45 protein-coding genes, 1 tRNA gene and 1 pseudogene (1 of these 47 running past the window's edge) are annotated in these 57,671 nt (G+C 38.6%); 21 read left to right on the top strand and 26 right to left on the bottom strand.

The window, feature by feature from the left end:
- The coding region (locus A33Q_RS14730) for a PepSY-associated TM helix domain-containing protein (RefSeq protein ID WP_009035332.1) at positions 1-602 on the top strand (602 nt) is incomplete at its 5' end.
- A 196-nt stretch (positions 603-798) separates the two neighbouring features.
- On the opposite strand, the gene A33Q_RS14735 is transcribed toward A33Q_RS14730, so the two are convergent.
- Positions 799-1,011, bottom strand: a complete 213-nt coding sequence (locus tag A33Q_RS14735) for a hypothetical protein (RefSeq protein WP_016255327.1) — start codon at positions 1,009-1,011, stop codon at positions 799-801.
- A gap of 334 nt (positions 1,012-1,345) precedes the next feature.
- On the opposite strand from A33Q_RS14735, the gene A33Q_RS14740 reads away from it, so the two are divergent.
- Positions 1,346-2,002, top strand: a complete 657-nt coding sequence (locus A33Q_RS14740) for a JAB domain-containing protein (protein ID WP_009035330.1) — start codon at positions 1,346-1,348, stop codon at positions 2,000-2,002.
- 141 nt (positions 2,003-2,143) lie between these two features.
- On the opposite strand, the gene A33Q_RS14745 is transcribed toward A33Q_RS14740, so the two are convergent.
- On the bottom strand, positions 2,144-2,860 hold the full coding sequence (locus A33Q_RS14745; RefSeq protein WP_009035329.1) for a class I SAM-dependent methyltransferase: 717 nt from the start codon (positions 2,858-2,860) through the stop codon (positions 2,144-2,146).
- Positions 2,861-3,497: 637 nt separating this feature from the next.
- On the opposite strand from A33Q_RS14745, the gene A33Q_RS14750 reads away from it, so the two are divergent.
- The 3 genes and pseudogenes from A33Q_RS14750 to A33Q_RS21870 all read left to right on the top strand — a co-directional run.
- Complete coding sequence (locus A33Q_RS14750) at positions 3,498-4,472, top strand: Kelch repeat-containing protein (RefSeq protein WP_009035328.1); 975 nt, start codon at positions 3,498-3,500, stop codon at positions 4,470-4,472.
- Between the two features lie 121 nt (positions 4,473-4,593).
- Positions 4,594-4,761: a hypothetical protein gene (locus A33Q_RS22210; RefSeq protein WP_160169354.1), complete on the top strand. Its 168-nt coding sequence runs from the start codon at positions 4,594-4,596 to the stop codon at positions 4,759-4,761.
- 688 nt (positions 4,762-5,449) lie between these two features.
- Positions 5,450-5,578 (top strand): annotated as a pseudogene (locus A33Q_RS21870) (JAB domain-containing protein); the annotation flags it as partial.
- A gap of 250 nt (positions 5,579-5,828) precedes the next feature.
- Here the strand turns inward: A33Q_RS21870 and A33Q_RS14755 are convergent.
- The gene (locus tag A33Q_RS14755; protein WP_009035325.1) at positions 5,829-6,596 is read right to left on the bottom strand and encodes a DeoR/GlpR family DNA-binding transcription regulator; all 768 of its coding nucleotides are present in this window, start codon (positions 6,594-6,596) and stop codon (positions 5,829-5,831) included.
- A gap of 506 nt (positions 6,597-7,102) precedes the next feature.
- Here A33Q_RS14755 and A33Q_RS14760 point away from each other — a divergent pair.
- The 14 genes from A33Q_RS14760 (at position 7,103) to A33Q_RS14825 (ending at position 26,659) form a co-directional block, all read left to right on the top strand.
- Complete coding sequence (locus tag A33Q_RS14760) at positions 7,103-8,851, top strand: sodium:solute symporter family transporter (protein WP_009035324.1); 1,749 nt, start codon at positions 7,103-7,105, stop codon at positions 8,849-8,851.
- Between the two features lie 88 nt (positions 8,852-8,939).
- Positions 8,940-10,334: an FAD-dependent oxidoreductase gene (locus A33Q_RS14765; RefSeq protein WP_009035323.1), complete on the top strand. Its 1,395-nt coding sequence runs from the start codon at positions 8,940-8,942 to the stop codon at positions 10,332-10,334.
- A 55-nt stretch (positions 10,335-10,389) separates the two neighbouring features.
- Positions 10,390-11,268, top strand: coding sequence for an endonuclease/exonuclease/phosphatase family protein (locus A33Q_RS14770; RefSeq protein ID WP_235062809.1), 879 nt, complete (start codon positions 10,390-10,392; stop codon positions 11,266-11,268).
- Positions 11,269-12,396, top strand: a complete 1,128-nt coding sequence (locus A33Q_RS14775) for a metallophosphoesterase (protein ID WP_009035321.1) — start codon at positions 11,269-11,271, stop codon at positions 12,394-12,396.
- Between the two features lie 705 nt (positions 12,397-13,101).
- A complete protein-coding gene (locus tag A33Q_RS14780) occupies positions 13,102-16,197 on the top strand; it encodes a SusC/RagA family TonB-linked outer membrane protein (RefSeq protein ID WP_009035320.1) in 3,096 nt (1,031 codons plus the stop codon).
- A 15-nt stretch (positions 16,198-16,212) separates the two neighbouring features.
- Positions 16,213-17,883, top strand: a complete 1,671-nt coding sequence (locus tag A33Q_RS14785) for a RagB/SusD family nutrient uptake outer membrane protein (RefSeq protein ID WP_009035319.1) — start codon at positions 16,213-16,215, stop codon at positions 17,881-17,883.
- Between the two features lie 327 nt (positions 17,884-18,210).
- Positions 18,211-19,032 (top strand): endonuclease/exonuclease/phosphatase family protein, encoded by an 822-nt coding sequence (locus A33Q_RS14790; RefSeq protein WP_200862468.1) that lies wholly within the window; start codon positions 18,211-18,213, stop codon positions 19,030-19,032.
- Between the two features lie 238 nt (positions 19,033-19,270).
- Positions 19,271-20,560 (top strand): MFS transporter, encoded by a 1,290-nt coding sequence (locus A33Q_RS14795; RefSeq protein WP_040490523.1) that lies wholly within the window; start codon positions 19,271-19,273, stop codon positions 20,558-20,560.
- A 59-nt stretch (positions 20,561-20,619) separates the two neighbouring features.
- Positions 20,620-21,588: an NAD(P)-dependent oxidoreductase gene (locus tag A33Q_RS14800; protein ID WP_009035316.1), complete on the top strand. Its 969-nt coding sequence runs from the start codon at positions 20,620-20,622 to the stop codon at positions 21,586-21,588.
- Between the two features lie 4 nt (positions 21,589-21,592).
- Positions 21,593-23,065 (top strand): FGGY family carbohydrate kinase, encoded by a 1,473-nt coding sequence (locus tag A33Q_RS14805; protein WP_009035315.1) that lies wholly within the window; start codon positions 21,593-21,595, stop codon positions 23,063-23,065.
- A complete protein-coding gene (locus A33Q_RS14810; RefSeq protein WP_009035314.1) occupies positions 23,058-24,500 on the top strand; it encodes an FGGY-family carbohydrate kinase in 1,443 nt (480 codons plus the stop codon). The genes A33Q_RS14805 and A33Q_RS14810 overlap by 8 nt, the downstream gene beginning before the upstream one ends.
- Before the next feature lies 1 nt (position 24,501).
- Entirely contained in the window at positions 24,502-25,110 is a 609-nt protein-coding gene (locus A33Q_RS14815; RefSeq protein ID WP_009035313.1) for a histidine phosphatase family protein, read from the top strand.
- Positions 25,111-25,220: 110 nt separating this feature from the next.
- Positions 25,221-26,147: a glycerophosphodiester phosphodiesterase family protein gene (locus A33Q_RS14820; protein ID WP_009035312.1), complete on the top strand. Its 927-nt coding sequence runs from the start codon at positions 25,221-25,223 to the stop codon at positions 26,145-26,147.
- 152 nt (positions 26,148-26,299) lie between these two features.
- On the top strand, positions 26,300-26,659 hold the full coding sequence (locus A33Q_RS14825; RefSeq protein ID WP_040490524.1) for a hypothetical protein: 360 nt from the start codon (positions 26,300-26,302) through the stop codon (positions 26,657-26,659).
- Between the two features lie 61 nt (positions 26,660-26,720).
- Here A33Q_RS14825 and A33Q_RS14830 read toward each other — a convergent pair whose 3' ends face one another.
- Positions 26,721-26,915, bottom strand: a complete 195-nt coding sequence (locus tag A33Q_RS14830) for a hypothetical protein (RefSeq protein ID WP_009035310.1) — start codon at positions 26,913-26,915, stop codon at positions 26,721-26,723.
- Between the two features lie 23 nt (positions 26,916-26,938).
- Here A33Q_RS14830 and A33Q_RS14835 point away from each other — a divergent pair, with 23 nt between their 5' ends.
- Complete coding sequence (locus tag A33Q_RS14835; RefSeq protein WP_009035309.1) at positions 26,939-27,163, top strand: hypothetical protein; 225 nt, start codon at positions 26,939-26,941, stop codon at positions 27,161-27,163.
- A gap of 109 nt (positions 27,164-27,272) precedes the next feature.
- Here the strand turns inward: A33Q_RS14835 and A33Q_RS14840 are convergent, their stop codons facing one another.
- The 11 genes from A33Q_RS14840 to A33Q_RS21600 all read right to left on the bottom strand — a co-directional run bounded on the left by A33Q_RS14840 (position 27,273) and on the right by A33Q_RS21600 (position 38,363).
- On the bottom strand, positions 27,273-28,541 hold the full coding sequence (locus A33Q_RS14840; protein ID WP_235062807.1) for a type II toxin-antitoxin system HipA family toxin: 1,269 nt from the start codon (positions 28,539-28,541) through the stop codon (positions 27,273-27,275).
- Between the two features lie 5 nt (positions 28,542-28,546).
- Positions 28,547-28,813, bottom strand: coding sequence for a helix-turn-helix domain-containing protein (locus A33Q_RS14845; protein ID WP_009035307.1), 267 nt, complete (start codon positions 28,811-28,813; stop codon positions 28,547-28,549).
- A gap of 498 nt (positions 28,814-29,311) precedes the next feature.
- Positions 29,312-29,608 (bottom strand): helix-turn-helix domain-containing protein, encoded by a 297-nt coding sequence (locus tag A33Q_RS14855; RefSeq protein WP_009035305.1) that lies wholly within the window; start codon positions 29,606-29,608, stop codon positions 29,312-29,314.
- A gap of 83 nt (positions 29,609-29,691) precedes the next feature.
- Positions 29,692-30,948 (bottom strand): site-specific integrase, encoded by a 1,257-nt coding sequence (locus A33Q_RS14860; RefSeq protein ID WP_009035304.1) that lies wholly within the window; start codon positions 30,946-30,948, stop codon positions 29,692-29,694.
- Between the two features lie 301 nt (positions 30,949-31,249).
- Positions 31,250-31,323, bottom strand: a tRNA-Pro gene (locus tag A33Q_RS14865).
- Between the two features lie 264 nt (positions 31,324-31,587).
- Entirely contained in the window at positions 31,588-33,252 is a 1,665-nt protein-coding gene (locus A33Q_RS14870; RefSeq protein ID WP_235062808.1) for a PQQ-dependent sugar dehydrogenase, read from the bottom strand.
- Positions 33,188-33,925 carry a ThuA domain-containing protein gene (locus A33Q_RS14875; RefSeq protein ID WP_009035302.1) on the bottom strand — a complete coding sequence of 246 codons (738 nt, stop codon included), beginning with the start codon at positions 33,923-33,925 and terminating at the stop codon, positions 33,188-33,190. The genes A33Q_RS14870 and A33Q_RS14875 overlap by 65 nt, the downstream gene beginning before the upstream one ends.
- 73 nt (positions 33,926-33,998) lie before the next feature.
- Positions 33,999-34,712 carry an HAD family hydrolase gene (locus A33Q_RS14880; RefSeq protein ID WP_040490527.1) on the bottom strand — a complete coding sequence of 238 codons (714 nt, stop codon included), beginning with the start codon at positions 34,710-34,712 and terminating at the stop codon, positions 33,999-34,001.
- 213 nt (positions 34,713-34,925) lie between these two features.
- Positions 34,926-36,011, bottom strand: a complete 1,086-nt coding sequence (locus A33Q_RS14885; protein ID WP_009035300.1) for an MBL fold metallo-hydrolase — start codon at positions 36,009-36,011, stop codon at positions 34,926-34,928.
- Between the two features lie 128 nt (positions 36,012-36,139).
- A complete protein-coding gene (locus tag A33Q_RS14890; protein WP_009035299.1) occupies positions 36,140-36,373 on the bottom strand; it encodes a hypothetical protein in 234 nt (77 codons plus the stop codon).
- 148 nt (positions 36,374-36,521) lie between these two features.
- Complete coding sequence (locus A33Q_RS21600) at positions 36,522-38,363, bottom strand: ATP-binding protein (RefSeq protein ID WP_016255337.1); 1,842 nt, start codon at positions 38,361-38,363, stop codon at positions 36,522-36,524.
- Positions 38,364-38,901: 538 nt separating this feature from the next.
- Here A33Q_RS21600 and A33Q_RS14900 point away from each other — a divergent pair.
- Complete coding sequence (locus A33Q_RS14900) at positions 38,902-40,032, top strand: Gfo/Idh/MocA family protein (RefSeq protein ID WP_009035297.1); 1,131 nt, start codon at positions 38,902-38,904, stop codon at positions 40,030-40,032.
- A gap of 64 nt (positions 40,033-40,096) precedes the next feature.
- On the opposite strand, the gene A33Q_RS14905 is transcribed toward A33Q_RS14900, so the two are convergent.
- From A33Q_RS14905 to A33Q_RS14950, 11 genes are all read right to left on the bottom strand, one after another.
- Positions 40,097-41,131, bottom strand: a complete 1,035-nt coding sequence (locus A33Q_RS14905; protein ID WP_009035296.1) for a PAS domain S-box protein — start codon at positions 41,129-41,131, stop codon at positions 40,097-40,099.
- Positions 41,132-41,136: 5 nt separating this feature from the next.
- A complete protein-coding gene (locus A33Q_RS14910; protein WP_009035295.1) occupies positions 41,137-41,568 on the bottom strand; it encodes a response regulator in 432 nt (143 codons plus the stop codon).
- 17 nt (positions 41,569-41,585) lie between these two features.
- Positions 41,586-46,772: a PAS domain S-box protein gene (locus A33Q_RS21605; protein ID WP_009035294.1), complete on the bottom strand. Its 5,187-nt coding sequence runs from the start codon at positions 46,770-46,772 to the stop codon at positions 41,586-41,588.
- Positions 46,773-46,884: 112 nt separating this feature from the next.
- Complete coding sequence (locus A33Q_RS21610) at positions 46,885-47,325, bottom strand: sensor histidine kinase (RefSeq protein WP_009035293.1); 441 nt, start codon at positions 47,323-47,325, stop codon at positions 46,885-46,887.
- 19 nt (positions 47,326-47,344) lie between these two features.
- A complete protein-coding gene (locus A33Q_RS21615) occupies positions 47,345-48,226 on the bottom strand; it encodes a sensor histidine kinase (protein ID WP_009035292.1) in 882 nt (293 codons plus the stop codon).
- A gap of 111 nt (positions 48,227-48,337) precedes the next feature.
- Positions 48,338-49,507: an MFS transporter gene (locus A33Q_RS14925; RefSeq protein ID WP_009035291.1), complete on the bottom strand. Its 1,170-nt coding sequence runs from the start codon at positions 49,505-49,507 to the stop codon at positions 48,338-48,340.
- Positions 49,508-49,550: 43 nt separating this feature from the next.
- Complete coding sequence (locus A33Q_RS14930) at positions 49,551-49,952, bottom strand: response regulator (protein ID WP_009035290.1); 402 nt, start codon at positions 49,950-49,952, stop codon at positions 49,551-49,553.
- A 24-nt stretch (positions 49,953-49,976) separates the two neighbouring features.
- Positions 49,977-51,326 carry a sensor histidine kinase gene (locus A33Q_RS21620; protein ID WP_009035289.1) on the bottom strand — a complete coding sequence of 450 codons (1,350 nt, stop codon included), beginning with the start codon at positions 51,324-51,326 and terminating at the stop codon, positions 49,977-49,979.
- Entirely contained in the window at positions 51,323-55,726 is a 4,404-nt protein-coding gene (locus A33Q_RS21625; RefSeq protein WP_016255339.1) for a PAS domain S-box protein, read from the bottom strand. Before A33Q_RS21625 ends, A33Q_RS21620 begins: the two co-directional genes overlap by 4 nt.
- A 96-nt stretch (positions 55,727-55,822) precedes the next feature.
- Positions 55,823-56,389: a YdeI/OmpD-associated family protein gene (locus A33Q_RS14945; RefSeq protein ID WP_009035286.1), complete on the bottom strand. Its 567-nt coding sequence runs from the start codon at positions 56,387-56,389 to the stop codon at positions 55,823-55,825.
- A gap of 70 nt (positions 56,390-56,459) precedes the next feature.
- Positions 56,460-57,671: the 3' portion of an amidase gene (locus A33Q_RS14950; RefSeq protein ID WP_009035285.1), read on the bottom strand. 456 nt of this gene lie beyond the right edge of the window; 1,212 of the gene's 1,668 nt are visible here — the last part of the coding sequence; its start codon lies beyond the right edge, outside the window; it ends in the stop codon at positions 56,460-56,462.

Below are 57,671 nucleotides of genomic sequence, written 5' to 3' on the forward strand. Positions count from 1 at the left end.
TCATATTGTTTCTGATGGGGGTAACAGGTCCGTTTTGGTCGTATCCCTGGTACAGAGAAGGACTTCAAAAAACTTTGGGAACCTACAAGCCAAGAGTAGGACAGGGACCTGGCCCCGGTAACCCATCCGCCGGTCAGGGAAGAAGAGGCCAACAGGCGCCTTCCACTGGAAAAGAATCAGAATTACCCCTGTCAATTTTTGAGTACATCAGCAGTGCCGATGCAGTGTTGGATTACCCTGGGAATTATAGGATATCCCTTCCACAAGGAGGAGGCAAAAACCTGAACATTCAAAAATCAAAAATTGGATTTTTTGCCCCTGCTGCTTCGGATAGAGTAGTCCTTGATATGGAAACAGCTGACCTAACAGAGAAGGATATTTTCAGAGAAAAGCCTTTCAATGTCAGGGTTTCAAGTTCCATAAAGGCCCTACATGTTGGAGATGTTTATGGACAGTTCAGTAAATTGCTATATTTTCTTTCCTGCCTGATTGCAACCAGTCTTCCCGTGACAGGAACACTGATCTGGATCAATAAGTTAAAAAAGAAAAGGGCCAGGAAAAAAGTCCGGCCTGTTTCCCAAATTAAAACCATGAAAATTTAATAGGAACCTATGTTATTACTTTTGTGGAGGGGAATTGTAAGTTTTGCCCGGTATTAACCCTCACACAAATAACTTAGAATTAGCCTTTTATTTAAATTAGTTCAAGGTAAAACCTTTTGTATATGCCAGAAAGAAATCAAACTTGAACAGGGTTCATGTATCTATATGCGATAACTTTGATAGCATGTCATAGCGTTCATTTTAACAGGAGCTGTTTCCCCTGATATTCCAGCTCTTTTAATTTCATCCCCGCAAGCAGCAATTGATCCGTTTCTATGCACTTCCTGATTTCTTCCATAAGCTTTAAGAGTGACTTTCCTTTATTGATCCGCTCAAAGGGAAAGGGATCCGGATTGGATGAAATGATGCTATCCAGCCTTTTATTGACCTGAATTTCTTTTTCAACCATTATGGTTAATATTTCGAAAATATCCATTGTTAATATTATTGACTTTTTTGTGTTGATATTTTAAACATTATTTTTTATCTAGGAAAGTAATCAGACAGAATTTTTTAAAATTTCAATTTTTTACTTCCGGCCTTTTGAAAGCCAAAAATAGGAGCCATGAAACCACACATGGCTGATGGGTTGACGGAAGGGACCAAGGTATTACGGCATAAACAGGAAGGGTTTTCTGAGGAGGATTTATTCCGTTCCACCTTGCATTCAGTGGTTTGCAGACTCCTGGGGAGGGGCTAAACAAAAGCTCCAGTGCAAGGAGTGAAAAGTCTGCAACACGATTATGGCTACTTCCAGAAACATCCTCAGAGAAGAAACTGAAATCCTTTACACCAAAGGAAGATCAGCCCTTTCCGATTACCACCTGATTGCTGCAATAGGAGGAATTACCTCAGCACAGGCAAAGGCAATACTGGCAGCTGAAAACTACAGTCTGGCTGCTTTGGCCAAATACACCCTGCATGACTGGATGAAGGTAGGAGGTATTGGTGAAGCCAAAGCAACGGCATTGGTACTGGCTTTTGAAATGGGAAGGAGAAGAATAAGGGAACCCGAACAGAAGAAAATAAAAATATGCTCCTCTGCGGATATCTATCAGATGATGAAAGCAGATCTGTTGGATGAGCTGGTAGAACATTTCTATGTCATCCTCCTTAATAGAAATAATCAGATCATGAGAAAAGTAAGGGTCAGCACAGGTGGAACAAGTGGTACCATCGCAGATCCCAAAGTGATCTTTAAACATGCTTTGGAAAACCAGAGCTGCTCGATGATCTTAGTCCACAACCATCCCTCAGGGAACTTGAAACCTTCAGAGCAGGACAAAAGACTGACCAGGAAACTCTCTGAGGCCGGGAAACACCTGGACATCATCGTGCTGGACCATATCATCTTTACTGACTATGCTTACTTCAGCTTTGCAGATGAAGGCATGATGTAGGCAGGAGAGGAGGGGGACCTCCTTTTTTTTGGCCAGACTCTAATGCGAAATGTTGTTTTTTGAACCCTAATTTATGGATAAGACTCGTCCACAATAATCACTTCGAAAATATTGAATTGAGGAAATAGCCATTTTGCAATTTCAATGGTTTGATGTATTTGTTAGGACAAAAATAATACTTACCGGTCGGTCTGTTTCTTTTTCCATAGGTTCATACATCTTTTCTACCAGCAGTCCAGAAGACTCAAATACTGCTATCCAATCTTCCAAAGTCCTGAAATACCAGGGATGCCCATTTTTAAAATTTCCTTTTAGTCCCTGCCAGGAATCCTCTACCCACTGGCTTTTGTAAGGGTGTCCCATCGCCAGCATCGATCTTGGATGTATTGTTTGTATAATTATCTTTCCTTCTTTACTAATCAATTTTACAACTGATTTAAGTAAATCAGAAACACCGTCTTTTTCATAAAGACAAAAGTTAAAAACCGATCCCTTAAATTGTTGGTTTTGAATCCGATCAAGTATCCTGGAAGGTGTTTTTTGGAATGCCCAGTCAACGATTTCCTGAAAGGTAGCTAATGCATAATTTTGGGTGTCTGACTTTTGCTTTGCTGCCTTAACCAGAGATTCTGTTCCATCAAGTCCGAAAACATTAAAATCTTCTTTCATTAAACTACTGCCCAGCCAGCCTTCTCCGCATCCAATATCCAAAACCGATTTTTGAATGTGATTATTGATGCAATCAATCAAAGCTGGATTGGTAAATTCCCTTGATGGAATTTTTGTTTGCTCAATGGTTTCAACCCATTGAGCTGCATTTTCCTGCCATGTACTTAATATCAGCTTTTCGAATTTCATTTTTTCATTGCGATAAATATTTTTGGTTTCTTTTATTTTTAAATTTTTATACCTGATCTGGTATAAATAATTAATTAAATTAATGTTTTATACCCTTTATGGTATACATTTTTTGTTTTATCCAATAAGTCTTAAACGATAAGCTAATGTTTTTACCATTATTGGAATTCTTGTCAGCATTTTATGAATTATAAAATTTTCACCTGAGGATTTTGAATACTTGCTTGGCCCTGTTGTTTTTCAAAATTACGAGTAAATCAGCCACACATTTCTGAGGATTTTTTCTGATGGGTTTCAAGGTAGACGGCATAAAGAGGAAGGGGTGACGAAGGAGGATTTATTCCGCTCCACCTTGCATTCAGTGTCAGATTTCTTCTATGCAGGGGATATACAAAAGCTCCGGATTAATAAGAAATTCACCTTTATGCCGCCCATATATAGTTTCCATACAGCGACTTTTGGGAATATGATCAAACTTTCAAAATGAATTATAATGATCTGGTTGGAATAATTGATGGATAACTTCGATAAAACCTAAGTCAGTAGACGATAGGAACTGCCAAGTTTCCCGATTCATCATGAAACTCTTGTTTAAAATATGTAAATTTCCTGTTCATTCCAGCAAACTTATTGTCCTATGAAAACTTTTCTTTTAGCATTTTTTGTATTAATCTCCTACTTAGCTTCCGCTCAATCCATAGGGGCCAATTGCAAAAAACTCCAAGCAGCCAACCAAGCTGTGCCAAGACATGAAAACTCCCTGGTGGAGTGTAATGGGAAATTCTACGCACTGGGTGGAAGAGGAGAAAGGCCTGTGGAAGCTTTTAACCCTGAAACAAATGAATGGACTATACTTGCAGATAGCCCAATGGAATTCCATCATTTTCAGGCTATCTCTTTCGAAAATGAGATATACGTTTTAGGTGCCTTTACAGGGCCATATCCACATGAAACCCCAATCCCGGAATTTTTGATTTTTAACACCAAAGACAATAGCTGGAGAAAGGGACCTAAAATCCCTGAAAGCAGACGTCGGGGATCTGCCGGGGTTTTTACCCGTGGAGATAAAATCTATATGGTCTGTGGCATCATTGATGGCCATTGGAATGGATTTGTTCCTTGGTTTGATGAATATGATACCAAAACAGGAGAGTGGAAAGTATTGCCTGATGCTCCACGCCCGAGAGATCATTTTTCAGCCTCATTGGTTGGGGATAGGGCCTACGTTGCCGGAGGAAGAACTTCTCATGCTGAAATCGGAAAAGTATTGGAGTTGACTATTCCTGAAGTGGATTATTTTGATTTCAATACCAATACCTGGTCAACAGTAAGTGCAGACCTGCCAACTCCAAGGGGAGGGACTTCAAGTATCGGAAATGAGCCATATCTTTTGGTTATGAATGGTGAAAGTGTTCAACAAGTTCAGGGACATTCTGAAGTTGAGGTTCTGGATACCAGAAATGAGACCTGGACCCGTTTGCCTGATCTCAACCAAGGTAGACATGGGACAGGAGTGGTATATTGGAAAGGCAAAGTCTATGTAGCCGCAGGAAGTGCCAACCGTGGAGGTGGACCTGAGTTGAATGATATTGAATGTCTGGAGTGGAACTAACTATAATTTTAACCGTCTTATCAACTAAATAACTGCAACATTAAAGAAACTAGGTTACTTATTAAGGTGAAGTAGTTTTTGGTTTTAACCTAAAACCAAGATGACCTCAATGCACTTTCCGATGAATTGGAAGAAAGAAAACCAGATTCCAGTGAAGCAATCTCTTTATAATTGGATAGTCTATAGCAATAGGCAGGATATCGAAAGGTTAAGCCTGGAGCATGATGGAAAACTAATCAATGCATGCTATGGGGATATGGATGGGTCTATCTTTATCTATGAAAAATAGTAAATACTGCTAGAAATGGAAATGCTTTAACCTTTACGATATCCTTTTATTCTTCTATTTTAATCTATTAAAACATTGCTACTTGTGCTTGATCATACAGTAGGAATTCAATTGGTTGATTTAAAGTTTATGAATTTTCACTTTGAATAGGTTCGATATTTTGTCCAAGGAGGCCATATTACAACACTTTAATTACGCCTTCTTTTCGGTTTACCTTTGTACAAAAATAAGATTAAGTGAATACGGAACCCTTATGGAGTCTTTCTATTATAAATAACAAATATTCAGATATTTACAGAGTATTTATCTGTCTCATGTATATTTAAATATGTCCAGTTTAATATAAAAAAAAATGGACAATTTTGAATTTGAACTGCAATTGCATGCAATATTTTTTATAGATATATATTTATAGTCCTTTTGTCCATTAAAATTAGGAGTAAATCAGCCACACATGACCGAGGATTTTTGCTGATGGGTTTCAAGGTAGGCGGCATAAACAGGAAGGGGAATACGGAGGATGATTTATTCCGCTCCACCTTGCATTCAGTGTCAGATTTCTCCTGTGAGGGGGCTAAACAAAAGCTCCAGCGCAAGGAGTGAAAAGTCTGCAACACGATTATGGCAAATCAAAAAATTTGCTCCGTGAAGAAACTGAAATCCTGTACACCAAAGGAAGGTCAGCCCTTCGGAACAGGACATAATACTGACCAAGAAACTCTCTGAGGCCGGGAAGCATTTGGACATCATCGGGCTGGACCATATCATCTTTACAGACTGTGCCTATTTCAGCTTTGCGGACGAAGGCATGATGTAATGGAAAGGGGAGGGGTGCCTCCTTTTTTTGCAGGATTTACCCAGGTTGACTAAATTGATCTGCAAAAGAAAACTATATAATCAGGTTTAAGTAGTAAAATAAACTAACATCTAAAAATGAAGTGATTTCTTCGGTTAATAGTTTTATGGAATACGAGATGACACTATGTTTCAAATAATGAGGGCCATTTTATTTCCTTATCGGTATAAACAATACTATATTTTAAAACTAAAACAGACACAAATTAGATTTATGCAATGATCACTTTAATGCCTTTTTCTTCCAGAGCTGCAATTTCCTTTCTCGGGGCTTTATCGTCAGTTATTAAATAATCAACCTGCTCAAATCCACAGATCCTTCCAAGACCCCTTCTGTTAAATTTTGTGTGGTCAGCTAAAATGACAACTGTTTGAGAAGCATCTATCATTTTCTGATTTAAACTTGCCTCAGAAAGGTTGGTGATGGTGAATCCAAAATCCAAATCTATCCCATCAACTCCCAAAAAAACTAGGCCACAAGAGATTCCTTCTAGAGTTTTTTCTGCAAAAACACCCGCAACAGAAGATGAGTTTGGACGTATCAGTCCACCTAACTGAAAAACCTCAACCTTTTGCTTATTGGACAATTCTATAGTGACTTTCGCAGCAGGAGTGATAACTGTTATGGGATGATTAGGCATTAGTTGCCTGCTGAATTCAAAAACGGTGGTACCTGACCCTATTATCAGTGAATCATGCTGACTTTTCACCAAAGTTGTGGCAGCTTTGGCTATTTTCTGCTTTTCCTCAGCATTGATAGAAGCTTTTTCATAGATGGATCTTTCAACCGTATAGGGAGTGTGAACGGATCCCCCACCACGGGTCCGATAAAGTAAGTTCATCTCCTCCAACGCCTTAAGATCTTTTCTAATGGTGACACTTGATACATTCATCTCTTGGCTAAGATCCAGAATGTTGACCTTTCCTTCTTCTTTGAGCTTTCTGAGTATAATCTGATGCCTTTCTGTTATTCCTATCATGTAAATCTAATTTTGAAACAAAAGTAAAGTAAGTAAAACTATTTTGAAAATACTGTTAAGATTTTGTTAATGATACTTTTTTTCATAAAACTAAAATAAAACTTAATTTGTTTTAATTTTGAGTATTGAAAAAATGCTATCATAGTTCGTTTATTTTAATAATGTAAAACTTTTATTTTGTAATATTTCGATTTAATAATTTTTGAATTTGTTTATAAAGATTATTGGATTGGTATTTGATCTTACTTTTTCTGAATGTTTCGGTTATTCTTACCACTTAAAGTAAAGTGTTTTCCCTTCTTCATATATTAACAAACATTTAAATTAAAGTTATTTTTTGTTTCGAAATGTTTTTTTAAGTTTACTTTATGTTAGTTTTGATTTCTTTGTAACTGTAATATCGGTAATAATTTTAAAGAATTAGTGAGAGGTTTAAAATGACATATGTACTTGAAATAAGTTGCGAGGTACAGGTTTTAAACAATATTTATAGAATTATTTAATCAATGATAGAGTTAGATTATTTAGTTGTTGTTGCGTATTTCATCGGGTTACTTTTTGTTGGTGTTTTGTTCTCCAGAATGAACACCAGTAAAGATATGTTTGCTGCGGGTGGCAAATCTCCATGGTGGCTTTCGGGATTATCGGCATTTATGACAACGTTTTCAGCCGGTACTTTTGTAGTCTGGGGAGGAATAGCCTACCAAAGTGGGCTTGTAAGTGTAAGCATTTTAATGGTTATTGGAGTGGCTGCACTAATAGCAGGCTGGTTATTTGCTGGGGTATGGAAATCCATTGGGTACGACTCTGCTTCTGCATTCATTCATGATCGGTTTGGAGAAGATTTGGTCCGACTTTACACTGTTTTACAAGGTTTGATTGGCCTATTCACCATGGGAGGTGCCGTATATGCCTTAGCCTTGGTTGTTACTACATTGATACCATTGCCTGATGGACATTTACTCCAAGACCCTTCTTCAGGGAATTTTTCTGTAGTCATTGCCTCGCTGATGTTATGTCTATTGGTAGTATTGATAACTTTTGGAGGTGGATTATGGGCTGTATTGATGACAGATGCCCTCCAATTTGTTATTCTCTGCATATCGGTAGTTTTGGTTGTTCCTTTACTTGTCCAAAAGGTAGGTGGGGTTGATGAATTGCTTCTTCAATTACCCGATGGACACATGAGTTTTACAGGTGGTGGATTTTCCTCGTATTTTCTTCTGGGCTGGATGATTGTATTTCTATTTAAGATTGGAGGGGAGTGGGCTTATGTACAGAGATTTGTTTGTGTGCCAACCGTAAAGGATGCCAGAAAGTCCACTTTTCTTTTTGGAGCCCTGTATTTACTGAGCCCGATTATTTGGATGCTTCCCCCTTTAATTTACCGTGTTATTGATGCCGAAGCTGATTATGAACAGGCTTATATTTTGGCTTGTAAAGCAGTGCTTCCAAGTGGAATGCTTGGTTTGATGGTTGCGGCTATGTGCTCAGCGACTGCGAGCATGGCTACGACCCAATTGAATGTATTTGCCGGAGCTTTTACCAATGAATTCTATAAAAGGATTTGGAGGCCACAAGCCGAAGAAAGAGAATTGGTTCTTGCTGGACGATTAATCACATTAATCCTAGGTTTGGTAATTACTGCGGGGGCTTTGGCTATCCCATACCTTGGGACATACACAGGGTATATCCTTTCCTCAGTGGCGATTTTGACGGGACCTTTGGTTCTCCCTACAATATGGGGGCTGTATTCCAAAAGAATAGGTCTTAAATATGCTTGGAATGTGTCAGTCTGGAGTTTGGTCATTGGAGTCATACTCAAAGTTCTAATATTAAATAATGGATTAGAGAATTTTGGAACATTAGGTCTGGATTTATCAATTTGGATCCTTGCTAATAAAGGTGTGGAGGATGTAATTATTGGGACTGTCATCCCTCTTGTTTTATTAGTTTATCTTGAAATTTCTTCAAAGAACATCGATCCGGGTTGGATAAAAGTCAAAGAAAAGGCAAAGAACCAAGTAACCGAAATCGAAAATCCATCCAAACTGCCTGCAATTATCTGTGCTTGGGCGGTTCTTGGGTCAGGAATCATGCTCTTTTTGATCGGATTGGTCGATGTTTCAGAAGGGGCTAGAGTATTGATTCTTATTTCCGGAATTTTTCTCTGCTTTTTAGGAGGGGGGATGATTATGATGTTTAAAAAACAGCCTGCAATAGAAAAGATAAAAGAATCTCAAAATAGAGCTTAGAAGATTGGGATACACTTATCGAACGCCCAAAAACGAATTCGCTAAAATTGGGAATTCCCTATAATCACAAAAAGAAAATGATAATCATATGAAGACACAAATTGTAAAGGAATCAAAAAATGGAATCAATACTCCTGTTAGAACATCAACCGATATTTTAATTGTTGGTGGTGGGCCTTCTGGAATCATTGCTGCATTGGCCGCCTCGGAAAGCGGTTACAAAGTCACTTTGGTCGAGAATCGAAGTTTTGTTGGAGGGAACATGACCATTGGGCTCCCTGTTTTGGGTTTTCTGGGGCAAAAAGGAAATCAAATCATTAATGGATTACCTCAAAAATTTATTGATAGATTGGCCGAACAGCAAGCGGCGAGTGAACATAGACCATGTCCGTTACATATGAGCATAACCTTGGTGGAGCCTGAAGCTGTCAAAAATGTTGCATTGGAGATGTTAGTAGAAAATAATGTTGAGGTTTTGCTACATATGATGTTCGTGGACTCCTTGGTTGAAAATGGCGTTGTTAAAGGGATTGTGGTTGAAAGTAAAGCGGGGAGAGAAGCAATTTTGGCCAAAAGGGTTGTTGACTGCAGTGGTGATGCGGATGTTGCTTTCAGAGCGGGAGTGCCATGTGAGAAGGGGAATGAAAATGGAGGGATGCAGCCTCCAACCTTGATGTTTTGCATGGGAGGGGTAGACACTGAAAAATTAAGAACGAGTATTGTAAATGAGCCAAGAACGTATTTGACAGATTTTATTCCTGCAAATTATTATGGTCAGAACCAACAATTTATAGTTGTTGGTCTTCGGGGTTTAATGGCTGAGGCCAAAGCTGCAGGGATGAGGTTATATACCGAAAGAACAATTATTATTTCGGGTTTAAGACAAGGGGAAGTCTGGATCAATATGTCAAGTGTTAAAGGAATTGATGGTACGGATCCTGAAAGTCTTTCACGAGGAGAAATTATCGGTAGAATCCAGGTAAAAGACATTATAAAATACTTACAGGAATATGTTCCTGGATTTGAAAATTCTTATTTCACCAAGATGGCTCCGTTTTTAGGAATTAGGGAAACAAGAAGGATTGTAGGTCAATATGTGATGACCAAAGAAGATGTATTGGGCTGTGCCAGGTTTAAAGACGCTGTAGCGGTTGCAAGTTATCCACTTGACCTTCATCACCCTGAAGATGGTGGATGTACACTCGAATGGTGTGGAGATTGTTATGATATTCCTTATAGATCTCTAATTCCAAATGAAATTGAAAATTTAATCGTTGCCGGAAGAGCAATCTCTACAACCCATGAAGCAATGTCTGCTATTAGAGTAATGGCACCTTGCATGGCGATGGGAGAAGCGGCAGGTCGGGCAGCCAGTCTTTCTTTGAGTCAGGATAAATTTCCTTCAATATTAGATGTAAGCGATTTGCAAAAAACGCTGCTGAAAGCAGGAGCTTTCTTAAATGAGCGTGAGGATGTTAATTAATAGAAAAGCTAGGTTTGGAAATAGAATTTCCCGCTTCTTGTTTTCGGGGATGCTCATGGGACTGTTATTTTTTTATAACATTTCCCATGGTCAAACAAATCATTTAAAGGTTCTAAGTTACAACGCCTTTTATGGTTTTGAGCAAGATAAAGATAAGTTTAATGCATTTAACCGACTGCTTGAGGATTTGGATCCTGATATCATTCTTTTCCAAGAGATGAATGGTTTTGATCAAAATAAATTGTCGCAGTTTGCAAATGGATATGGCCACAAGTATTCTGTAATTATGAATAAAGAATTCGGAGTGCCAAATACCCATCCTTTGGCAATTTCATCGAAATATCCGATTCTCAATGTTCAACGGGTTTTGGATGATATGTGGCATGGATACATTTATGCTACAATAAATGATGTCCATATCTTCAATTTGCATCTTGCCCCCTTTACAGTTTTGGACAGAAAAAAAGACATTGAGAAAGTCATTGCTCAAGCAAAACTCCTAGATGTTGACAAAGGGATAATTATTGCAGGAGACTTTAATGCGCTTTCTCCAATGGACACTCACGCATATGGAGAGGAATTGTTGGAATCAATGCGCAGTATTGAAGGTAGGTATGAAACCAAGAGTGGAACTGAAATTCTTAGATTTAGAGAGATTCATAGAAATAACTTAATTGATGATCAAATTGATTATTCAGTTATAGGCCATGTCTTAGATGCAGGTTATTCAGATGTAATCAAAAAAATCCATCCTGATTTTATCAACAGTGTTCCAACAGAAGGCCATAGGAAAAGAAATTCCAAGCTGAGGCGTATTGACTATATTTTTGTAAACCCGGTTTTAATTGACAATGTGATAAGGGCAGAAATTGTTAAAAATGAATTAACAGACCATTTATCAGATCACTATCCAGTATTTATAACCTTTAAATGAATGATTGAGATGAAAAGGATTTTGCTTTCTATATTTATTTTATTGGAATGTAGTCTAATCACTCCTTGCTTGACCTATGCTCAAGGGGAATACCAAAAGCCAACACTTGAAAATAGGGAATCATTTACTGTGATTATGTTACCCGATATTCAGAATTATGTCAAATGGGAGGCCAACCAGCCAATCCTTGACCTGATGTCCGCATGGATTGTTAACAACATTGATTCTCTGAATATCAAAATGGTCCTTTGTGTGGGTGATCTGGTTCAAAACAATGAAAAAATAATGAATGATTATGACGGAGACCAGACTACTGATCAACAATGGAAAGCGGCAGTAAGAGCTTTTGATCGGTTCAATGGGAAAGTGCCCTATGTAGCTGCCACTGGAAATCATGATTATAGTATCGATGAAAGGGGAAACCGTACTTCCAGATACAATGAGTTTTTCAATGTGGAACGAAATTTTTTAAACCAGAAATACCTCGCTCAACACACTAGAGATGAGCAGGGGCAACAAACACTTGCCAATTCCGCCTATGAACTTAGAAACCTTCATGGGAAGGATTACCTTTTTCTCACAATTGAATTTGCTCCCAGAGATACAGTTATAACTTGGGCCAAAAAAGTTGCGGCTATGAAAGAGTATGAGAATCATCGAATCATCCTTACTACCCACAGTTATCTTAGCCCTAAAGACAAAAGGGGAGAGGCTGAAATTAGCTGGCTTTATTGGGAGCCTTACCGAGTCAACAACATGATTCAGAAATCACCGAAAATAAAGCTGCCTTTATCCAATACTGGCAAACAAATCTGGGAAAAGCTTGTTCAACCAGCCTCTAACATCGAAATGGTGCTTAGTGGCCATTACGCCGGAGAAGGATACCGGATGGACAGAAATAATGAAGGAAAACCGGTCCATCAAATTCTTTTTGATGCTCAATCAATGGGCGGAGGTGGTCGTTCTGGCAATGGAGGAGATGGGTGGCTACGGATTTTGGAATTTTTCCCGGATAGTAAAACCGTTAAAGTCAGTACTTTTTCCCCACTATTTGGAATTTCGCCAACAACACAGAAATATGCCTGGAAAAGAGATGAAAGAAATGAATTCCTGATACGATTTGAATAAAATTGTAGATGGAGCTGAATAAATATCCAGAAATTTAAATAGTAAACACAACCGGGAAAGTGCTTATTTCCCGGTTTTTTTTGTGCGATTAATTTGAAATAAATTCTAAAACCTTTATTAATACCGGTTAATGTGTTTAAAAATTTGATTACTATATTCAATAAATTTATAAATTTGGTATGTTGACGTACATAATTTATCCATTTAGCACCTAACTAGTAATTTTTTTTGTTTAAAAAAGTAAATTAAATCTGATTTTTAGCTATTCTAAGCTCCTTATTTAGCCCCACAGTTAAGAGGTTTGCTCTCGCTAATATGGAATATTTTTAAATCTAAGTGATACTAGGTTTAAAAATATTTAGTTACGAATTATTTTTACTTTAATTTGATTAAAAAAACTTTATTAAATGTTTCAATATGTTTAATAAATTAACTTTTTGATAATAATTAAGTCAATTAAAGATAACAGTCTAGTGCTTTTTGTTTCTTTTATTAAGGTTTTGAAAAAATTTTATATGTTTTATTATGTATTTGTTAAATTTAGATAGATCGCTTTCTTTATATTTAAAAATATTATTTTTCGATTTCAAAAAGTTTCATTAAGTTTGTTTACGAAACAAATCGAAACCTGGTATCTTGAATTGAATTAGAATTCAGGGTTTTAATTTAGAAGAATGATCTACCAACAAACAAAAACAACAATTTATGAATCCAGATTTACAGGGGGAAAAATCAATCCCCGGAATTAATCACTTTGTCGTAAACCATTCCGTGAGATGGTTTGGTTTTGCGGTATTACTCTGGGCAGCAATCGGGGCTTCAGATGTATTTGCTTTACCTGGAATTTTGAATGAAAAAAGTAATTCCCTCCAAGCTGAAATCAATGTTTCGGGTGTGGTAACAGATGAAGCCGGAGAACCACTCCCCGGGGCTACGGTTTCTGTTGAAGGTACAAGCTTAGGTACCATAACAGATATTGACGGTCAGTATACGATTGAAGTACCTGATGATGCTGTTTTGGTAGTTTCTTTTATTGGCTTCGAGTCCAGGAGAATTCCGGTTAATGGAAGATCTATAATAGATGTTGGCCTTACTCCTGATACCTCTTCTTTGGAAGAAGTAGTAGTAGTCGGTTACGGTACTCAAAAGAGAGCAAACCTTACAGGCTCTGTTGCTGAAATCGAAACAGAAGATCTTGTGTCGAGACCTTTTTCTTCAACCGTGAATGCGCTACAGGGAGTTTCTCCAGGAGTTACTGTAACCACCGGTTCAGGTGCACCCGGAAGCCAGGGGACCATAAGGGTTAGAGGGATTGGAACATTAAACAATTCAAATCCTTTGGTGATCATTGACGGTGTTGAGGGTGATATGAATTCTATTGATCCAAGCTTGATCGAATCCATTAATGTGCTAAAAGATGCTGCCTCCTCTGCAATATACGGTTCAAGAGCAGCAAACGGAGTTATTCTTGTAACTACCAAAAGAGCAAAAAGTGGGGAATTCAGGGTTACCTATAATGCTTATACAGGATTTCAATCTCCTACAAATCTACCAAATAAAGTTGGTGCAATCGATCATATGGAAATGATTAACCTCGCTCATATCAACTCAGGGGCATCCCCATTGTTCGCTGATTCTTATATTCAGGAGTATAGTCAAAACATGCAGTCTGATCCCGATAATTACCCCAATACTGATTGGCAGAGGGGAATTCTAACTGGCTCAGGATTTATGCAAAACCATAATATTTCACTTAACGCAGGAACTGAAAAGGTAAGGTCACTAACTTCTGTCGGTTATCTTGAACAAAAAGGGTTAATAGAAATGTCGGGCTTTAAAAGGTATACTATTAGAAATAATCTGGATGTAAAATTCAATGAAAAACTCAGTTTAGCTGCTGATTTGCAAATGATAAACAGAAAAACAGTTTCACCAGGCGGGGGATTAAGTGAAGTGTTTTTGCAGATGAACAGGATTCCGGCAATCCAACCCGGTAGGTTCTCAAACGGATTGTACGGTGAAGGCTGGAACGGAAATAACCCCATGGCTTTTTCAACTGCACTTGGAGGATCACAGGAAGAAACCAGAATGAGTCTTTTGGGAAGATTTGTTCTTAACTACAAGCCTGTTAAATGGCTCAATGTTGAACTGCTGGCCCAACCAAGATATGAAGAGCTATATAATGACAATTTCAATAAGGCAATTACCACCTATCAGCCTGATGGAAGCCCTTTATTTACCAGACCCGAAAGATCAACATTGGCCATGAGAAGTGTCAGAAACACATTTGACAACTATTATGGATATATTACATCCCAACACGTTCTGAATGAACATGAGTTTAAACTTTTGGCCGGAGCTTCCCTGGAAACTTTCCATACCACAAATTTCAGGGCCTTTAGAGATGAATTTTTGTTCCCAGAATACAGGGTTTTAAATGCAGGTGCCCAGGACAGGAGAGAAGCATCCGGTTCTGCAGCAGAATGGGCATTACAATCATTTTTTGGAAGATTCAACTATGATTACGCATCCAAATATTTGATTGAAGTAAATGCAAGATATGATGGTTCATCAAGGTTTGCACCTGGTAGAAGATATGGTTTTTTTCCTTCTGTTTCAGGAGGTTGGAGGGTTTCAGGAGAACGTTTTATGGAAAGCGTCTCTGGAACAATCAACAATTTGATGGTTCGCGCTTCATGGGGAAGATTAGGGAATCAGAATATAGGCAATTATCCTTTTGCTTCTACCCTTGCCCTAGGATCCTACTCAATGGGTAATGAAATTGTACCAATTGCAGCATTGAATGAAATGAACAATGAAAATATTTCATGGGAAACCACTGAAATGACCAATATTGGATTGGACTTGATGTTGTTCAGAAACCTGACAGTTTCATTTGATATCTTTGATAAAACTACTTCCGATATATTATTGAACCTGGACATTCCCATGTCAATAGGACTGGCACCTCCTACCCAAAATGCAGGTACTGTTAGGAACAGAGGATGGGAGCTGGCAGTAGGTTACAATGGACAGGCGGGAGAGTTTAAATACGGGGTAAACTTTAACCTTTCAGATGTAAGAAATGAGGTTATTGATCTAAGGGGGGTCAGCCAATCCGGCTTATTGGTAAGCCGTGAAGGGTTTCCCATCAATTCCATTTTTGCCTTACAGGCTGACGGATATTTTCAGAATCAGGAAGAAATAGACAATCATGCGGCACAATTCGGCACTCTTGGTCCAGGGGACATCAGGTATGTAAATCAAAACCCTGAAGTAGATGATCTGATCAATGCAGATGATTACGTGATTATTGGAAGCACAATCCCTAGATATACCTATGGTTTGAACGTGAATTCTTCTTTTAGAAACTTTAGTATGAACCTCTTTATCCAAGGTGTTGGGAAAGCTGACGGATACCTTCATGGCCGTGCAATCCAGCCATTTTACAGTGGGGCTTCCGCTTTTGAAGTACATAAGGATTATTGGACACCGGAGAATCCAAATGCTACATTCCCCAGGCTTACCTGGGGTGATGCAGGAAATAATTACCAACATTCAAGTTTTTGGATGAGAGATGCCTCCTATCTGAGATTGAAAAACATTCAATTTGGATATAATCTTCCCAGGCAGTTCACTGAAAGGATGAAAATCGGAAGTGCCCGTTTCTATGTCAATGGACAAAATTTACTGACCATAGATAATTTCTGGCCCGGATATGATGTAGAAACTCCTGTTGGAACCGGGACAAATTATCCAATAGTAAAAATTTACACACTCGGAGTTGATGTGGTATTTTAAAAAAATCAAACAGTCATGAAAAATTATATTATTAGAATTTTACTTCTTTCCGGTCTTTTGCTTCACTTCAGCTGCGAAGACTATATTGAGAGACTTCCGTTGGACAGCCCTTCTTCAGCTTCCTTTTTCAACAACAGAACAGAAGTTGATATGGGATTATTTGGATGCTATGAAAGGATTGTCAACAGGATCGGGATAAAAGGGAACTTACCCTGGATTGTTTCTTTAGATTGTACAACAGATATAAACTGGAACAGGAGTGCCACCCAAGTCGCACAATTGGGTAATGGGACTGCTTCCAGCGAGAATCTTTCAGCAAGAAATGTCTGGAGAGACTTTTATGCGGTAATAGCCAGAACAAACTTCCTGTTGGACAACCTTGACAATGCCATTGAAACTGTTGATCCGGTTTATCTTGCCCAAGTAAGTGCGGAAGCCAGATTTCTGAGAGCTTACAGCTATTTCTACCTTTCAGAGTTCTTTGGAGGGGTGCCTTTAATTACCGCCAGTATTAAAATAGAAGAATCCCAGATGCCCAGAACGTCCAAATCTGAGATTGCCAATTGGATTATTGCTGAAATGGACGAAGTAGCTCCAGATCTTCCGATTAATTTTGACGGAAACATGACAGGTAGAGCAACAAGAGTTGCTGCCTACTTCTTGAAGGCTTATACTGCGCTGACAAATGAGCGTTGGCAGGTAGCAGCTCAGGCGGCTAAAACAGCGATAGATTTGGGATACTATGATTTGCATCCTGACTATGCTGAATTGTTTACTTATGATGGGGAAACAAGCAGAGAACGGATTTTTGCCATGCAATATATGGTTGGTCTGAATGTGCACCCCACTTTCAGGGAATTTGGTTCCAGGTTGGCGGCAGGTGTTTCCAATGAGAAGCCAACATTGGCATTTGTTGATTCCTATGAATGTATAGATGGCCTGCCAATTGATAAATCCCCCCTCTTTGACCCTTCCGATCCATTTACAAACAGGGATCCAAGACTGCACATGACTGTTGCTGTACCGGGAACAATTCACTTGGGATTTCAATTTGAAACACACCCAGACAGCCTTCAGGTCTGGAACTACAATACGAGTCCGCCGGCCAGAGTAAATAATACCGATGCAACAAATCCATTTGCGACCTTCACCAATTTTTTATGGAGAAAGTGGATGGATGAAAGGGATTTAGGAAAAACCCAGGAAAATGATGGTGACATCATTCTTATGCGCTTTGCAGAACTTCTATTAATCTATGCAGAGGCAAAAATAGAGCTGAATGAATTGGATGATTCTGTTTTTGATGCCTTAAACCGGGTAAGAAACAGGGTAGGGATGCCAGATGTTCCAAGGACAAGTAGCCAGAGCGAATTGAGGACAATTGTAAGGAGAGAAAGAAAAGTTGAACTGGCAATGGAAGGTAGAAGACTTATTGATATCAGAAGATGGAGGATCGCAGAAAAAGTGATGAATGGACCTAGATACGGTAACAGCAAAACTGAATTTCTCTCACAAGCTCCGGTTTTGGATGAAAACACAATACCGGACTATTCGGGAATTCCCAATGTTGGAATATTGAGGGTAGTTGAAACGATGGTGTTTGACCCAAATAAACATTATCTGTGGCCGATTCACCCTGTTGAACTTCAGACCAATACAGCTTTGGAACAAAATCCTGGATGGTAAAAATAAAACCTAGATTGATTGAGTAAAGTAGTGTGGAAGAGATGGGGTTTCTGAATCATATTAGAATTCTCACTCTCTTCCCATTGCTTATTTTCAATTTGGTCTAAATGCATTTACTGAACAAATCTTCTCCTAAGTAATATTCAGGTCATTCTTAATGCCAATTTAGAGTAATCAGACTCAAGTTGAATATTTATTATTAGAAAACTAAATAGATAAGCTATGTATACAAAAAATCCAAGAAGAATATTTTTAAAGAGTTTGGGCATTTTTTCGTCGATACCTTTTGCGTTTGGTAACAAGCTTTTTGCTTTCGAATCCAAATCTGTGGAAAATAATGAACATAAATTCATGAGCTGCAATATCCGGGTTGATTTGGAAGAAGATGAAGCTAAAGGGTTCGGATGGAAGGACAGAAAACAACTCTGCACTGAAATAATCAGAAGAAGGAAACCGGATATTATAGGGTTTCAGGAAGTTTTGGGTAATCAAAATGAGGACCTAAAAAATGCACTTTCTGAATATAAATCCTTTGGTTATGAGGGTCCTGAAATGGATTTCCATAGTTCAGGTTATCATGGGATTGCAAAAAATCCAATATTTTTTTTAAGAGACAGGTATGAGCTGATTGCTGCTGGAAAATACTGGTTATCTGAGACGCCATTGATAGGTGGAAGTATTTCATGGGATAGCGCCAGGGCAAGGAATGCAAATTGGGTCAGACTCAAGGACAGACATAATGGCCTGGAATTTAGAGTTGTCAATTTACATTTGGACCATGTTGCGCAAACTGCAAAAGAAAAACAAATCAGTCTTGTAATGGAAGAATCGAAGCAATACCCTAAATCTTTTCCACAAATTTTAATAGGTGACTTTAATGCCAGCATGGAAAATCAAGTGATCAAAATTGTAAAGAACAGTGGCTGGGTTGATTCTTATGCTTCAGTTCATGGAGAAAAGGAAGCCGGAATGACCGTACATTCTTTCCTCGGTGATAATTTCGAAGGCAAAGCAAATAGAAAGAAAATAGATTTTATTTTTTCCTGGGGCAAGTGGAAATCAATAGATTCAAAAATTATTAAAGATCACAAAAATGGAGTTTACCCGAGTGATCATTATTTTGTTGAAGCGGTACTTTCATACCCTTGAACTATTATATTTTTCTTTAAATAAGCAGATAAAACTTCCTTAAAATGGTAGACGGTTTTTAGCTAAATATGCCTTTTTAGCTTGGTATACCTGCAGGTTTAATAAAATTGGAACTTTTAGAAAATAAAGAAAAAAATGTTTCTAAATGTTTCAATAATATTTCGTTTAGTTTTTTTAAGTTTCAAAATATTTCTATATGTTTGTTTATAGGCTTGTTGTACAATAATACTTTACGTTAATGTTCAGTTTAAATCCCTTTTCAACCGAAAAAAAAAATAGTAACTCAATAGGGTTGCCTAAAGGGATGGCATTAGGGTATTTTGCTATACTTATATTCATGATGGGTGATGGGGTGGAGCAAGGTTGGTTGAGCCCATTTTTAAAAGATTCCGGAATGGAAATGGATTTTTCTGCAACATTATTTACAGTTTACGGAATCTCCATAGCCTTGTCTTCCTGGTTATCAGGTTTGTTTTCGGAAAGCCTTGGTACTAAACTGACAATGGTCCTTGGAACAATACTGTTTATTATAGGGACAGCGATTTTTGTAGGGTTTGGACTTCCCCATGAAAATTACATATTGATGCTTACAGGATATGCAATCAGAGGATTTGGTTATCCCCTGTTTGCCTATTCTTTTTTGATCTGGATTTCATATGTGTGCCCCAAACAACAACTTGGCAGGGCCATGGGTTGGTTTTGGTTTGTATTTACAGGAGGACTGAATGTTTTAGGAGCGTACTACAGTACTTGGTCTATTCCCATACTTGGATACTTTGGAACTCTATGGAGTTCTCTGTTTTGGGTTGTGTCTGGTACTCTGATTCTATTTTTTATAAAAGGGGATGACAATAGGAATACAGGTGATCCAAATCAAGTAAGACCTGACATGTTAGCATTGTTAAACAGCTTTAAGGTATTTCTAGGGAACAAGAAAATATTCATTGGAGGAATTGTACGGATGATCAATACAACTGCTCAATTCGCTTTTCCAGTGTTTTTACCCATTTATTTTGTTGAATTTGGTTTGTCATTGAATGACTGGCTCCAAATATGGGGAACCATTTTTCTGGTCAATATTCTTTTCAACCTGATTTTCGGTTTTGTCGGGGACAGATTTGGTTGGAAAAATACCGTTATTTGGTTCGGTGGTGTCGGATGCTTCCTAAGTACTTTGCTTTTTTGTTTTTCTCCATTTCTGTTTGGAGCTGATTTTTGGATTATACTCGCTTTTGGATCCCTTTGGGGTGCCTGCCTTGCGGGGTATGTGCCCCTTTCAGCATTGCTACCATCATTGGTAAATGAACAAAAAGGGTTAGCTGTTTCAGTTTTGAATTTGGGTGCTGGACTTTCGGTATTTATGGGGCCTGTTTTGGTTCGGTGTTTTTATAGTATGGTAGGACCTGAGGGAATGGTTTTAATATTGGCTTTCTTATATCTTCTGAGTGCATTCATGGCCAAATATTTAAGGATGGAGGAAACGCAGTCGAAAAAGAAAGGCAGAAGAGAAGTACTTCTTACCAAATAAAGTGATTAAAAAAAATCAAATTATTAATAAAAAAAGTAATAATAACAAAATAATATGATATGAAAATACTGGTTACAGCCCCATACAATAAGCAGGGATTGGATGAATTGTCTCAAAAGTTTGGAGAAGTAGTCTATAAACCATGGAAAAAGCATGGCAAAGCATACTCCGAAGGAGATCTGTTGAGGATACTGGAAGAAGAAAAGGCAGAAGGCCTTATTACCGAACATGATGAAGTCACCTCAAAAGTTATAGAAACTTTCAATGAATTGAAATTCATAGGTGTGTGCAGAGGTACACCTTCTAACGTTGCGGTCGAAACTGCCAAAAGATATGGAATACCTGTTTTAAATACACCTGCAAGAAACGCTCAGGCTGTTGCTGAACTTTTTGTTTCAAATGTCATCATGCTTCTCAGGAATACCATGGAATCAATCAAGTGGTTGGAAGCTAGAAAATGGGATTCCGGTTCACATACTTCTTATCTGCAGTTTAAGGGGAATGAACTTGCTGGTAAAAAAGTGGGTATGGTAGGTTTTGGTGCTGTCGGTCAGCATATAGCTAAAATTCTAAAAAACTTTCCTTGCGAAATATTATATTACGATCCCTATTTGGAGGGAGAATTCCCTTATACTAAATCAGAGTTGACCACAATTTTTAAAGATTGTCAAATCGTATCTGTTAACCTTCCTGCAACAAAGACCACAAAAAATTTTATTGATAAAAAACTCATTGACAAAATGAGTCCGGACGCAGTTCTTGTTAATATGTCAAGGGCAATGGTTGTAAACCGAAAAGATTTATTCAATGCTCTTAGTTCAAATAGGATACGGGGAGCAGTTATTGACGTTTTTGATCATGAGCCACCTGATGAAGCAGATTATAACCTTATTAACCTTGACAATGTACTGGCAACTCCCCATATAGCAGGGGCAACTCACGAGGTGGAAGATCATCATGTTACCATTATGAATATGGCGTTATCTGATTATTTTATTGAGCAAAACAACGAATTGATAAAATCCTGATTTTATGGCAAAGAAACCTGTTTACCTAATTATTGATGTAGGCACCGGTAATGTTAGGGTAGCCATCACTGAAACAGATGGCCATATTTTGTCTTTATCGAGACAAAATATGGACTATAATAGAGATTATGATTTCAGTAATGCCCTTTTCTTCGATCCTCAGGTCATATTGAATAAAATCTTCCTTGCCGTAAAAGAGGTATTGCTGCATGTAAATTCCGATGAATTCGAATTGCAAGCAATAACAGTTTCCAGTCAGAGGGAGGGGATTGTATTGTTGGATATGGATGGAATTGCTTTTGTGGGTTACCCAAACCATGATCACAGAGGACGTGCCTGGGAACAATCCATTGGAAACAAAGACCGTATTTATAAATTGACTGGAAGAAATCCTACTTCCTTATTCTCTGTTTTTAAATTGATAGGTACCAAAAAAAAGCAACCTAATGTATTCCAGAAAATCCATAAGGCTTTAAGTATCAGTGACTGGGTACAATACGAGTTGTCAGGAAAGATGGGATATGAACACTCTCAGGCTTCGGAAACCCTGCTATACGATGTTGCTAAAATGTCCTGGTCCAAAGAATTGGAAAAGATATTTGAAATTCCTCTTGAGTTCATGCCAGACCTACATAGCTCAGGGGATATTTTGGGCGTTGTTAAGCCAGAAATTGCCAAAAACTTGATGATAAGCCCTGAAGTCGTAATTATTGTGGGAGGTTCGGATACCCAGTTGGCAATTATGAGTACAAAGCCGGCTATCAAAGACATTATAATTGTTTCCGGCACTACCACTCCCTGTGTTAAGCTTGTCAGTGAATACTTATTGGATAAAAGTCAAAGAACCTGGACTGGGAGACATACAGTTGGAAAACAATTTGTTCTTGAAACGAATGCTGGTGTAACTGGCCTTAATATCCAAAAGTTAAAAGCATTACTTTACCCTTCAGAAGGCTATGAACAAATAGAACGAGAACTTCCCAATATAGATTCTAATGAGACACTTGCCAGTCTAGGCTCTACAATATCCGGGAAATCACCTTTGAATCTAGGAGGATTTTTCTTTGATGTTCCTATTGGTAATAACTTAGGGAGAGCTGAAATTTTTGATGCAGCATTATGGGATATTGCCTGTAGCATTTATGAAAATTACTGTATTTTAAATGAGTTGGAGCCAGACAATATGGATTATGTTTGGGGTTGTGGCGGAGGTTTCCAAAGCCCAAGACTTATAAATTACCTTAGTGGTTTACTTAAAAAGGAAATAAGGATTAGAAAGGGTTTTAACCAAGCTTCTGTATCAGGTGCTACGGTGGTATGCAATGAAACCCTTGGATTCGATTCAAAAGTACCTGATTTCTATACTATTAAATTTGATGGTAATTCTGAGGTGATAAACAGGCGATATACGCAATGGAAAAGCTTGAGGAAAGCGCTGCATAATTTTGAAACGGAAATTAATTCTTCTTATGAATAGGACATATTTTTTTGGGTTGGACGTTGGAACACAAGGTGTGCGAGGAATTTTAGTTGACAGCTTTGGGGAGGTAGTAGCCCAGTCCCAGAAGGAATTCCCTTTAAATGTTGAAATGCGTCAGGAGCAATCACCCTTGATGTGGTGGGATAAATGTGTCGAAGTCATTTCGAATGTTTTGAGAAGTAACAATGCCATTAAACCCGAATCAATTCTTGGAATAGCCGTAACTTCTACTTCAGGGACTGTAATTCCGTTGGACAGTGAAAATCGCCCAATTCACAATGCCTTGATGTACAGCGACAAAAGGGCCTCTGTAATAAGTGCAAAGGTGATTTCCATTGCTTCCAATGCTCTTGAGTCAGAGTTCATCGGATTCAATGAATCCAGTGGTTTGGCTAAAATTGTCTGGTTTGGACAGGCTTTTCCTGAAAAAGCTAAGAAAGTGAGGAAGTGGGTTCATGCCGCTGATTATATTTCAGGTAAACTAAGTGGAGTTTGGGGACTTACCGACTTTACGAATGCTTTAAAGTCAGGATATGATGTTCAACGTGGCTATTGGCCGGATTTTATTGAAGCTGGATTAGGTATTTCTAAGGAGATTTTACCAGAAGTTATTCCCTCCGGAAGTGTTATCGGTTATGTAAAGTCAGATGTCTCATCGGATACCGGTCTTTCAAGCCAAACAAAAGTGGTTGTTGGTATGACTGATGGATGTGCTTCTCAAATTGCTTCAGGTGCCCTAAAACCAGGTGATTGGAATACTACCATCGGTACCACAATGGTAATAAAAGGAGTGACAGAAAAAAGAGTAACTGATTCTGAAGGTCGGGTTTACAGCCATAGGCATCCTCAGGGCTTCTGGATGCCAGGAGGAGCAAGCAATATTGGATCTGATTGGGTAAAAGTTGATTTCAATGAAGGGCTTGAAAAATACGAAAAGGAGTCCGAAAAGCTTATTCCTACGGGTTTGTTGAGTTACCCTCTTATGGGCAAAGGTGAACGCTTCCCGTTCCTAAACAAGGAAGCGGTTGGTTTTAAACCGATGAACATCAATAAAAATTCACTTTTTAGTGCAAATATGGAGGGAGTGGCCTATCTGGAAAAGTATTCCTTCGCACTTATGAACAAGTTGTCAGGAGAAGAAATTAAGGCTGTTTTTACCGCAGGAGGAGGATCCAAAAACAAAGTGTGGGTACAAATTAGAAGTGATGTTTTGAACTTGCCTGTTATTCAAATGAAATATACAAGTGGAGCGTTTGGAGCAGCAGTATTGGCTTCTTCCCAAACCTATTATAAAAATCTAATCGAGGCAGGTTCAATGCTGATTCAACCTTCCAGGACTTACTACCCAAATACTCAAAGAGTGAGTGCATATGCGGATCATTATAAAGAATATGTAGCACTTTTGGTTAATAAAGGATATATAAAAACTTAAGATGAACAAACTAACAGTTTATTTAGTAAGGCATGGAGAAACTTCCTTTAACGCCGAAGGAAATAAGTATTGCGGTAGAACAGATGTAGCCTTGAATGAAGTAGGGAAAAAGCAGGCCGAGAATTTATGCTCGTATTTTAAGGATACCCATATTGATGTTGCTTTTAGTTCACCTTTGAAAAGGGCTAATTCTACAGCAAAAATTTTACTGCCAAATCAAGAAATATTCGTAGATAACAGACTAGTGGAGTTGGATTTTGGCAAATGGGAGGGAAAAACCAGAGAGGAATTTGTAATAGAGTCTCCGGAATTATGGGATAAGTGGAACTCTGATCCCTCCAATAATAGGGCAGGAGGGACCGGGGAAACTGCCAACGAAGCAGTAATGAGAATCAATGATTTCTTCAATGAGATTGAGGGGCAGTACCAACAAAAGAATATTTTAATGGTTGCCCACAATACAATCAACAGGTTTTTTCTTTGTAGCCAACTTGGGATGCCTTTTAGAAACTATCGTAAAATCTTTCAGGAAAATTGTGCCATCACCAAATTTGAAATAGACCAAAAAGAAGGTTTTATTCTTAAAAAATTAAACTGTAGGTCTTTTTAACAGGCTTAAGTATTCAATTGAAATTTAAAAGCACAACGTAAAGGGACTAAATGAGATGACGCATTCCCGATCCAGAGTTTTAACTCCTGAACATCACAAAAAATATACTTATGAAAATAATATACTACATCTCGGTTTTTTTAGTGATTTCAATCCAAGAAGTCTTATCACAAAGTATATATGTTCTTGAAATAGAATCACCAGAGGAATTGCACGAATTTTTCAACCCAGACCCGACCAATATTCCTGTTATTAGTGGACATAGAGGAGGAATAGTTGCTGGTTTTCCTGAAAACAGCATTGAAGCAATGGAAAATACCATTAAAAGGACTCATGCAATGTTTGAACTTGACCCAAGGATTACAAAAGACAGTGTCATTGTTTTGATGCATGATGAAACCCTTGATAGAACTACGAATTTCTCCGGAAAATTAATTGATTTTAATTTCTCTCAACTGAATAATTGCTATTTGGCAGATAAATATGGTGAGCAGACTTTATTTAAAATCCCAACACTTAAAGAAGTTATTGAATGGTCTAAAGGTAAAACCATCATTAATCTGGATAAGAAAAATGTACCTTTTAAAATGATTGCGGATTTAGTTATTGAACTGGATGCTACCAGCCATGTGATGTTGACAGTACACCATCCGGATGAGGCGAAATATTATCTTAGCAGGGATAAGCGGTTTATGTTTTCAGCTTTCATAAGGAATTTGAAGGAATTTAATAAATATGACCAAGCAGAAATTCCATGGGATCAAATGATTGCTTATGTTGGCCCCCTTTCAAAACCAGAAAACAAAGAGTTATACTCGAAACTACATCAAAAGAATGTTATGGTGATGGTTTCAGCAGCTTCATCTTATGATAAAGGGGAAAACAAAATTGACCGCTTTAATAATTATTGCAAGGTTTTCCAAGACGGAGCTGATATCCTTGAATCAGATTTACCCATTGATGTAGCTAAAGCAATCAATATTGTGGAAAACAAAGGTGCAAAAAACGCAAAATTTTTTTCTGAGATTAAACAATAAGCTTTTACTATCTGAATATAATGATTTGTTTTTTCCTACTAATGCCTCCCAAGTTATACCTGTCCCTGCTCACGTTTTTGATGTGATGACTTGGATTTTTCAAGGGGCTTAAACAGGAAGGGTTTTCTGAGTAGGATTTATTCCGTTCCCCCTTGCACTCAGAGCATGGACATGCAGACAGATGGTTCATCATTAGCCATCAAAAGCTCCAGCGCAAGGAGTGGAAAGTCTGCAACATCATTATGGTTACTTCCGAAAATCTTGGATTTGTTCTCCGTCTGCTGGATGGGGAGCAGATACAACAATGTCATGGTTCAGAAAAAGAATATGTCCTGATCAGCCTACATATCTGTAATGCATTTTTTACTGTTACACTCCAGTTTACAGATGATCTTGAAGCCTTTGAAGATGAAGAAAAAGAAGGTAATCTCATTTTAGAAAGGGAAGTACTTCTAGGTCTTTTGGAAACTATTGAGTTTAGCTCAAAAAGGAAAGGAGGTAGCCATGAATGAATATGTCATCAAACTTCAAAAGGTAAGTGATAATAAAATTATATGGCAGAAAGACCTGACTCTACCATTTCCAACTGTCTTTCTTTCTATTGCTGAATTTAGCCCCATTGAAAGGATGCAATGTTGAAAAAATGCTGCTTTGCCAAGGGTGCGTAAACCTGTCAGGAAAAACAGGGCATTCCAGAGGAAACCTTCCCGGTTTTTCCTGACAGCCCTTGTCCACAGCTTTACATTTTTTCCATTCTGCACCATTCAATGTTTAACCTAAATTCAGCAGCAATGAAAAAATTTGAAAAGAAATTCATCGGAAAAGGTACCAAAGTCAAAAGCCTTGAAATCATCCGCCTTACTATTTCTGAAGAAGCACTTAAAGAAGCTTTGGAAAATGAACTATCAGACTATAAAGGCAATAAGTATCTCGTAATAGAAGTAGCGTCACTTAAAGAAACCGACAAATATGGAAGGAGTCATACGGTTTATATCAATAAGAAATTAAAGGAGTAAACCTCGATTTCAAAATTAATTTAGCAATACCGCTATTTAAGCGGTATTGCTATTTTTCAATATTGTTCAGGGATTTTGTCTCAATGAAGGTTGGTTGTTTTCATAAAAATCAGTCCTCAGATTGACTAAAAGCCAAGGCTTTCAGCTCTTGTTGAGCTCTGGAGATTCCATAACGATTGGCAAGGTCACGCCATTTCTTTATGGAGGTTTTGACTGTATTTATTATTTGCTCAGCCTCCCTAGTATTCAATCTAAAGAACTCGTGAACCTCCATGGCCAGTCCAAGATCCAAGGAGTTATCATTTTCTGAAATATTGAGCTTCAGCCCTCTTCCGGTTTCTACAGGATTAATATCATATGCGGGGGAAAGAATCCACCCTTCAGGGGTCAGTAAGAAACCATGGTTTCTTAAGTGGTCATCCGTATTCGATACACATATGCTGAAAACGATTCTTCTCCAAAGTTCCCTGAGATCATCATTAACACGGGCACCATGTCTAATTATAAATTCAACAAGCTCCAGATAACTTACGCCTTCTCCAGCATCCTGTCCGTCATTATACCCAAGTTGTGTCATTGCCGATGAAAAATGAATGCGTTCCCCATTATTGGTTCGATCAAATCTTTTTGTTAAAAACGTGTGCCGATCACTGGAAAATTTTTGGGCTTGTGATTCCGCCATATTTATTCCGGCAGCTACTGCCATTTCGTAGGTTACCATTTCCCAGGCTCCTGTATCATCATTGTCATTTTTGCTGGGAAATTTTGCAATCCACAAATTTCCTTTGTGATCGGTTACACCGGCTTTTGGTCGCGCTCCTCCTAGAGAAGAGCCTGGAGCAACTAACATGTTTAACCAATTCAAATATTCAGGATCATCTACAACATTATCTTCCTCTAATCTCAAACTGATCTGTTCAAGTTCTCTTATAGAAGTCCATGGAGGACTTGCCAATCTCTCATTATTGCTTAGGAAAGGCCCCTTCCGATCTGTTTTAAATCTGAGTCCTCCCATTCTATGGCCATCATAAACTCCTAGCAGAAAGTCTGTTTCAAACAGCTTGTTCTCTTTTCTCGCATTTAGCCTGGCTTCCGCAGCCTCCCTTCTTCGCATCAAAATTCTTCCCCATCTATCGGGGGATGAGTCCAGAAACATCCCAAAATTGGGTTTGTCATCACTGGCCAAATATTGGGGACCATCATAATATTGTAGGTCAGGGTCAAGAATTAATGCAAAACCAGATTCCAACCATGTTTTATCATATTTAAAAGAAAACACCTCTTTACCTCTTAATTGCTCTGATATAAGAGTCCCCATTAACATTGGGTTACCGACTTGTTGCCAACCTGCATATACATGTATTTCTCTTGTTGCCACAGCTACTATTTTTTAGGTGCCCTTTCTTTTGTAATCAATCCTGCGTCTTGTAGCTTTCTTCCCAGCTCGTCATCTTTAGCCAATTTCAGGATATCCTTTTCAAGTCCCAAGACCTTGAGCACATTTAAATAATAGCCAATACTAACACTTGGTGAACCTTTTTCTATGCTATAAATTGTCCTCCTGCTTATGCCAGTCCTTTCTGCGAGCTGATCGGCACTTAACTTCCTACGAAGACGGGCAAGCCTGATTTGCTCACCTACTTGATCCATGAGTAAAGTTAATTTTGGTAATAATAATGGTTTGCTATTTCCCATAACTTGCAATTAAAGTGACAAATATACTATTATTTGAGAATTTAATTGCCAGTTATGAATAAATATTTAGGGATAATTATTGTATCGTCCTTCTCTTGTCCAAATATAACAGGCTCTTAAAATAACATTCCAGATTAACTTCTAGCTACCTCAGGATATTTTGAAGATATGAAAATTATAGAGCCCTTAGAAGAATAATGATCACTATACTCCTTCAATTTAAAAACTCCCAAATCCAATCATTGGCAAGGGCTTTCCAGTTTTTAACTGGCTTGCCTGTTTTGGTTTTCCAACCGATTTTTTCAAAGTGGGAGTAGAATTTCAAAGCTCTAGACGCAGTTAATCCTTTTTGGCAAAAGTATATTTTCACAAAGTGGAGATCAGGAGGGACACCCACTCCATAACCTTTCGATATTTGGTGTTTATATCCCATAGGTAAGCAATACGTTTGATCTATTTGAAATTTTTGTTTAAGCTGTTTACTGAATTTCCTTTTAGTATATCCTCTATTTCTCTTTGATCGTAATAAAGGACACCACCAATTTTCGTATAGGGTATGGTACCGTTTATTCTCAAGTTCTGTAAGGTCCCCGGTGAAATGCCCAACAGCTTCCTGACTTCATTTGATTTCAGCCATTTTTTTGTCAATTGTTTGTTTCCACTAATAGCTTTTATCAAATCCTTCAGGTCTTCCAATAAATCATTTTTGAACCTGGTGAGGTCTTCGGGAGTAATTATTTCAGCAGCCATATAATTGAGTTTTAAATGAGGTTCAATATATGTGGCCAAACTTTCACTAAATCACACTTTTTACCTGAGATGTGGAGTTTTTCTTACCCATTAGTAGGCTTTTTCTCAGACTTGGTTTTCAGGTTAAGGACTTCCTTCAGGATTTTCATGTCCTGGCTTACTTTCTGTTCCACCACTCTGGCATAAATTTGAGTAGTGGCTATCTTATTGTGGCCAAGCATTTTGCTTACCGTTTCAATAGGGACACCGTTAAGCAGTGTTATTGTCGTTGCAAAAGTATGTCTTGCCAAATGGAAAGTCAGGTTTTTTTTGATGCCGCAGACATCTGCAATCTCTTTAAGGTAACTGTTAAGTTTTTGGTTGCTGATGGACGGTAAGAGGCTGCCCTTTTCTATTGACCTTGGACTGTTTCGGTATTTTTCAATAATCTCATATGCTTTTGGCAGAACTGGAATCTTAACAGGAGTGTCAGTTTTCTGCCTACTGGTGGATATCCAGAATTCCCCATCCAATCCTTGCGAAAGATTCTCAGGGGTTAGATTCATAATGTCAATATATGCTAATCCGGTATAACAACTGAATACAAAAATATCTCTCACATAGCTTAATCTTTCCATTGAAAATCGCTTTTGCTCCATGACTTTGAGTTCATTTTCATCCAAATAACCTCGGTCAACTTTCTTGAATTTCAGTTTGAATCTTCTGAAAGGGTCTTTGTTAAGCCATTCCATTTTGACTGCAAAAGCAATCATTTTTTTAAGTCGCTCCAAATGTTTCATGGCGCCGTTGTTTGTAAGTCTTCTTTGGTGATCTGTAGGAACATGATTGAGTAGATACACCTCGAAGTCAATTATAAATTTGTACCTAAGTTCTGAAAGGTAAATTTCAGACCTCTTAAAGTTGCTTTCTATAAATTTGAGAATATACTTCTGTGTTGTATGATAGTTTTTCATTGTACCCCATGCAAGTTTATCTTTGAACTTTTCATTATGGTACTCCATTAATTTCTTGAGAGAATATTCCTTATCATCTATTCCCAAAAACATATCTTTTATCGCGTCAGCGGTTACCAACTTCTTTTGAATTTTTAATTTTTGGTAATTTTCTACCATTTGGGCCTTTATTGATTCTAAGTAATGGTTTAGGGATTTAATTTCTTCTCTTGTCCCTTTTGCCATACCTTTTTGATTGTTCCAATCATTCACATTGATCCATCTTTTTAGGGAAATCTCTTTCCTGTCCCCGTCAACTGTAATCCTGACAAAGATGGGGGCTTTATTGTTTTTAGCTTTGTTTAAACGCATAATGAACTGAATACCAAAGGTGTTTGTCGATCTCATAGCAATTTCATTTATAGGTTTTTAAATCATTTTATTCTAATTACCTTAAAATAGGTCACCAGAAAGCCCTAAAACTGAACCAAAATGAATCAAAACGAACCAAATTTTAATACATCTAATTAATTGGTATTCAATACGTTAAATGCTTTCTGGTGACCTAAATGTAGGTATAAAAAAAGGTCACCGTTTAGTTCTCATTTTTCTTGAAATTCTATGCTTTTCATTGATATGCAAAAAAAACGTAAAAGCCTGTAAATCATACGATTTACAGGCTTTTGATGGGGTTTGAAAACCCATTTTGTCGGGGTGACAGGATTTGAACCTGCGACCACACGCCCCCCAGACGTGTACGCTACCGGACTGCGCCACACCCCGTTTGATGCCCGAAATTAACAAGCCACTCCCAATTTTCAAAAATTCCTTTCTCTTTTGATTTTACTTGCCTGCATTTGTCTGGTTTTCAGACTGATTTTTCTTTTTTTGAAAAGAAGGTGAAATATTAAGAGAGCTGAGGTAACAATCTAGTAGTTGCCGGATATGCTATCGAACGACGGAAAATGGGCAACCACCGTCAGTTTGGGGTGAACACAACTTTTGGGAAACCTTTACTTCAGCCGCAGCTATTTTTTGCGGCATTTTTTATTGCTTTGATTTTAATCCTGATTTTCTTTCCTCGTAGACTTCCCCGGGAATCACAGCAGACGCCTTATTCCCAAAACTGTTTCTGATAAATGTCAAAATCTCTGCTATTTCTTCATCACTGAGGTGACTGTATGCAGGCATTTCCTGATGATAGCGCTCTCCATTTACAGTGATTGGTTCAGAGAGTCCATACAACATGACTCTGATCAATTTTCCTTTGTCTCCTATGACCCATTCCGTTTCTTCCAAAGGAGGGATCAGCCCTGCTGCTCCTTTGCCATAGGGGCCATGACAGGTCAGGCAATGCTGGGTGTAGAGTATTCCACCATTTTCCAATCCATCTGGTACTTCAAAATTCCAGTTTTCATCCTTTAGTGGTATCACCTCAGTTTCTCTTTCCAAAACAGGGAGGGAGGGATCGATCTGAGAGGGATCTGAGATTTTTCGGATTCTTAAAATGCGGTCCGGGCCATCTGGTAGGTTATCGTACATCCATGGCTGAAATCTAGGGTGCCAATCTCTATTACTTGTACCGAAAAAGATATCCCCATTTTTCGCCAGGGCTATATCCCGCAGTCTTCCAAAATGTTTTTGTAAGAATATTCCTTCATCTTTGATTTCTTTGCCATCCGCACTTAAATGTAAAACACGTAAAGATTGTCCTTTCAGGCTAACTAGTAGTAGGGTGTTTTCCCATTCAGGAATCATATTTTCTCCTAAATAGGCCATGCCAGCTGTAGCTATTGTAGGCGTCCAGGCAAAAAGAGGGTCAATGGTTTGATGCTTCGCTGCAAATATTTTTTCCTTTTCAGAATCTGCAAATCCATGAACATCTGGCCAACCATAGTTTCCGCCTTTGATCAGGAGATTAACTTCATCGTCATTCAAGGGGCCATGGTCAGAACCATATAGTTGCTGATTTGGGCCAAAAACAAGACCCTGGCTATTTCTGAGACCCATTGCCCAAACAGGGTTATTGGGATAAGGATTCTCAGGAGGAATACTTCCGTCTTGATTCAAACGCAGTATTTTCCCTCCTAAAAAATCTTTATTTTGAGTTAAATCTGTTTTGCCTACATCACCCAAAGAAAAGTAAAGTTTCTTATCCGGACCGATAAGCAATCTTGAACCATTGTGAAATGTTGCACCGGGAAGGCTATCCATGAGAATTTGTGGGTTTTTCAGTGAGTTACCTGAAATCTGATACTTAACAAGGCGGGAGTTGACTTCCTCTTCCATGCCTTCTTTGGGTACGGCAAAGGTATAATGGAGAAATGCGGATTTACTTTTGGGATCTATGGTCATGCCCAAGAGTCCATAGGATTTTTTGGAAAGTACGTCTGGCAATTCCAGCATCAGGACCTTTTCTTGAGTTTGTAGGTCTAACCGGTAGATTTTGCCACTTAGTTCAGTAAACCAAAGTTTGCCTTCTTCTGCCGTTTCAATGTCCCAAGGCACTTCCAAACCTCCTACAATTTCTGAAATTTCCAAAAGGGAATCATCCAGCTTCAGGTAGGCAAGGGCGGGAGTTTCGACTTCCTTTTCTTGGGGAAGGCTGCATGAAAGGCAACAGATCACTGAAATTATGGGCAGAAGTCTATTCATCACCCAAAGCCCATTTGATTCCGGCAAATAAATGCTTCCGGAAAAATACATTTTCATAATGTGCTGCTTCATGTCCCAAAGCAGTATAAAAAACCCTGGAATTGCCGAAGTGATGATACCAGGCAATAGGAGTGTAATTTCCAAAAACAGTCCCTGGATAAGTTGATTTTTCCGGATCCTCAATAGTCCTTAAATCAGCAGCTAATAAGATATTGATGGCCGGGTTGAGCTGATCAAAATAATAACATTCATCTTCCCAAGTCCAAACATCTTCCATAAAAGAAGTAGAAGGGTGTGAATGATCGATTACCTTGATTTCAAATTCCTGAAACTGGGGATGACTTTTGAATTTACCCCCTTGCATTTCCCAAAACCAAGGCCAATCCCGCTCTGACCCTGTACTGATATGTATACCGGTAAAAGCTCCTCCATTTTCAATAAAAGAGCGAAATGCATTTCTTTGTTCCGATGTATAAAAAGCCTCATTATTGGTGTTGTTGAAAATGATCAGGGAAATTTTTTCCAGATTCTCCTTATTAAAAAAGTCAGGTTCATCACTGAAAAGGATTTCATATCCATTTTCCTTTCCAAATGCTGCCAATGCCTTATTGCTGGCTTCAATATTGTCATGGACATAACCCTTTCCGTTGTGGGTATAAACCAGAACCCTCTGTGCCTGAAGGGTACTAACGCTTATCAGGAATGATAGAAAATAAATAGGAAACTTCATGAATAGAAAATTAAACTAAATCCTGAAGCTCCCCAAATATTTATTGATCAACGGTATGGTTAGTCGCTTTCCGTTATTTTAAAGTTTCTTTAGTTAGGTAGCTTTGACTTTTCAAAAAAGGCAAGATTTCCTTGATGGTCTCTACCTGATGAAAGTGATCATGTGTGATATGATGATCAATTTTTTCGTGTTCCCAGGTAATATGATAAGGGACGTACACGGCGTTTCCTCCAATTTGTAATACCGGCAAAATATCAGATTTCAGGGAGTTGCCTACCATCATAAATTCCTCAGGTGCACAATCCAAATGATTGATCAATTTTTGGAAATCCTCCTTGTTTTTATTGCTCATGATTTCTATGTGGTGAAAATACTTGGCAAGACCTGATTTAAGGAGTTTCCTCTCTTGGTCCAGCAAGTCGCCTTTGGTAGCCATCACCAGCCTGTAGTCTCCATTCAATGATTTCAGTGTGGATTCCACATCTTCCAAAAGTTCCACAGGTTTTCCAAGTATTTCCCGGCCTATCGCCAATGCACCTTCTACAAGCTTGAGATCCCCCTTGTTGTTGGTGATATTCATGATGGCTTCTATCATACTTAGGGTAAATCCTTTTACACCGTATCCATACAATGGAAGGTTGTTTACTTCAGTTTTATACAATTCTTGATAGGCATCTTCATAGGGTAAGTAGGCTTTCAAAAGTTCACAAAAACGCTCTTCTGCTTCTCTGAAATAAGGTTCATTCACCCAAAGCGTGTCATCAGCATCAAAAGCTATGGTTTTAATTTTTTTATTTGTTTATAATTGTCTTTTCAGTGGCCTTATAGAGTCTCGCAACTGTAGTCATCCCAGTGTGGGTCGCTTCCCTGTCCGGTATGCAGGCTCGTTTTCATCTGTTTGTATTTGATTTTGTATTCATCAGTCAAGGTGGTTTGTTTGAAGAAGCTTATGGTTTACTCTTGAGGTGTATGAATGGTTCAATTTTGGCTCAAAAATGAATTAATCTAAGTTCGGAAACAAGAGATTTTGACCTATAACCGGCTCTATCAAATATCCTTGGATAGCATCTCTGTTTTCAATCAGTATATCCCAAGGTTCCATCCTAGGCTCATCAGAAAGGTCAAAAGTACCATAGTGCATGGGGATAAAAAACCTTCCCCCCAGTGTATTGAATGCTTCAATGGCATAGGTTGGGCTGATATGTGCTTGATGCATAAACCACTCCGGTCGGAATGCTCCCACACCCATCAAACAATAATCCGGGGAACCAAGGGTGTTTTTAATATCTTCGAAGTGTGGCCCTTTTCCTGAATCCCCCATAAAATAGATGGACTTCTCTTCGGTTTGGATATAAAAGCCTCCCCAGAGGCTTTTGTTGTCATCCCATAGCCACCGTCTCGACCAATGTCTGGAAGGCACGAAAGTGATTTTGATGTCAGCATCTGGTTTGGTGTATTGTTGAAACCAACCTGCCTCTTCTATCTCCTGAGGGTTCGTCCAGGAAGTGATCACTTTTGACACTCCCAGGGCTGTAAGGATCTTTGCCTGGGGATGGTGCTCTGCCAGGAACTTCAGACTTGCTTTGTCACAATGATCCCTGTGGTTATGGGAGAGTAAAATATAATCCAAATGGGGCATTTCTTCGATTGGAAATGGTAGCGGACTATCTCTTTTGAGGAAGGTATTGTCCATCAAAATGGGGTCTGTCAAAAAAGTCTTTCCTTGTACTCTAAAAAGATATGTGGCATGACCCAACCATATCAAGTAATCCTCTTTTCCCTGAATTATGCTTGGATCGAAATTTACTGCCAGTTGCCTCGTTTCATTTTCTTTGGCTTCTTTGTATGGGTTTTTACTGGTCTGCCATTTAAGTAAATCCCCAAAGCTCGATTCAAATGGGTGAAATAAATTTACAAACCTGCCATTCTCATCCAAAGGGGTTCCTTTCCAGTCAAGGCTGGGGTTGACAGTTTTAAGTTCATGATTCTCTGTGTATTTTTTTTCTACTTTCTTTTTTGTATCAGCCATTATCCAAATCAAAAGGGGCAAAGTGAAAGCCAATAAGAAGGTGTATTTCAATTTCATCAGTCTTTTCTTTCTGTTTTAGTCTACAAGGAGTATCAGACTTTTGAAAGCAAGTATTGTCTGAGGTTTAACAATGGCTTCAGCCTTAATTAGAATCTAATTAACCCTAGAAATGGAAGAAGAGTTTATCAAGCACTTAAAAGGGTTTGAATTGCCTCAGAGGGAGTTTGGATTTCTTTTGCTTTTTCTTCGAGAATTTCCCTTTTCAATTCCAGTTCAAGTTCGTAGATCAGGCCGTTTACAAAAACCCATTCCATGCCCAATTCTGCATAAAAGTTTGCTGTTTTTCTTTTACCTGTTAATGTAATACCATAAGCTCTAAAAACTGATATTGCCTTTTTTAACTCTGCGATGTTTTTCATAGAAAAAGATAGATTGATTCAGACACATGACGACGGTTTTCCTTAAATTGTTGTGAATCCTAGTTTATATTAAGATTTATTAAGAAAGTCAGGAAAATCAGAAAGTTTCAGTGTGTGCCAAATCTTAAATAGGGCTTGCTTAAAGCAATCAATATTTGAGGGGACTGGAAGGTAAGGAAAAGTAAATGATGGAGCCTTTCTCTATCTGAGATTCAATCCAGATTTTCCCTCCCATTATTTCTACAAATTCTTTACATAAAATTAAGCCTAATCCACTGCTCGGCTCGCCCTCGGTACCGGGTCTTCCTGTCATTTTATCAAGTTGAAATAGTTGCTTGAGGTATTTGATATCCATACCGATGCCATTGTCTTTGACCATCACGATTATATCTTCGCCGCGGGAACCTGCAGAAATCAAGACTTTGCCATGAGGACGTGTGAATTTCAGTGCATTGGTGATTAAATTCCTAAGGACTGTATTGAGCATATCCTGATCAGCAAATACCTGGATTTCCACTTCAATGTCTGAATTCAGCTTGATTTTCTTTTGTTGGGCCATTTCTTGGAACAACTCCAGATTTTTGGAGACGAGGTCATTGAGATGTATGATTTCAGGATTAAAGTTGAGCCGCTTGGTCTGTGACAAGGACCACTGCATCAAGTTGCTCAAAAGTTCTAGGGCTTTTTTGGATGAGTTTTCTATCAATGAGGCTATTTTTTCTACTTCATCATAGTTTTTCTTTTTCACTTCTTCAATTAATATTTTACTTATACCGATTACATTGGCATAAGGCCCCCTCAGGTCATGAGCGATGATGGAGAAGAATTTGTCTTTCTCTGCGTTGATTTGTTCGAGTTCCTGGTTTTGTTGCAGGATCATCTCACTCTTACTATTCAGCTCTTGGAGTAGAAGTTTGTTTTTTTTGTTTCTTCTATTGAGCAGATAGATGAAAAAACTGAAACTGAGGATAATCAGAAAAGTAGAAATCCAAACAATCCAAAGCTGATTTCTTCTGTTTCGCAGGTCAATTTCGTTTTGGCCGAGCTGGTATTCGTATTCCTGAGTTCTGAGTTTGACCTCTAGTTCATCGGATGTGAAAACCTTTAGATTTTCTATCACTTCCAGCAAACTTATGTAAGCCATTTCAAAATTTCCCTGAGCAGCCTGAGCTTGATGAAGCATGTTATTACCCATGTATTCATAGGATTTGATATTTAGCTTTTTGGATTCTTCAATGGCCATTTTAGCATAATTTTCTGCAACCATGGGTTGATCTAGATAACTTGGTAAATGGAGCATCGAAAGATTGTACAAAACCAAAGGAAGGTCTTCCCTCAGGTCGAATAGCTCAATGACGTCAAGGATTTCTTCAAACTTTCCCACAGCTTGATCAAACTGGCCGATATAGGTGAAAAATGCAGCATGGAGGATCTCTGTAGAAATTACCAGGTCAAACCGGTCTTTTTTCAGAGCCATTTCGTTCGCCAAGTCTATGTATTTCATTAAAGAATCCTTCAAAACTTTCCATTTAGGATCATTTTCAAAAAGTAGGTAAGTCTCAGTATCTGGAGATTGAAACTCGCTTTTGATGCCCAGCCCTTCCCTTTCAAGAAATATTTCTTCAAAAATGACAGCGGCCATTCTGTTGTAAATCCTAGAAAGCATGACAGAGTCTTTTTTCACAAGAAAATAGTCCAGAGATTCCTGTAAATATTCCATGGATAAATCATAATTCCTTGCTGCCCTATATGTTTCTCCCAAAGAACGCTTTACAGTATAAATACCATCTTGGTCATTGATGCCTTGGTAGATAAGTATCGCTTCATTTAGTTTTTCTGAGGCTTTTAGGTGATCACCATAAGAGTTATAAGCCATGCCTATTTTCTCTAAAGCAATTGCTTTAGCAATGGGATTGTTTAGCGAATCAGATAAGGCTAAAGCCCTATCGCCAAGGGAAATGGTAATCGCTACATCCGTATTTTTATCCAAAAATTCAAATATTTTGTCTAATCTGGCCTGCCTGTCCGTGTTTGAGTTAATGAGGTGATTAAGGCTGTCTAATTTGGGGTCTGATTGAGCAAAAGCAAATATGCATGTCATCCATAATGACAAGAGAGCAAAAAAATAGCATTTCGCTTTTTTGCGGGATGGTTTAAATCCTCCTCTAAGCATGTTTTAAATTTTCATACCCAATCAAATATTTGCTTGAGTTTCTTGGATTCAAGATAGAGATTCTAAATTAAGAAATGCATGGGTATGGGAGTATTTTTTAATCCTTTTGGAAGGGACTGGAGTTAGATTCCTTGAGTTTATAATTTCTCATTTCTTTAAAATTACGCGTATCAATTATCCATTGTATTCCATCTTGGATAAATAGTTTTCAATTATGTTTATATTGAGACATTGAATTTATTTGAGAGAGCACCTGGGAAAATTCAAGTTGTTTTTTCCCCCTATTTAATTTTCTAAATTATCATTTTAACAAAAAATTAACCCTATTCATAAAAACCTAAAAACCTAAAAAACCATGAGAACCAGAAGAGAATTTATTCAACACCTGACAGTAGGAGCAGGTATTTTGCCTTTTGCTATGAGCACTGATGCTTTTGGAATGTCTTCACCCTCAGTTTACATTCCACAAGTTCAGGACGGTCCAGTGCTTAAAGTAGCCTTGATGGGACTTGGAAGCTATGCCGACCGTGTTGCCAAGGCCATGCAGGATTGCAAAAGGGCAAAAATCACAGGCTTAATTTCAGGTACACCATCCAAGCTCCAATCTTGGGGCGAAACATACAATGTGCCTGATGGAAGCAGGTATAACTACGAAAACTTTGATGCAATCAAAGATAATTCAGAGATAGATGCGGTTTATATCATTACTCCAAATGCCCTACACCATGAGCAGTGTCTTCGTGTAGCTGCTGCGGGGAAACACGTGATTTGTGAAAAACCCATGTCCATCAATGCCAAAGAAGGCAAAGAAATGGTAGATGCCTGTGCCAAAGCAGGAGTGAAATTGCTGATAGGTTACAGAATGCACTTCGAAGCCAATACTTTGAATGTGGTCAATATGCGAAAAAATGGTGACTTGGGAGATGTGAAGTTTTTTCAGGGACTCAGCGGATTTAAAATCGGTGATCCCACCCAATGGCGCCTTGACAAAGACTTAGCTGGAGGTGGAGCTATGATGGATATTGGAATTTATGCCATCAATGGCGCTAGATATATGGTAGGAGAGGAGCCTATCTGGGTGACTGCTCAAGAAGTCAAAACTGACCCCGTGAAATTCAAAGAAGGAGTGGACGAAACCATTACATTTCAGTTAGGATTTCCTAGTGGGGCCATTGCGTCCTGCCTGTCTACCTACAGCATGAATTACCTAGACAAGTTTTTTCTAAACGGAGATAAGGGTTTTGCAGAGATGCAACCTTCTACGGGATATGGCCCCATCAAAGCCTGGTCCCATAAAGGAGACATTACCTTGCCTCATGTTACCCATCAAACGACACAAATGGATCAAATGGCAGCAATCATCCATGATGACAGCAAACCACAAATCCCGGTTGATGGTGAAGAGGGCTTGAAGGATATGAAAATCATAGACGCCATCATGTTAGCTGTAAAATCAGGACAAAAAGTAAAGCTAGATCTTGCCTAACAATAATATAAAGTTTTAGAATATTGGTCTGGGTAGCAACTCAGACCAATTTTTTGATATGCTTTCAAGTCAAGGGGTTATTTCTGTCTTTACTTTCTATTTCATTGGCCTTGCTGACAATTTCTCTGATGATATTATCCAATTCAATGGCCGAATTGAGCACATGATCCAAAAACTCATGCTTTTCCTCATCGCTTAGGTTATTGTGTTTGATCAGGTCAATCAGGCCCATCATCCTCGCAAGTGGAGCCCTGACTATGTGCGACTGAATCCATGCGATTTCCTGTAGTCTCTGATTCTGTTCTTCAATTGCCTTCAGGTAGGTGATTTTCAGAGTAATGTCATTGGCTACAATCAATCTTGCTTTCCTACTTTCAAAGTCAATGATATTGGAATGTATTTCTACCGAGATGGGACTTCCATCTTTTTTAATGTGTTCATAGATACCCATGAAAACACTTTTGTGTTCTTTGTTCCCGGTCTTGGCAAGCGTTTCTTTGATTTGATTGGTTTCCTCAGGTCTTCGGATTTGAAAAATATCCATCTTTAAAAATTCCTCTTTGGAATAGCCATAAGTTTTTTCTGTAGCCTTATTGACCTTCAAGAACATGAAAGTTTCCTCATCGAAAACCCACATGGGCTGGGGACTAAGCTCAAATAGTTCTGCGTAACGTTTTTCAGATAAATGGATCCGCTTGAGGTTTTTGTGTCTTTCAATGTTATAAGTGATTGCTTTGTGTATAGTTGTCGGGTTGAGCTCGTCTTTCAACAAATAGTCAGAAACACCCAAAGCCAGACTTTTTAAAGCAAAATTTGCATCTGTATATCCTGTCAGAACGATGACGGGAATATCTCCTGCCATTTTTAGGATATCCTCAATCAGATTCTCTCCTTCCCGGTCAGGCAAGCTGAGGTCCAAGAGAAGGACATCCCAATCAGTTCGATTATCTTTAAATAGATTTTTGACTTCTTTAAAGCTTTGGCAATGCTTGATGTTTGGATCAAGTATCATTTCTTGCAGATAATCTTCTACAAGTAAAAAATCTCCCAGATTGTCTTCAATTACAAGGATTTGATACTTAAAAACATCTTTTTTCATTTTTTTTAAGCTTTTGGAAGGCTTGCTGTTTGAAGCCAGAAATCTTCTACGCTAGCCATTGCTTCCTGAAATTGGTCAACCTCTACGGGTTTGGTAATAAAGCTATTGGCATAGTTCCGATAGGATGTCATGATATCTTTTTTGGAAGAGGATGTGGTCAGCATCAAGATGGGGATATGTTTATATTTATCATCTGATTTTAATGTTTGAAGCACTTCATTTCCACTTCTTTTGGGTAAGTTGATGTCAAGCAGTATCAGATCCGGCTCTTCAGCGTCCTTGAACTGATTGTTTTTATATACAAAGTCCAAAGCTTCCTGACCATCCCTAGCAATGCTTAATTTACTGTAAATTTTTCTTTCATCCATTGCTTCTTTCGTAAGCAGGATGTCTCCCTCATTATCTTCAACCAGTAGGATATGTATTGGCCTTTTCATAAGTGTGTTAGCTTTTTTTACATTGATTTTGGTAAAGTAAAGTAGAAGGTGGACCCCAGTCCTGGCATGCTCTCCAGCCACACTTTACCTCCCAGATTGTCTACTATTTTTTTGACAATGGCCAAGCCCATACCTGTGCCTGAAAATTGATTATTGTGGTGCAGACGTTGAAATATAACAAATATTTTCTCAAAAAAATCAGACTCTATCCCTATTCCATTGTCTTGTATGGCTATTTCCCAACAATTATTTCTATCTACACACTTTACATTGATTTCAGGAGGAGTGTCGTTTTTCCTGTATTTCAGCCCATTACCAATGAGGTTTTGGAAGAGTTGTAGAATAGGTGTCTTGTATCCTTTTATTTTGGGAAGATCATGGGTTTTTATTTGTGCTTTTGACTCTTCAATGGTTTGTCTGTACAGCTGGCATACTTCTTCCACAATTTCATTTAAATCAATCTCGCTGAGTTCATCCTCATGTTTACCCACTCTTGAAAAATCCAGTAGGTCCAAAATGATGCTGCGCATTCTTCTGGCGCCATCGACTGCATAATGAATGTATTGTTTCCCTTTCTCATCCAGGATTCCTTCGTACCTTTTTTCGAGTTGGGTGAGGAAACTGGAAACCATTCTCAGCGGTTCCTGAAGGTCATGTGAAGCCACGTAGGCAAATTGCTCCAATTCTGAATTAGAAAGAGCCAGTTCTTTTGCATGATTTTCCAGCTGTTCGTTCAGTTGTACAAGAGAGTTTTCAAAATCCTTTCTTTGGGTGATATCCTGAATGGCACCAATTACCCGGAGGGCTTTGTTTTTTTTATCTCTGATGATCAAAGCTTTGTTGGAGACGAAAATATACTTGCCATCAGCTTTTAAAAACCTGTGCTCATAGCGCCAATTGGTCTGATCGCTTTTAAGGGCCTTTTCTGCACTTTTTAAGAGGTCATTGATTTCCGAGGGATGCAGTCTATGTTTTACTTGTTGCACTTGATTCATGTCTGCCAAATCTTCAATTTCTCCGAAAAGAGAAGCGAAATTTTCACCCCATAGTACTGCACCTGTCTTAACATCCCAATCCCAAATCACATCAGAGGTAGCTTGTGTGGCCAGCTTGAAGCGCTGATTGCTTTCCTGGATTTTCTTTTCAATCTTTTTTCTTTCAGTCACATCCTGCACTGTACCATACATTCTAATGACTTTGCCTTGCCTGTTTTTTTCACAATAGCCATATTCTTCCAAAATTCTTCTTTCTCCTGATGGAGTAATAATACCATATTCAATGTGGAATGGCTTTCCTTTTTCTTTGGCCTCTTGCCCAGTGGAGATATACATTTCTTTGTCTTCGGGTACTACCATGTGGAGAAAAGAGGTGAGCTTTTTGTCAAGCTTGTCTTTATCCACTCCATAGACATTGTAAAGGGCATCAGTCCAAGTCAAATCATCATTTTCAAAGTCATAATTCCAGCTGCCCATTTTGGCCAATTTTTGGGCATCAGCCATCAGTGCTTCCGAGGCTCTCACTTTTTCCTCAGCTTTTTTGATCTCTCGGGCATCCTTGGCTACACAAAACATCATTTGTATGTCATCCTCCCACCTGGCAGACCAGATAAAAGGGATTGATTCTCCATTTTTTCTTCTATACCTGTTCTCAAAATTAGTAAAGGCATTTCCTTTCATGATCATTTCAGCAGCTTCTTCGGTTTTGGTAATGTCTTCTTCTACCACAAAATTCATAAAGGCTTTGCCTTCCAGCTCCTCAGGTGAATATCCCAAAAGCAACTCACAAGCTTTACTTACTTTGATGAAATTACCCTGTGAATCAATGGTACAGATCATATCCATGGAGGAGTCCAGGATCTTTTTTAATTCTGCCTCACTTTTTTTAAGGGCTTCTTTAATCTTGATTTGTGGACTTATATCAATGTCAAAAAGAAAGAATTCTTTTTCCCCGACCGAGGTTTCGATAATAGTAATGTTGGATAAAACCGGTGTAATCTCTCCATTTTTGTGGATATAGTTGAATTCTTCTGCGGGTTGTGATTTTTTTGTCTTGATGAGCCGCCCCATGGCCTCCTCGAAAACCTGTCTCTTTTCCTTTGGAATAATGATGTCGAAAATATTTTTACCCAATACCTCTTCTTCAGAAAATCCATACAGCTTTTCACTGGCCTTGTTCCAAAACTTGATTTTCCCATCTTTATCAAAACCCTTAGCTGAGAGGTTATTGACGTTGTCAAATAAATTTTTGAAATCCTGCTCCCTTTTCTCTAAGGCTAGCTGGGAAAGCTTTTCTGTCGTGATGTCAAGTACTATGGTATTCCAGATTACAGAATCATCGTCCAGTTTCGAAGGTTTTCCGAATCCTCTATGCCATCTTAGCCCCAGTTTGGGATGCATAACCCTCCATTCAAAATTCCAGTTTGACAGAGATTTTGCGGAGGCCTGAATACTTTCTGATAAGCCTGTGGCATCTTCCTCTAAGACTTTTGACCAGATTTTGGAAGTATCATCCATAGCGGCCTGGGCTTCGAGTCCCCACAACTTTCTGGATCCCTCATTTAAGAAAAGAACCTTGTCCTTACCTTCAGGGTTGAGCTTATATTGAAAAATGGCTAAAGGGAGGTTTTCAGTAACTGCGTCTAGCTGTGTTTGTTGTTTTTTGAGTTCTGTGATGTTGAGCAGGGAAAGAGAAATGCCCCTAACTTTGCCTTCGGAAAACAATACAGGTGTGTAACTTGCTTTGAACCAATTATTTATGCCGTTTTTGTCTAAAAATATTTTTTCTGCCTGAAATTTTTCTCCCTTTAATGTTTGCTTAAAATTACTTATAAATTCCTCGACTTTTCCAGAAGGGAAATAGTCCACGATGGATTCTCCTGATTGGATTTGCTTTCCACTCAACTCTTCAAAAATCAGTTTTGCCTGATCATTGAACCTAATGATTCTGTAAGAGGGATCTACCAGGACAAATGCCTGCAGGTCATTGTTAAGCAGAGCAATGTTATTGGCCTCTGCTTCCTGTAGGTTCTTTTCTTTTTTCTCCAGCTCTTCGTAGGTAGACTTCAGCTCTGCATAAGTGATTTGGATTTCTTCATTGGTACTTTGAAGTTCTTCATTGCTGGTTTCCAATTCCTCATTGCTTGATTGCAGTTCTTCATTGGTACTCTGAAGCTCCTCATTGAGAGATTGTAATTCCTCGTTGCTGGTTTCAATTTCCTCTATGTAGGTCTGTAAATGTTCTTTGGTCGCTGCCAGTTCATTTTCCAACTCTTCGATTCTCTGATTGATGATGTCATCTTCCTTGACAGCCTGTCCTTTTGCCAAAAAGCCTTCTATATCCAGTTTTTCAAAAGTAACCAAATAGAGCTCTTCCATGGTGTTGGAAGAAATCAAAGGCTTGACATGCAGCCTAACATAATACGGCTGATCAAATAGGGTGAATTTTTTGATCGGACTCCTGACGACAATTCTGTCATTGATGGCTTTGTTGAGTACTGCCCTCAATTCAATCTGCAATTCTGGATTGATCATTTTGATCAGGTTGACCTGAATATTGCCTGAGCTCAGCCCCATAAATAACCTGACATCACCACCTACCTCCTGTATGTCAAAGCTCTCGTTGACGACCACATAGGGGTGTTCATAAGTCTTATACAAGGTCTCCTTGACCATTTCTGAAATGCTCAGTTCCTTGTTTTCTTTTTTGGGTTTTGCAGCAGGAAAGTTTTGGGATTGGGCTTTGAATGCAGAGAATTTGATGGTGTGGAGGTTTCCTCCTCTTTTTCTCCGGTAGATTTTATTTTTAGGGTCAATGCTGGTAAATAGATCATTGAATTGGCCCACAGTTTCTGATTTTCCTAAAAAGAGGTTACCGTCCTGATTCAGAGCATAATGAAAAATAGGGATTACTTGTTGCTGAAGGGCAGCATTGAAATAAATGAGGAGGTTTCTACAGGAGATCAGGTCCAGCTTGAGAAAGGGAGGGTTTTTGATCAGGTCATGCCGGGAAAACAAAACCAAAGACTGAAGGGATTTGATGATTTCGTATCCTTCTCCATTTCTGACAAAATACCTTTCGAGTATGTCCTCTGGGAGATTTTCCACCGTCTCTGCCGGATAAATTCCTTTTCTGGCAAAAGTGACAGCCCTATTATCTATGTCCGTGGCGAAAATTTGGATTTTATATTGATTCAGTCTGTTTTTGAGAATCTTTTGGAGTAAGATCGCTATAGAATAAGCTTCCTCTCCAGTAGAGCAGCCTGGTACCCAAATTCTGATGGCATCCTGTGGAGACTTTCCGGAAATTATTTTTTCCAAATGGGCTTCTAAGGCTTGAAAAGCATCTTTATCTCTAAAAAATTTGGTGACTCCTATCAGAATCATTTTAAACATTTCTTCAGCTTCTCTGGGATGAGTTTCCAAGACTTTGATATACTCATCCAGATTTTTGACCTGGAGATGATTCATTCTTTTCTCCAATCTCCTTCCGATCGTGGCTGACTTATAATTGGAGAAGTCAGTACCGGTATTCTTTCCGAGAATACCCATGATTTTGCCTATTGCAGTTAAGCTGTCCTGGTCAGGAGCTTTTTTCACAGAAAGAGAATCATTGAAGTAATCCAGAATCTCTTCGCCGATCCGTATAGGTGAAAGTACGGCATCGACCATTCCTGTTTCTATTGCTGCCAATGGCATCCCGTCATATTTGGCAGTGGCGGGTTCTTGGGCGATGATATATGCTCCTGAATTCTTTAGGCTTTTAACACCCGCTGCGCCATCGGATCCTGTTCCGGAAAGTATTATGCCCACTATATGATTGCACTCTACTTCAGCAAGTGACCTGAACAGCACATCTACGGATGGTTTTGGTCCATAAGAAAACTCCGGTTTCTGGAGCTGCATGCCAGTCTGGGTGAGCGTGATTTCGCTGTCAGGTGGGGTAATGTAAACCGTGAATGGTTGAGGGATTTTGCCATGCTCTGCTTCAGTCACAGAAAGTGAAGTGCCTTTACTGAGTAACTGAACCAACATACTTTTATGCGTGGGGCTAAGGTGCTGCGCAATGATGATGGCAGTATTTTCTAAAGGTGGTAAATGCGATAAAAATTCCTGAAGTGCTTCCAAACCTCCTGCTGATGCTCCAATTGCAATGATATTCAGTTTTCTAAAGTTTTTTAAAATAGGCTTGATCTCAGGTGGGTTCATGGTGAATGAGAAGTCTCATGATTTAGTATTGGGCAACTATAAAAGCTTCCTCGGCTTTATTTTATCCCAAATTAGCAATTCTTTTAAGAAATGAAATGATTGCCAAATATTATTACTTTGGTAAGGTGAAATAAAAAGTACTCCCCTTATTTTCCTCTGATTCAACCCATATTTTTCCTTTATTGTTTTGTAGTATTTTTTGAACAATGGATAATCCCAAGCCTGTTCCGGAGTACTCACTTTTATTGTGGAGCCTCTGGAAAAGTGCAAAAATCTTTTCATGAAAATCTGGGTGAATACCTATTCCATTATCCGAAACAGAAAATTGATAGGAGGATTCACTTTCAGTACAAGCAACATGAATCAGAGGAGGAGTATCTGTTTTGGAATATTTGAGGGCATTTCCGATTAAGTTTTGAAATATCTGAGCCATGGAAATCTTATACATGAATATTGTTGGTAAGCTGATATATTCAATTTTTGCTGATTTGGCATCTATTTCTGTTTGGTGATACTTTAATACTTCAGGTAAAAGCTCATTTAAATCAATCATTTCTTTTTCTACATCCGTTCTACCTTACCCTTGAAAACTCCAGTAAGTCCAAGATGATAGATTTCATTCTTTTAGCTCCGTCTACCGCAAAAAAGATATATTGATGGGCTTTTTCGTCAAGTTTACCGGAATATTTCCTTTCCAGTTGGGTAAGAAATGAAGTAATCATCCTCAAAGGTTCCTGAAGATCGTGCGATGCTGTGTAGGCAAAAGATTCCAATTCGTAATTCTTGGTTTCCAATGCTACAAGTGCTTCCTGCAATTCTGTTTTTTGGAAATCCAGTTCCTTGCTGATTTTCTTTTCCTGATTCAGGCTTTGTTCGATTCCATTGAAGACCAAAGGGATCATCGCAGAACACAAAAAACTTAAAAATACCAAATTGGAACTCAAGGCAATCCAGCGAGTGGAGTTATAGTTTAATTCTCCCCAATACAATATTTCCAAGGGGATCAATAAGGCAACAATAATACAGATGATCAAATTGATAATGGAGGGGACGAAGGCATTTTTGTTTTCGTAAATGATGGTACAGAAAAAACAAATTCCTAAAAGAAACAACAGACCAGGTCCCAAAGGACCGTAAAGAATCAAAAGGCTGATAGAGATGAAATAAATGCAGAAAACAAAAAGGAACTTTCTTACACTGAGCGAGAGATTTTTCATCAGACCAATCAAGGCTATGATCGAAAGTGAGAAGAGGTCAATTCCCATTAAAAGGTAATTCTGTTCTGCTATACTATAAATAAGAGCGGGGACAAGGGCGATAGTAGCAAATGGTAAAGTATAAATAATGGTATTGGTAAAAAGTAGGTTTTTCCAATAAGTTACACTTTTGTCCGGATTGCTTACATTGAAAATATTCCTTAATACTCTGTTTTTATAGGCTTTCCACAATGACATGTCTAAAATTTATTAAGTCCAAAGTTGTTGTAAATCTTAAAAATCCGAAATGATACGCTAAATATTTCTCTGAATATATAGAGAAGGATTCATTTTAAAAAGAAGGCCGGGTTAGTTCCGAATGCTTAATTCCTTTTTGAAGATAAAAAAAGTTCCGAATAAAGGTCCCAAGCCCAAAATGATGAGCAAAAATTCAGTTTGTACAAATGCATGTATAAAATTAAGCAACTGAATGCTTACAATTGTAATCCCAAACCCTACGCAGTTGACAATGGTCAGGGCTGTTCCTTTCTGGTGCTGTGGGACATTCTGGGCAACCAAAGTGGAAAACATGGGCGAATCTGCTGTCACCACCATTCCCCAGAAGAGCATAAAAATCAACAAAATGTATGGGTAGGGTTGAAGGAAGAAAATCGGGGAGATAAAGCAACAAATTCCTGAAAGACTCAGAGCTGTTCGTGAAATCAAAAGAGGCCTGATTGCGGAGGATAGCATTCCACCAAGCGCACAGCTTAAGCCTCCCACAGCGATAATCACAAAAGACCAAAAAGAAAGATCAAAGTTCATATCCTGCTTCAGTCCATAAGCTGAAAGGAAAACCGGGACAAATGCCCAAAATGCATAGAGCTCCCACATATGGCCAAAATACCCAAAAGCCGCCTGACGGAAGCTCTTGACCTTAAAAACCCTGAAAAACAGGATAAGGTCAATGGCTTGGCCTTTGCTTCGAAAGGGACCATTTGGTACCAAGGTCAACATCAAAAGTCCACCAAATACCGCGAGCCCAGATGTAAGCTGTACCACCAGTGTCCAGTCCATTTCCCCGATGTAAGAACGTATAAAATGGGGAAAGGCAGTTCCTAAAACCAATGCTCCTACCAATAAGCCTAATGATTTTCCAAGGCCTTTTTGGAAGTAATCTGCTGCGATTTTCATCCCAACGGGATAAATTCCTGCCAAGAAGAAACCTGTTGCAAACCTTGAAAGGAGAATAAATTCCGAAGAGAGTCCTTCAAAACCCAGAGTGAAATTGAAGGCAGCAGCCAGCAATGAACTTAAAAAGAAGACCAAAGATGGAGGGAATTTATCTGCTATAGTGAAAATGGCAAATATCAATGTACCGGCAATAAATCCAAACTGGACTGAGGAGGTCAGGTTTCCAAGGAATTTTTCATCCAGACTCATGGCTGCAGCCAAATCGGGAAGGATTGCATTACCGGCAAACCAAAGCGAGGTACATAAGAATTGGGAAAGCACAATGATGGGCAGTATTCTTTTCATTGAATCTTGGCTTTGCTACAAAGTTGTGAAAGTAGAGAAAATTTCAGGAATGTAGCTTTTCGAAAATCAATCTAAGGTGTTCTTCCTCCAAAGGCTTTGTGAAATAAAAATCAGCATTGTGTTTCTTTGCCATCAACTTGTCATTGTAGGAAGAGGAAGTTGTCAATATTGCTGTGGGAATAGTTCTCAGCTCAGGATCATTTTTAATGGTAGCAAGCACTTCCAAACCGCTTTTTTTAGGCATATTGATGTCCAAAAGTAACAAGTCCGGCTTGATGGAATGTTCATATTTGCCTTTGTGATACAAAAAATCAAGTGCAGCAGCACCGTCTTTGACTACACTGAGCGGACAGTTGGCCATATGGTCCTCTATTATTTCCGAAGTGAGCAATATATCTCCCTCATTATCTTCAGCTAATAGAATATGAAGGTTGATTTCTCCCATAATGAACTATTTGATCCCTCAATATCATAAATTCTTCGTTATTGTAAAAGAAAATTTGCTTCCATTTCGGACATCGGACTCCAGAATTATTTGTCCGCCCAGATTTTCCACACATTTTTTCACGATGGAAAGACCAATTCCGGATCCTTCATAATCACTTTTTGAATGGAGCTTCTGAAAAAGACCGAACACCTTTTCCTGAAATTCAGGGGCTATGCCAAGCCCGTTGTCAGCTACGGAAAATTCCCAAAATTCACCTTTATCCAGGTAGCTGATTTTGATGTTAGGCTTGATGTCTTTATGGGAATATTTGAGTGCGTTGCTTATCAAGTTTGTAAATATCTGGAAAATCGGGCTTTCAAAACTTTTAATTGTAGGTAGTTTTGGAATGCTGATTGAAGCGCCTTTTTGTTCTATGGTCTCACTGTAATAAAGCAGGACGCGGTCCAATAAGCCATTGAGCTCGATCTCCTTCAATTCCCCATCAAACCTTCCAACTCTGGAATATTCTAAGAGAGCGGCGATCATTTCCCTCATTCTTGTAGCACCGTCTATGGCATAAAAAATGAATTTTCTGCCCTTTTCATCCAAAACTGCCTGATAGTTTTTCTCAATTTGATGAAGAAAGCCTGTGATCATCCGAAGCGGTTCCTGAAGATCATGGGAAGCAGTATAAGCAAAAGACTCCAATTCAGAATTTTTAGCTTCAACATTTTCCAAGGCACTTTTCAGTTTATCATTTCTTTCGCTCAGTAGCCTTTTTAAATGCTGTTCGTTTTTGATAGATTTTTCAAGTAAATCAAAAACTTTCGGAAACAAGGCGGAAGCAAAGAAACCCAAAAAAACAAGGTTTGAGCTTACTGCAACGAGTTGTGGGATATTATGAGATTCCTGATCTTTCCAGAGCATGATGTCCATTGGGATCAACAAAGCAAGAAGAATGCACAGTACCAAATTGGCGAAGGCAGGGTGAAATGCATATCTGACCGGGAAAAGTATGGTGCTGAAAAAACTGGCTGCAAGCATGTATAAAAATCCTGGTCCAGAAAGCCCAATCAAAAATAACAAGGTGAAGCCGATGAAATAAAAGCAAACGATAAATAACCATTTTCTGATCCATAACTTCAATGATGGCCAAAACCCAGCGATCAAAAGAGAAAACACGGCCAAAGTATCTACAAGTACTACGCTGGGGTACTTTTCCTTGATGGCAAATAGAACTCCGGGTGTATAGGCAATCAAGGATAAGGGTATGATAAAAATCAGCATATAGTAAAACAGAATGGTTCTCCATTCCATGGATGACTCAAAGCTGACATCTTTTAGGCCTAGATTTTTTCTGATTTGATCTGTATAGCTTTTCCAAATTTTCATTTTGGGGTTTTGGGTAAAGTAAAATAAAACGCAGTCCCTTCTCCATATTTGGAGTCAACCCAAATTTTTCCATTCAGTGTTTCAATGATTTTCTTGACTAAGCTTAATCCCATACCCGTACCTTGATATTTTTCCTTCCCATGAAGTCTATGGAATATAATGAATATTCTGTCATAATACTCTTTTTCTATTCCAATTCCGTTGTCTTTGATGCAGAACTCCCAATGATCTTCTTTCTCCTCCGTTGTAATTTTCAGTAGAAGTGGGATATCGTCTTTTGAGTATTTGAAAGCATTGTTGATCAAGTTATGAAAAACCTGAAAGATTGGTGTTTTAGGTCCTTTTATTTTGGGCAGGTCAGCTATTGAAATCTCGGCTGATGTATCCTCTATACTTTTTCTGTGTACCATAAATACCTCTTCCACCAATGCATTGAGGTCGATCTCCTGGTGGTCATCATCATGCTTTCCAACTCTGGAATAATCCAAAAGATCCAATATGATCTGTCTCATCCTTTTGGAGCCATCCACGGCAAAATGGATATACTGCTTGGCTTTATCATCCAAGACGTGTTTGTATTTCTTTTCAAGCTGGCCCAGAAAGCTACTGACCATCCGAAGTGGTTCCTGCAGATCGTGTGATGCAATGTAGGCAAATTGCTCCAGTTCAGCATTCGAAATTTCCAGTTCCTTGGCTTGCTTCTGAAGGCTTTTGTTTAGTTTCTGGAGAGAGTTTTCGTAGTCTTTTCTTTGACTGATGTCCGAGATTGCTCCAACCATTCTGATGGCTATACCATTTTCATTTCTTACGATAAGTCCTCGATCTTCCACAACGGCATAATTGCCATCTGCCTTTTGGTACTTATATTCCGTTTTCCAGAATTCCACTTCGGGGTCTTCAAGGCTCAGCTGAAGACTTTCATGTACATTTTTACGGTAATTAGGATGTATTTTATCCAACCAACCGTTAAGTCCTTCACCTCCATTCTGACCGGGTAAATTGTATCCGAAGAGAGTTTGATATCCTTGGGTCCAATAGAGTTTGTTTTCTATCAGGTCATAATCCCAAATAGCATCCTGAGTAGCAAGAGAAGCTTTTTCGAAGCGCTCATTTGACCTTTTCAATTCCAATTCGGTATTTTTCCTTTCAGAAATATCCTGAAAGCTACCTGAGAGCTTTACTACTTTTCCGCCAATTTTTTCAGCTTTGCCTATGACACGAACCCATTTTTCATTGCCTTTATAGGTAATGATGGTTAATTCCAGGTCAAATGGAGTTCCTTTAGAAATGCATGCTTCAATAGCTTTTTGGATCTGTTCTCTGGAAAAGCCTTCTTTATAGAATTTATAACCTGTTTCAATGTCCGGGATAAAATCGCTTGGGACTTCATGGAGACTTCGGGTGATTTTTGACCAGTAAACGGAGTTGTTTTCAAGGTTTAATTCCCAGCCTCCCAACTGAGCAAGCTGATTTGCATTCTCCAATAAAATGTTGAGTTTGATTCTGTCAGTCACATCTCTGCCAAAGGCATAAACAAAGCTTTCTTCTCCAAATGGCTCTGAAGACTTCCATGAAATCCATTTATAATCTCCTGAGATTGTTCTATACCGATTGATGAAGTTTTCTGCTTTTCTTAGACCTGATACAGTCTCTCTATATTCTTTATTTGTACTCCTTAAATCATCAGGGTGAAGAAAATCCACAAATGGACGGGTTGTCAGTTCCTCTGCTGTATATCCCAGTAATTTTGTGAAGGCAGGATTTACTTTTCTGAACTTTCCGTTTTTATCTGCCACGGCCAATAAATCCGGGGCATTTTCAAAAAATTGGTTGAGTTCTTCCTCTTGCTGTTTCTTTTTTATTTCTGCTCCCAAAAATTCTTCCAAGGGCTTCAGGTAGAGTTTGTAATAGATTTTCTGCTGCTCCGGATTTTTATTTCCAAGCAACAAAACTCCTACCACTTCAACATTGTAAAACAAGGGAATACAGATCGCGGAAATCAATTTTAAATGCTCGTTTCCAAAAGTCCGGACAAATAATTCCGGCTGTTCTTCAATATTCCATGAAATGGCAATTTGTGATTTCCACACTTTTCCGGGTATCCCTTCACCCGGTTCAAATTTATTTCTGGATTTTTCTGATATATAGAATTTTCTGGTCTCTTCGGAATTCTCCAGGTATTGATAGAGACGTATGTACTTTTTATGGGAAGGGACCATCCACACCTCTGCCAGTTCAGCCTCATATACCTCAGCCAAATACGTTAAAGTTTCCTTTAAGGCTGAAGTGGTTTTGTCATTTTTTTTAAAGATTATGCCAATATCAGAAAGCAGTTTGTTTCGCATGATTTCCTGCTTTTGGTGTGAAATATCCCTCAGAGAACCTATCATCCGTTTGGGTTTTCCTGATTCATCCCTAAGCAGGTAGGCAACTTCTTCGACATAAAGGTAATCCCCTTTTGAGTCTTTAAATCTGAATTCGTTTATCCATTGAAACAGCTCTTTATCTGCCAGAAATTGATCCCAACGGTTCTTTTCTTTAGCAGCATCTATAGGGTGAATAAAGGATATCCAATCCTCCAGCCTGAATCTTTTGAGTTGAAAATCATGGCCAAAAACACGGGTGAAGCTTTCACTCCATTCAAATTCATCCTTGACTATATCCCAATCGAAAATGGCATCATTACTTGCTTTTTGAACATAATGGAAGAGCTCGTTTCCGGCTTCCAGTTTTTTCTGAATATTGACCAAATCAGTAATATCGGTACTGTTGATCAATGCACCTTGAATGGCAGGGTCATCTATCAGGTAATTGGCTGTACTCTGCACCCATCGCCAGCCAAACTCTTTGTGTTTGACACGATAAGGGTGTGTAGTGACGCGTTGCTTAGATAGTAAGCTTTGAAATTTGAATTTGATTTCTTCCAAATCATCCGGATGAATCAATTCAAATGCGGAGGTGTCCAACAATTCTTGCTCAGTATATCCCAAGTATTGTAAATGGTTGGGGCTGGTGAACTTGTACTTGCCCTGAGCATCCAGAATAGCAATCAGATCTGAGCCTTCCCTGACCAATGTATGCAGCTTTCTTTCGCTTTCCTCCAACTTGAGTTTGGATTGCTTTTCGGAAGTGATGTCTTTTGCTGAAATAAAAACGCCAAGAATTTTCCCTTTTTCGTTTTTTGCAGGTTTGTGTGTGAATTCATAGACGGATTTTCTTCCTTTGCCTCTTTGCAGTTCAAATTCCACAGTAATGCTTTCCCCTTGCAATACCTGTTTGTGAATGTCCACTAAACTTTGTTTTTCTTCTTCTGTGGCATAGTCCAAGAGACTGTCAAATTTCTCCACTTTCTTCCCATACAGTTCTGTGCTTTTATCTGCAAATTTTTTATTGAATGAGATGATTTTCAAGGACTCGTCAGTAAGGATAAAGGCTTCATCTGTATTGTTGAGCATCATGTTGATCTCAAACAAACTCTCTTTTTGTATGCTGATGTCAATGCCTATTCCGTAAAGACATGGTTCATTTTGGAAAAAGGCATAGGAAGCTTTAAATAAAAAAGTTGTCAAATTATTGGCTTTATTCTTAATGTTAGCCTCCACACTTGCACTGCCTGTTTCAAATGCTTCTTTGATTTTCTGTTGTATCATTTCTCTTTCCGCATCAGGGAAAAAATCAACCGGATGCATTTCAGAAATTTCTTTATCCGTGTATTGGGTAACTTCTTTTACTGCTTTATTCCAAAGGAGCATCTTTCCCTCTTTGTTGAATAAGAAGAAAATCCCCTGTAGGTTTTCAATCAATTGTTGGCTGAATGCTATATCTATCTTGTGTGATTCAGGAAGCTTTATTTTCCCTTGTGTAAGTTTTTTCAGAAATGAGGGGATTTCATCGAGCTCTAATACTGCATCTGAGAGTCCTTTTCCAATGATCAATTCCGGACTATGGGGAATGGTACTGGTTTCAGGTTCCTGAACTAGAATGTATGCAGACTTTTCTTTAAGAGCGGTGATTGTAGGGACAATGTTGCTGCTATTTCCTGATAAGATAATTCCAATAATATGGAAAGGGGCATCAAGTCCCAAATGTGTTTTTGTTTCTAAAAGGAGCTCAGTAAGGCTGTTTTTATTTTTGGTTTTGATGTATGAATCAGTTGCAAAATAAATTTTGCCTTCACAGATGGAGTCGTTTTCCCTATACTCTACCAATTGAAGTGAGCTTTTGGATTCTAAAGCTTCTGAAAGATTTTTACTAGAACTTTCCTGCAATGGCATATCCAGAAAAATATATTTATTGGAATGCTTTTTCAGTGAAAGAATAAATTTCTGAAGACTGTCAATATCTTCCGGGGATGAGAAAATGATGGTGAGAAATTTCGGAATGTCGCTCCATCTTATCATAGTGGGGGCTTTGCTTTGGGTTTTTGTATTACCTAATTTATGAAAACATTCATTTTATTTCATTTTTTGATCAATTGATTTTCGAATTAAAGCTTTTTATTTTTTAAGGTATTTATCATTCAGTCCTTTACCTTCAAGAATCATGGGTTTGATTTTTTCCAATCTTGCCTCTTGTGTAGCTTCTCTTTTGGCTGAATTGATATGTTCAAGGTACTCTTTTTGTTTGTAGTTGCTGAGTGATTCAAAGGCAGTTTTTAATTCGGGGTTTGACTCTAAGGCTTCTGCCAAGAGTCCGGATATTTCCTGTTCGCCTGACCTTTGGGGAATCCACCTTTTCCCTTCTTTTTCATTTTGGATAGCTTCATTTACATAGCTAAGGATCAGCTTTTCGTTTATTTCTTCCTTTGATGTAAAACGCCATTGACGTAAGGCTTTGGTTTTGTTTTCCTGAGCATTGATGAATACCTTTTCAGGGTCAGACATAAAAACTCCATTATAAAACCAAATGCCTACGTAATTTTTGAATCCGCAAATACCGACTACATTTTGTCCATTATAGGTGTAAACATCTATGCCCCATTTGATACTGTGTTCCATCTCAGTAGATGTCATTATTGAGTTCAATAAGGCTATTTCTTCTTTCCATGCAGTGTTTTCTTTCATAGTGTGCGGCTTTATAATTTAGGGAAGTTACAAAATTTCCTGCTTTTGAAACCAGGCACAAAAAAGCAGATTAATCCAAGCCTTTCTTGTAAGCCTCAGGACGCATTTGGTGATAAGGGAATTTTTGTTGGTATGCATTGGCTACCTGAAGTAACTTTTCCTCCTGAAAGTAGTTGCCGATCAGGGTGATGCTGGTTGGATGACCATCAGCATCTTGACCATTGGGTATAGCAAGTGCAGGGTGGCCTGTCAGATTGGTAATCAACATTTGTCGTCCTCCAAAAGTGGGTGAAATAACCACATCGAAATGCTTGAGCACTTGATGCGTTGCTTCTATCAATTGCCTGCGGTGGCGATTAGCTTGTAGGTATTCAACTGCGGGAATAAACCTGGCCTGTCTGAGTGAATTGGCTCTTGAGCCTTTGTGTTGTTCTACCATTTCTCTGTGAGAATCTTTGGTGACAAGCTCATCAAAAAAGGCTCCCGATTCCGCTCTGAGTATGATGTCAAATACTTCGAAAGGGTGGTGGTCAGGTAGTGATACTATTTCAGGATTTATTCCAAGGCTTTTCAGTTCCTCCAAGGCTCTGAAGTTGTGCTGGTTATTTTGAGAACTGTCTTTGCTAAACTGTCCATAGAGATATCCTATTTTAAGTGATTGTAAGTCAGCTGCTTTGTTGAATTCAAAAGAGGCATCTCTAGAACTTCGGTCAGTAGGATCCCAACCTCTGATATGGTCAAATACAATGGCACAGTCTTCAGCACTTCTACAAATAGGACCGACTTTGTCCATACTCCAGGAAAGTACCATAAATCCATGCTTGCTTACAGCCCCATAGGTCGGTCGAAGTCCGGTTACTCCTGTTCTGGTAGAAGGAGAAATGATAGAACCCAGAGTTTCTGTTCCTATGGCAAAAGCAACCAAACCAGCTGATGTGGCTGATCCTGAACCAGCTGATGATCCTGTGGCTCCTTGATTGAGATCCCAAGGATTTTTGGTTTTTCCGCCAAACCAAACATCTCCTCTTGCCAAGCTTCCCGAAACCAGCTTTCCTAAAAGTACTGCGCCATGGTCTTCCAGTTTTTGGACAACACTGGCCTTTTGGTCTATCACTTGGTATTTGTATGGTTCGGCTCCCCAAGTAGTGGGATAGCCTGGTACAGATGCGAGGTCTTTGACTCCATAGGGAATGCCGTGAAGGATTCCCTTGTAATTACCTGCTGCAATTTCTTCATCGGCTTTTTTTGCCTGAGACAAGGCAAGTTCCTCTGTTACGGTGAT

The sequence above is a fragment of the Indibacter alkaliphilus LW1 genome (assembly GCF_000295935.2).
GTDB classification, from domain to species: Bacteria; Bacteroidota; Bacteroidia; order Cytophagales; family Cyclobacteriaceae; genus Indibacter; species Indibacter alkaliphilus.

Excerpts from the sequence above, each read along its gene's own strand:
- A33Q_RS14735 (WP_016255327.1), bottom strand. The coding sequence starts at position 1,011 with ATGGTTGAAAAAGAAATTCAGGTCAATAAAAGGCTGGATAGCATCATT.
- A33Q_RS14855 (WP_009035305.1), bottom strand. The coding sequence starts at position 29,608 with ATGGCTGCTGAAATAATTACTCCCGAAGACCTCACCAGGTTCAAAAAT.
- A33Q_RS14925 (WP_009035291.1), bottom strand. The coding sequence starts at position 49,507 with ATGAAAAGAATACTGCCCATCATTGTGCTTTCCCAATTCTTATGTACC.
- A33Q_RS14785 (WP_009035319.1), top strand. The coding sequence starts at position 16,213 with ATGAAAAATTATATTATTAGAATTTTACTTCTTTCCGGTCTTTTGCTT.
- A33Q_RS14820 (WP_009035312.1), top strand. The coding sequence starts at position 25,221 with ATGAAAATAATATACTACATCTCGGTTTTTTTAGTGATTTCAATCCAA.
- A33Q_RS21605 (WP_009035294.1), bottom strand. The coding sequence starts at position 46,772 with ATGAACCCACCTGAGATCAAGCCTATTTTAAAAAACTTTAGAAAACTG.
- A33Q_RS21625 (WP_016255339.1), bottom strand. The coding sequence starts at position 55,726 with ATGATAAGATGGAGCGACATTCCGAAATTTCTCACCATCATTTTCTCA.
- A33Q_RS14815 (WP_009035313.1), top strand. The coding sequence starts at position 24,502 with ATGAACAAACTAACAGTTTATTTAGTAAGGCATGGAGAAACTTCCTTT.
- A33Q_RS14890 (WP_009035299.1), bottom strand. The coding sequence starts at position 36,373 with ATGAAAAACATCGCAGAGTTAAAAAAGGCAATATCAGTTTTTAGAGCT.
- A33Q_RS22210 (WP_160169354.1), top strand. The coding sequence starts at position 4,594 with ATGAATTGGAAGAAAGAAAACCAGATTCCAGTGAAGCAATCTCTTTAT.
- A33Q_RS14835 (WP_009035309.1), top strand. The coding sequence starts at position 26,939 with ATGAAAAAATTTGAAAAGAAATTCATCGGAAAAGGTACCAAAGTCAAA.
- A33Q_RS14870 (WP_235062808.1), bottom strand. The coding sequence starts at position 33,252 with ATGAAAATGTATTTTTCCGGAAGCATTTATTTGCCGGAATCAAATGGG.
- A33Q_RS14910 (WP_009035295.1), bottom strand. The coding sequence starts at position 41,568 with ATGAAAAGGCCAATACATATCCTACTGGTTGAAGATAATGAGGGAGAC.
- A33Q_RS14745 (WP_009035329.1), bottom strand. The coding sequence starts at position 2,860 with ATGAAATTCGAAAAGCTGATATTAAGTACATGGCAGGAAAATGCAGCT.
- A33Q_RS14740 (WP_009035330.1), top strand. The coding sequence starts at position 1,346 with ATGGCTACTTCCAGAAACATCCTCAGAGAAGAAACTGAAATCCTTTAC.
- A33Q_RS14800 (WP_009035316.1), top strand. The coding sequence starts at position 20,620 with ATGAAAATACTGGTTACAGCCCCATACAATAAGCAGGGATTGGATGAA.
- A33Q_RS14875 (WP_009035302.1), bottom strand. The coding sequence starts at position 33,925 with ATGAAGTTTCCTATTTATTTTCTATCATTCCTGATAAGCGTTAGTACC.
- A33Q_RS14765 (WP_009035323.1), top strand. The coding sequence starts at position 8,940 with ATGAAGACACAAATTGTAAAGGAATCAAAAAATGGAATCAATACTCCT.
- A33Q_RS14885 (WP_009035300.1), bottom strand. The coding sequence starts at position 36,011 with ATGAAATTGAAATACACCTTCTTATTGGCTTTCACTTTGCCCCTTTTG.
- A33Q_RS14860 (WP_009035304.1), bottom strand. The coding sequence starts at position 30,948 with ATGAGATCGACAAACACCTTTGGTATTCAGTTCATTATGCGTTTAAAC.
- A33Q_RS21610 (WP_009035293.1), bottom strand. The coding sequence starts at position 47,325 with ATGATTGATTTAAATGAGCTTTTACCTGAAGTATTAAAGTATCACCAA.
- A33Q_RS14945 (WP_009035286.1), bottom strand. The coding sequence starts at position 56,389 with ATGAAAGAAAACACTGCATGGAAAGAAGAAATAGCCTTATTGAACTCA.
- A33Q_RS14755 (WP_009035325.1), bottom strand. The coding sequence starts at position 6,596 with ATGATAGGAATAACAGAAAGGCATCAGATTATACTCAGAAAGCTCAAA.
- A33Q_RS14770 (WP_235062809.1), top strand. The coding sequence starts at position 10,390 with ATGGGACTGTTATTTTTTTATAACATTTCCCATGGTCAAACAAATCAT.
- A33Q_RS14780 (WP_009035320.1), top strand. The coding sequence starts at position 13,102 with ATGAATCCAGATTTACAGGGGGAAAAATCAATCCCCGGAATTAATCAC.
- A33Q_RS21615 (WP_009035292.1), bottom strand. The coding sequence starts at position 48,226 with ATGTCATTGTGGAAAGCCTATAAAAACAGAGTATTAAGGAATATTTTC.
- A33Q_RS14905 (WP_009035296.1), bottom strand. The coding sequence starts at position 41,131 with ATGAAAAAAGATGTTTTTAAGTATCAAATCCTTGTAATTGAAGACAAT.
- A33Q_RS14810 (WP_009035314.1), top strand. The coding sequence starts at position 23,058 with ATGAATAGGACATATTTTTTTGGGTTGGACGTTGGAACACAAGGTGTG.
- A33Q_RS21620 (WP_009035289.1), bottom strand. The coding sequence starts at position 51,326 with ATGAAAATTTGGAAAAGCTATACAGATCAAATCAGAAAAAATCTAGGC.
- A33Q_RS14845 (WP_009035307.1), bottom strand. The coding sequence starts at position 28,813 with ATGGATCAAGTAGGTGAGCAAATCAGGCTTGCCCGTCTTCGTAGGAAG.
- A33Q_RS14750 (WP_009035328.1), top strand. The coding sequence starts at position 3,498 with ATGAAAACTTTTCTTTTAGCATTTTTTGTATTAATCTCCTACTTAGCT.
- A33Q_RS14760 (WP_009035324.1), top strand. The coding sequence starts at position 7,103 with ATGATAGAGTTAGATTATTTAGTTGTTGTTGCGTATTTCATCGGGTTA.
- A33Q_RS14930 (WP_009035290.1), bottom strand. The coding sequence starts at position 49,952 with ATGGGAGAAATCAACCTTCATATTCTATTAGCTGAAGATAATGAGGGA.
- A33Q_RS14775 (WP_009035321.1), top strand. The coding sequence starts at position 11,269 with ATGATTGAGATGAAAAGGATTTTGCTTTCTATATTTATTTTATTGGAA.
- A33Q_RS14795 (WP_040490523.1), top strand. The coding sequence starts at position 19,271 with ATGTTCAGTTTAAATCCCTTTTCAACCGAAAAAAAAAATAGTAACTCA.
- A33Q_RS14900 (WP_009035297.1), top strand. The coding sequence starts at position 38,902 with ATGAGAACCAGAAGAGAATTTATTCAACACCTGACAGTAGGAGCAGGT.
- A33Q_RS14805 (WP_009035315.1), top strand. The coding sequence starts at position 21,593 with ATGGCAAAGAAACCTGTTTACCTAATTATTGATGTAGGCACCGGTAAT.